Consider the following 57,671-nt stretch of genomic DNA (forward strand, 5'->3'; position numbering starts at 1 on the left):
TGTTCGTCGAAGGTGTCCCGAAAGTTGCACCATGCCGCCTTCACGTCCGCCTTGGCCAGCGTGCAAAAGGTCAGCAGGCTCATATTGTCGTTGTCGAGGATAGTCAGGTAGACGTCGCCTGACGCAAGCTTGAGCCGCTCCTTGATCAAGCGGGCGATCCGATTGGTGAGCCGGTGCAGCTCCATGTGGGTAAAGCGGCGGTCGCGCTCAACATTGACCAGGGCCTCGCGTTGCGCGAAACGCGAGGCGGCATCGAGCGACCACCTCGAGAAGTCGATCTTCATCTTTGTCTCCTTTATGTTATTGGCTTGCCTGGGGCAGCCGGGACGGTCAGATGCCGCGGAATGCAGGCGGGCGCTTCTCGCCGTAGGCGGCGAGACCCTCGCGGAAGTCATGGGACCGGGTGTGCTGCTGGCACATCAGCAGTTCGTCGCGCAGCGCGGCATCCATCGACAGGTCGACCGAGCGGTTGGCCACTTCCTTCATGCGGCGCAGCACGAGACTGCTCCTGGCCGCCATCCGCTCTGCCAGCGCCGCCACCGCCGGCAGCAGTTCCTCGTCGGGCAGCACCTCGTTGAGCAGCCCCCAGGCCTGCATCTGCGCGGCGTCGGCAAGGTCGCCCGTAAACAGCAGTTGCTTGGCCCGGCTGAGGCCGACGCGGCGCGGCAGGACCGCTGCGCCGCCACCGCCAGGAAACACGCCGAAGTTGGCATGGCCGTCGCCGATCCTGGCGCTCGCCGCGCCGATCAGGATGTCGCAGCACATCGCCAGTTCCAGCCCGCCTGCGATGGTCAGCCCGTTGACGGCAGCGATGACTGGCTTGGGCATGTTGCGCAGCAGCGAAAGCGTGGCCAGCGTGCGATCGGCGAAATTCGGCTCGCCCGGGGCGGTGTCGAGGCCGGCAAGCAGCGCCTTGAGATCGGCGCCGGCGCAGAACGCGCGGCCGGATCCGGTCAGCACTAGTACGGCTTGGCCCGCATCGGCCCGTACTGCAGTGAGTGCATCATGAAGCTCTTCGAGCATGCGCTGGTTCACCGCATTCAGCTCGGCTGGCCGGTTCAACGTGATCCACGCGACTGGCCCCCGCTGTTCATGGATAATGGTTTCGTAGTGCATTGCGCTGTCTCCTTGCGAGGCGGGATGCAGCGTTACAGCGTGCCCTGGCCGCCCAGCTTGTCCGGATCTGGCTGTCCCTTCGCTTCTGGTTCAATGATGGGTTGCCGGCCGGGTGGGCGCACCACACTTATCGGGTGTAATCGGGTGTGACAGGGCCAGAGCTGTGCGCCGAAGACCCATCGTGCGGGATGGCCCGAGGGACACAGCCTCCAGGCGGCCGCTTCGACCTTCCGCAGCACTTCCGATAAGATGCCCTTCGCATGTCAGCAGGAGACCCTGGCTTGGCCCCCGATCGCCTTCTTATCCCCACCAAGTTCGCGCCGCCGCGCATCAGCCCGCAGTCCACGCCGCGGGCCAAGCTGCTGGCGCGGCTGCTGGATTCGCGCGACAGCCGGCTGACGCTGGTGTGCGGCAGTGCGGGCTTCGGCAAGACGACCTTGCTGGCCCAGTGGCGCCAGCAGTTGCTCAAGGACGGGGAACTGGTCTGCTGGCTGTCCCTGTCACCGGACGAGCGGCACTTGCCGCAGTTTCGCGCCTATCTGACCGGCGCACTGCAGCAGGCAGGACTGCCCGTCGATGACGGAACTGCCCTTGCCTCTGAGGTGCGTGCCGATCTGCCGGTTGCAGGACTGATCGCGACCATCGTTGACGCGGTGTGCCAGCGACGCCAGGAAGTGTTCCTCTTCATCGACGACTATCATCACGTCGACGACAGCGACACCCATGCGCTGATCCAGGGTCTGGTGGATCACGGGCCCGAGACCCTGCACCTGATCCTGGCCTCACGGACCCATCCACCGCTTGCCGTAAGCCGCCAGCGCCTGACCGGGGAGCTGTCGGAGATCACCTTCCCCGACCTGCCGTTCGATTTCGCGGAAACGCAGGACTTCCTGGCCAAGCACCTCGGCGACGTCGTGCCGGACGATGCGCGCCTGATCCACGACATCACCGACGGGTGGCCGGTTTGCCTGCAGATGATCTGCATCCGGCTCAAGCGCAGCCCGGCCAACCGGGACGTGCTGTCTCAGATGCTGCATCGCCGCACGGATCTGCAGCGCTATCTTTCCGAAGACGTGGTGCGCCATCTGGCGCCAGACGTCACCGACTTCATCGAGAAGCTCTCGGTCTTGCGCCGCTTCAATGCCGATCTGGCGCAACACGTCACAGACAATGCAAAGGCCCCCGCGCTGCTCGACCAGATCGAGCGTGAAAACCTCTTCCTGTTGCCGGCCGAGCTCGACAGCCCCCAGCCGTGGTACCGATTTCATCCGCTTTTCGCAAGCTTCCTCCAGGACCAGCTGCAACAGCGCGATCCTGCGCTGATGCGCGAGATCCATGCGCGGGCCAGCCAGTGGTTCGAGCAACGCGGCCTCCTGATTGAAGCGCTACGTCACGCCTATCACGCGCACGACACCGAGGCCGCGGTGCACTTGGTCGAGCGGGCTGACCTGCCAATCCGCAGCATGAGCTTCTTCAGCACGCTGCAACACTGGATGGACGAACTTCCGGCCGATATGCTGCTGGGCCATCCCCGGCTGCTGCTCCTCGGTTGCTGGGCACTGGTAGCCGCGGGCCGCTGGCGCGACGCGCAGGGCTGGCTTGAGCGGCTGGAGAAGACGCCGCGCACGCTGGCGCCGGGACTTGCCTTGCACGCGCTCTATCTGCGGGCCAGCATCGCGCTGCAACGCGACGACACCGAAGCCGCATTGGCCCTCGTGGCGCCGTCGGACTTCGAAAGCCTGACCGATCGCTTCCTGCGCCAGGCGCACCTGGCTGTGCTCAGTTTTTCCTATTGCGCGGCCGGGCGGTACGAGGACGCCCGCTCGCTCCACGAGCACATCGCGCGGTTGCCACGCTCCGAGCTTCAGGATGACATGGCCCTGGTGGCCGAATCGACCCTGCTGCTCAGCCACCTGCTCGAGGGCAACAATCGCGAGGCCATCCGGACCGGCAGCGCCCTGGTGGCGCGCGCCGAGGCAGCGCACGGCCGGCGTTCGGTGTCGGCCGTCAACAGCGCGGCATTCCTCGCCAACGCGTATTACGAGGCCGACCTGCTGGCCGAGGCGAACGAAGTGCTGGCCAACCGGCTCGATTTGCTGCGTCTCTCCTCGCCCGAGCCGATGACGCTTGCGATCATCGTCCGCAGCCGCCTGATGGCGACGCAGGCATCGGCAGCGCAGGGACTGCACGCGCTGAGCGAGGAGGAAGTCCGCTGCCGCGAGCTGGCATTGGATCGGCCTTTGGCCTATGTGCTGGCCGGACAAGCGCGGTTGGAACTCCAGTTGAACCATCAGGATGCCGCCCGGAAGCTGCAGACCGAACTTGACCGATTGGCCAGCCGCTATCGCTACGGAACGGGTTTCCTCGCCGAGATCGAGGCGATCGCGGCCCTGACCGGAGCCCGGCTGGCGCTGGCCGGCATGGACTGGAACGAAGCGCTGGCGCGCGCAGAAACGCTGCGCAACTACGGTGTGGCATACGGGCGGCAAAAATGTGTGGTGCAGGCCGACTTGCTGGCGGGCACCGCCCTTGCTGAAATGGACGAGGCTACCGAAGCCATGCGTCTTCTGCGGGCTGCTGTCGAAGCAGCCCAGAGACTAGGGCTCGTTCGCACGTTGCTCGATGAAGGCGAGCGCGTGCGGCAGGCCTTGCAGCAACTGCAGCCCACGCTTGGCCCCGGCTCCGGCGGCGACTATCTGGTCGAGGTCCTGCGCCGCGTTGTCGCGGCGCATACGCCGGTTCAGCAGGCCGGTGAGCCCGACGCGCAGGCGAACGGCCCCGAGCTCAAGCCGCGCGAGATTGAAATCCTGCGCCTGGCCGCGGAGTCCATGTCGAACAAGCGGATCGCACTGACCCTCAACCTCACGTTGGACACAGTGAAGTGGAACATGAAGAACGTGTTCGAGAAGCTGGGGGTTCCGAGCCGCTACGACGCGGTGATCGCCGCGCGCAGGCGTGGCCTGATCGACTGATGGCGCGATCACTCCGCCGCCCGCCGGACACCCGGAAAGTGTGGTGACCGTATGGCGTCGGCGAACCAGAATCTCCTGGCAAGGCATCCATCACGGCCGCATCGCGGCTGATGCGCCACAGGAGACATCATGCCCCAGGAGCAAACGACATTCCCCTCCGCAGCAATGCTGCCAAGTGATGAAGAGCGGCTGATGCTGCAGGAGAGCCTGCGTCGACTGCTCGCCCGGAGGTGGCCCGCCGCGCAGGCCGTGGAGTTTGCCGCAGACCCCCAGGCGCTGACGTCGATCTGGCGAGACCTGGCGGAGCAAGGCCTGACCAGCCTGGGCAGCAATCCGCAGGAAGGCGGTATGCGAGAAATTGCCGTGGCGCTGGAAGAATTGGGGCGCGCCGCCTGCCCAGCGCCGCTGATCGGTGCCGCACTTGCCAATCTCGCCCTGTCACCGCACCTGCCCGGGCGTCCCAGATCCGACGAGTCGGCCGCGCTACTGAGTGCGCTGCATCGCGGCGACGCCAGCGTGAGCTTCGCCTTCGGCGGCTTTGACGGCGATCGGCAAGCTGGCGGCGTGCGGGTCGCCAACGGCAAGCTGCAGGGTCGCATTGCCTTTGTCGAGGCCGGAACGCATGCCACCCACCTGCTCGTTCTGGCCGAGCCGGGGCCGGTACTAGCCATCGTACCGCGCGGCGCGGTCGGCCTGAGCGTGACGGAAACACCTGGGTTGGCGGTGCCACCGCTGGCAGCGGCAAGCTTCGATCACGTGCCCGCGTCAACGTTGCCGCTCCCGCCCGGGCTGGCCGAGGACCTGCGTCGGATCGGCGCGCTTGCGCTGCTGGCGCGCGCGCTCGGCACCGCCCGGCAAGGCTTCGACATGGCCGTTGCCTATGCCAAGGAACGACAGCAGTTCGGTCAGCCGATCGGGCGCTTCCAGGCGATACAGCACAAACTCGCCAACTGCCTGATGGCGCTGGAGGCCGCACGGCTGATGCTCCACAACGCCGCCAGGACGCATGACCTCGGCTCCGAGAACTGGCGGATCCTTGGCGCAGCCGCACGCGCCTTCGCCGGCCCTGCGCTGCGTCAGGTATCGCTCGAAACGCATCACACCTTCGGCGCCATCGCATACTCGGAGGAACATGAGGCACCGCGGCATTTCCGCCGCACGCATGCGGATCTTGCGCGTCACGGCGGCGTACGCCAGGCGCGTGAGGAGCTCGCCCGGGCCCTGCTCGAGCAGGGCGCGATGCTTCCCGAGCACGATCTCGGCCCGGCCGGAAATGCGTTCCGTGATGAGGTACGGGCCTGGCTGAAGGAAAACTGGTCCGGCGATTCGCCCAGACACGAACAAGACCATGCCTACGAAGAGTGGGGCTATGACACACAGTTCACCAGGCTGTTAGGCAGCAAAGGCTGGAACACGATGAGCTGGCCCAGGGAGTATGGTGGCCAGGGACGCACGCCCTACGAGCAACTCGCATTCATGGAAGAGATCCAGCAAGCCGGTGCACCCATGGGCGGCCGCGGGGACATCCAGGCGCATGCACTGATGGCGTTCGGTACGGCCGAGCAACAGGCCGAGTTCCTGCCCAAGCTCGCCCGCGGCGAGATCACCTTCTGCCTGGGCTACAGCGAACCAGGGTCGGGCTCGGACCTCGCATCGATGCAGACGACCGCCGAGCGCGACGGCGACGAGTGGGTCATCAACGGCCAGAAAATCTGGACCACGGCCGCCGAAAAGGCGGACTACATATGGCTGGCCGCCCGCACCGACCGGAATGCGGTGCGGCCGCACGCGGGCCTCAGCATCTTCATTGTTCCAATGAACAGCCCGGGCCTCACCGTCAGACCATCGATGGCAATGTACGGTCACACGTTCTGCCAGGAATTTCTGGACAATGTCCGGGTTCCCGCCAGTGCGTTGGTCGGGAAACTCAACGACGGCTGGACAGTCCTGACATCGGCGCTTGCAACGGAGCGCATGATGATGGGAAGCTTCATCGCCAATGCCCGCGCGGAATTCGAACGACTGGTTCGTTGCGTCCGTGACAAGACGGTGCTGGCCAATGATGGGGCAGTTCGCGACCGCATTGGCGCGCTGGCGGCCGAAGTGGAAGCCGGGCGCCAGTTGTTCATGAAGAGTATCGCCATGGCCGAGCAAGGCAAGGTCCCCATTCATGAAGCGGCCATGAGCAAGGCCTTTACGGGCGAATTGACGGAACGCCTAGGCCAAGCGGCGCTCGATATCCTCGGCACTGGAGCAACCTTGTCCGAGGACGCCGAAAGCGCGATCGCCAGCGGCAGGTTCGAACGGTTGCTGCGGTACGCGATCCTGACCGTCATCGGCGGCGGCACCGCGGAAATTCAGCGAAACCTGATCGCCCAGCGTGGGCTGGGGTTACCTCGTTGAAGACCGATGCCGATGCCCCCGTCAGCCCACGCATGCCCCCGTGTCATTACCTCGTACTATGGGCGTATCCGGCTTCACTGGGGCAGTACCAAGCTTGGCGCCTTGTGCCGTCATAGCTCACAATCGACCGCAATGGGTCGGAAAACGATCGTTTGTCTTATGTCGACCAACTTCCGCTGATTGCCTGAACAGCCTTTCGGACTATCGCGTTGGACGTCGCAGTAGGGTCGACTGCCGCCGCCGCTGATATCCAATGTGTCCTTCCCATCACCGAACGTTCCAGACCGCGCGCATGAAGCGCTACTGTCACGCCAACAGACCGGCATTGCAAACTGGCTACCCGGCTTGACAGCCAGTCTGCGCGGCGTCGGTCAATCCCCCCCCGTGTCGGCCGCTCAACCCGTCGGAGACACCCCACACTGCTCCAGGATTGAACACATCGATTCAAATCACAACACCCTGCGATTCGCACGGGATCAATCGCTGCCAAAAAATCTCTTTAAGGACACAGGTACAGTTCGTGCGTCATGGCATGTGGGTGCAAGACACCTCATCACTACAATATTGGAGACGCCATGACCCACCTGAACGCCGCTGATCGCATCGACAGCTTCTTCATTCCCTGCGTGACTCTCATTGGTCCAGGCTGTGCGCGCGAGACCGGCACGCGCGCCAAAGCGCAAGGCGCAAGAAAGGCCCTCATCGTCACGGATGCCGGCCTGCACAAGATGGGGCTATCCGAAACCATCGCGGGGTACATCCGCGAGGCAGGGCTTCAGGCCACCATTTTTCCAGGGGCCGAACCCAATCCAACCGACGTCAATGTTCATGACGGCGTCAAGCTGTTCGAGCAGGAGGGATGCGACTTCATTGTCTCGCTGGGCGGCGGCTCCTCGCACGACTGCGCGAAAGGAATCGGCCTCGTTACCGCCGGAGGCGGACATATCCGCGACTACGAGGGCATCGACAAATCGACGGTGCCAATGACGCCGCTCATTTCCATCAATACGACCGCCGGCACCGCTGCGGAGATGACTCGCTTTTGCATCATCACCAATTCGAGCAATCACGTGAAGATGGCCATCGTCGATTGGCGCTGCACACCGCTGATCGCAATCGACGATCCCCGGCTGATGGTCGCAATGCCGCCCGCATTGACTGCCGCGACCGGCATGGATGCGCTCACGCACGCCGTCGAAGCATACGTTTCCACCGCGGCCACGCCAATTACCGATGCATGCGCGGAAAAAGCGATTGCGTTCATCGGCGAGTGGCTGCCCAAGGCCGTAGCCAATGGCAATTCGCTGGAAGCGCGTGCCGCGATGTGCTACGCGCAATACCTTGCTGGCATGGCCTTCAACAATGCGTCGCTCGGCTATGTGCACGCAATGGCCCATCAACTTGGCGGCCTCTACAACCTGCCACATGGTGTGTGCAACGCGATCTTGCTGCCCCATGTATCGGAATTCAACCTTATTGCCGCGCCTGAACGCTTCGCGAAGATCGCAGAACTGCTCGGCGAAAACGTTGCGAGCCTCAGTACCAGTGACGCGGCCAAGGCTGCGATCTCGGCGATCCGGGCTCTCGCCGCTTCGATCGGCATTCCTGCCGGCCTGGCCAGCCTGGGCGTCAAGGCGGAAGACCATGAGGTGATGGCGCACAACGCACAAAAAGATGCATGCATGCTGACGAATCCACGCAGGGCCACCACGGCGCAAGTCATCGCTATCTTCGCTGCAGCGATGTAAAAGGTATGCCCCCTCCGACGAACGCGGGAGGGGGTTCAGCGGCACGATTAACTTCGCGTGATTAGACTCCCGCCCAAAGGAGTCACGATGATTTCCTCCTATGTCGAACCGCTTTCCTGCATTCACGCAGAAGGCTCACCGCAACAGTCGCAGCAATCGATGCATCTTGCGCGCCAAGACCTTGTCACGCACCTTGTGCGCAAGAGGCCCACGGACGTGCTCATGGATGGCTCAAACGAGCGACCCGATGTCAGGACCGTCGCCGTGCTGGGTTACAACTAGAGCGAAGACGCAGCAAGCACCATTCTCTTCCAATAGCCCAAAGCGCGCTGCAGGCGCGCGGCACGCCCTTGCCGGACCGCTGTCGGTCCGCCGCGGAATGCGATCCTGTGAAGCCGATCAGTCCCTCGAGATCGGGACGAAATGCCTGGGGTCGTGGACGTGCGCCGGCTCGATGGCGCGCTAGGCCTCGACCAGTTCCTCGAAGTCGCTATCGTCGAGAGCGCCCTTGCTTCAAGCATTGGTCGAGAACCCGGTGGACGACCTGCCGCTGTCGGGGGATTGGCTCATCGATTCGGCACCGACGCTACGCCCGCTCTGGAACAGCATTCGCTTGTCGAGATGGGTTACCTCCGCTTTGACAAAGACCAGCGGCTTGCTCGCGTAGCACCCCAAGCACGAGTCCTTCCGATACCTTATGGATGTCGAAGCTGCCCATTGCGGATGATGCCTCGACCTGTTTTTTTCTAGCAGCGCCATGAGTTCCCGGAAATCGTTGAGCAGGTCAAGATGCTTCAATGTGCTCTCCCCGGTTGGCTTCCCATTCTTCGTCCGGCAAAGCGCATTGTGAATCTTGGACGCCTTGGAAAAAGTGAAATTTGGAACTGCATGGTGACTGGAGGGTCGACCCCAAGCGGCTGGCGCTCATACTTGCAGCCGCTTGATCTTTGACTCTTCAAGCTCTCCTGGAACTTTGCTCGTCCTTCGGCACTATCGCGATCAACCGCGCATATTGCAATGACAGTTTTTGGACCGCTACCGCGAAGCCTTGAGGAACTTAGGTGTCTCCCTTTGATTTCGCTAATGGACGAATGGAACGACGTAGGAGGTCCGGCATTTCGCCAAAGCTTGCTGCGCCGCGGTCCAAAAAAGAATATGTGCAGTCCAACCTCTTGATCATGGGCCACATGCTCGCCATGTGAGCTCCTGCCGAATCCCTTATAGCCCCGCCGGCACCGATGCCTCCGCGTACCCGCAAACCTGCACCGATCGCCGATGAGATCTAGCGAGCGCCGGACGGGATCAACGGCGGAGAACGGCCAGTAGCGGCCTTTGACCGCGACGAAGCGAAGGGCCGTTCTAAATCCACTTTTTGCCATTCGACCAAGTGGCGTTTCATGACACCCCTAGGTTCTCGACGGCCTCGAAGTTGATTCAAGGAAATGAACATCGGGCAAGCGCTACCCACGATCTCCCACATCAAGCTGTTCGTGCGGCCATTGACCGAATGCGCGGACTGCATTGCCGGCACCTTGTCGACATCCCGGCGGTGGCCCGCTACCTGGCGCCAGGATGTCGCCAGCCCCACGCGAGATCGGAGCCAGATAGGTCCGACAGCGCAGCACGGGTAGTTGGCAGGATCTGAGGGTCAGGCACGCGACGGAAAAAAGCGCGGATCCACTGCATCCCTAGCCGACCGCGGCCGTCGCGGCAGTCCTCACGCTTTGCATTCCTTACGCCTTGCATGACGGCGGCCATGGGTGGGGCGCCGCACAGCGCCTGCCACGGCCCAGGTGCACAGCGCCGGGTGGAAGCCATTCAACTGCCCGATCTGCGCGACCAGCCCGAAAAGCCGGTGGATGCGGGCGCATCCCGATCCGACCAAGGTCCCTCTGGCGGTCAAGGCCCGCAGCCCGCCACGCAACGAGGCGGCCGCCGGGATGTTGCCCCAGCATATGCCGCGGCATCCGCATCTCGTGGTGCCACCACGAGTTGAAGCCATACACCTAGACGACGTCTTCTTGTCCACGGAGACGAAAGCCTGAGCAAGCTCTCGTCACGATTACCCGGACCGCTACCTCGCCGATCCTCCGGGAATCACGATGCCCACACATTAACACAACACGTGTTGTCTTAAAGAGCATTGCGGGTTATTGTTCATGCATCGCGCCGGCCAGCGTCCATCACGAAGAATGAAGGAGACCGATCATGCTCACCACCCAATCCCAACGAGAGGCGTTTCGCAATGACGGCGCCGTACTTGTAGAGAACTGTCTTGACCCGGCGCAGCTCGCTCAGTGCTACGAGGCGTTCAAGTGGAACGTCGCCAATCCGGGTCCGTATCACTTCCGCTCGCTGGACGGCACGAGCCTGCAGACCCATATCGACAATGCCAATCCGGTCGTCAAGGACAAGCTTGACGATCTGGTCTCGACGCTGCCGTTCGGAAAGATATTCCAGGAGTTATGGGGATCGGCGCATGTCTGGTATTTCGCCGAGGAGGTGTTCGCCAAGGAAGGTGGCCAAAGCGGCCGCGGACCGTGGCATCAGGACACCGCCAACCTACCCTGGGCCGGCAAGCACTGGGGCAACGCCTGGATCACCTTCCAGCCCATTCCAAAGAGGAATTCGCTGGAGATCGTTCGCGGCTCGCATGTCGGCATCCAGTACGACGGGGCCAGCTTCGCGAATGCCGATGACCCGACCGATCCGCTCTACGGCGACGGCACTCTGCCCCGCCTTCCGCATATCGACAAGGAACTCGCCGAAGATCCGAACGCCTGGGACGTGCTCTCCTGGGGCGTGACGCCCGGCGACGTCGTATTCCTGCATCCGCGTTCGCTGCACGGAGGAGCCGCCGTCGACGCCGACTGTCCGACCCGCCATACCCTGGTACTTCGATTCTTCGGTGACGACGCCACGTTCCGCGCCCTGCCGCTGTCGAACCCGCGCTATGCCCGTAACGGGCCCCTATTCAGCGAAGAAATGGCCAAGCTCAATGAAGGCGAGCCGTTCCGCTCGCCTGTCTTCCGCCAGATCGCCTGATATCGCCTTGCACGGAGAAGCAGCCATGAAACGACAAATGATCAATCCCGGCCTCGCACAGGCAAGGCACTACGACCAGCTTCATTTCTCGTCGGCGACCCGTGTCGGCGACATGATCTGGGTGTCCGGCCAGGTGGGGTTCGATCTGGCGACGGCCACGGTGGGACAGGGAATGGAAGCGCAGGCCCGACAGGCGTTTGAAAACCTGAAGACGGTCCTCGAAGCCGCGGGAGCCAGCATGGCCGATATCGTGGAGATCATGACTTTCCACACCGACTTGCGCGGCGACATCCATGAGTTTGTGAAGGTCAAGGATGAATACCTACCCGACCGCTATCCCTCGTGGACAGGCGTGGGCGTAAGCCAACTGGCCCGCCCCGAGTTCCTCGTCGAGATACGCGCCATTGCGGTCGCCGGCTGCGGCGCCGGCTGACTGCCGGATGCCGCGGCCCCGTTTGCACACCAGGGTCGCGGCACACGATCCCAAAAGAAAAATAGAACAGCGACAAAGCTGATGGAGACACCAACATGAATCGTCCCAATACGGTTGTCAGGCCGGATAAGCCATCCAGCATCCTGGCGAGGCTTGACCGCCTGCCGGTGATGGCTTCCCACTACGTCTGGGCCGCGCTGCTCGCGGCCAACCTGATGCTGGAGTATTACGACAACGCCATCTTTGCCTACGCCAGTCCGACGATCAAAGCCCATACCAATCTGAGCACGGAGCAGATCGGCCTCATCAGCAGCGCGTTCTTCATCGGGATGATTGTCGGCGCGCTGGTGGGAGGAAGGCTGTCTGACAGGTGGGGACGACGCTCGGTTCTGGTATGGACCACCGTCCTGTACTCGCTGGGCGCGTTAGCGACGGCGTTCGCGCCTACCTACGAGACCATACTGGCCTCCCGCGTCGTCACGGGTGTCGGCGTGCAGGCCGCCACATCGGTGCTGCTTGTCTATATCGCCGAGATGTTTCCCGGCAAGGCGCGTGGCCGTTTCGTCTCCATCGTGACGATCGGGTTCGTGGTCTCCGGCATCGGGGCTGCGGCGCTGGCGATGTTCTATCTCCCGCACAGCAGTACCGGTGCCTGGCGCAACCTGTTCCTGGCTGGCAGCATCGGCCTGCTGATTGCGCCCCTGGCACGCTTGGTCCTGCCCGAATCGGTGCGCTGGTGTGTGTCGCGCGGGCGGTCCGACCGCGCCGAACGCATCGTCAGCGAACTGGAAGCACGCGCACTGCGCCGCGGTCCGCTCGACGAACCCGGAATTGCCTCAGCTCAACAGAACGCCGCAGCACCAACACTGCGCGACCTCATCAACAACAAGGCCGTTCTTCGAACCATAGCCATTCTCACGCTCGGCTATTTCGGCGCCACCCTGGCCTACTACCTGTTCGGGCAGTGGGGCGTCTACTCGCTCGTGTACAGCCTCAAGTACTCCGAGGACGATGCGTATTTCATCCTGTTCCTGTGGAACGTGATCTATGGCGTCACGCCGTTCGTAGCCATGCTGTTTCTCGACCGGTATGAACGCAAATCCACCATCCTTGTTGTGTCCGTGCTCAGTGCACTGCCGTTGGTCGTGCTCGGCATCTCGGCCACCAGCTGGGTGGTGATCGGTGCGGGGGGCCTCGCCTCCATCATCACCGGGCTCGTCGTCAACGCGTACTACACCTACATCCCGGAGACGATTCCGACGCAGCTGCGCGCCCTGGGCAGTGGCATCGTGATGTCTGGCGGCCGGTTCGGCGGAGCGGCCGCCGGCGTCCTGGGCGCCGCGCTGTTCTCCGCAAGCGGCATGGCGGGTGTAATGCTCGCCGCGGCAGCCTGCTACATCGTGTTCTCCATCCCCGTCGCCCTGTTCGGCCCGCGCACGACCAACCGCTCGCTGGAAGCCGTTACCGACGAAGGGCCCGGCGCCGCAAACGGCGTGCGTCAATCCACGGACACGCCCATGGCCGCCTGACACGGCATGTCAGCAAATTGCCGGGTGGTTGTGTCCCGGCAGCATGGATCTCCAGACCAAGGAGCACGGCAACGTGACTGAAGACTTCAAGACATACCGAACACTGGGCGGCTGGATAGAAAAGCCGGCCGATCTGCAGCCACCGCTCGAGGGCCACACCAACGCCGATGTGGTCATCGTCGGCGCGGGCTTTGCCGGCCTCTGCGCGGCGCTGGAGCTTGCGCGGCACCGCGTGAAGGTGGTCGTCCTTGAACGCGAATTCTGCGGCTATGGAGCGAGCAGCCGCAATGCGGGCTATCTCGCCGGCGGGCAGGGACTCAAGTACGACCGCTTCCTCAAGCGCGCAGGCCATGAGAAGGCAAGGCAGATCGTCCGCTTCTACGAGGACGGCGTCAGCTTCGCCGAAGGCAAGTTCGCCGAGCACGGGATAGACTGCGACTACAACCAATCGGGACTGATCCGTGCCGGCATCGACCCCTCACAGGAAGCCAGGGTGCGCGACGATATGCGCATCAGCGCCGAACTCGGATGCCCATCGGAGTATCTGGACCAGGCCGAGATGCGCGCACGCGGCATCCCGCCAGCGTTCCTGTTCGGCAGCTACGTGTCGAACGGCGGCACGCTCGATCCCGGCAAGTACGTCCTGGGGCTGCGGCGCGCAGCCCTGCAGGCGGGCGTGACGATCCACGAGAACACGCCGTTGCTGTCCTACACCGAAGGACCGACTGTCAAGGTGCGGACGCCGCGCGGCAGCGTCAGCGCGCCGGTCATGATCCTGGCCACCAACGCCTACACGCCGCAACTCGGCCCGCTCGCGGACAAGGTGGTGCCATTGCGGCTGTCGGGCATGGAAACCGAACCGCTTTCCCCCGTCCAGCTGGCCGCGCTTGGGTGGCATCGTCGCGAAGGCATCACGACCATGCACTGGGTCATGGAGAGCCATCGCCTGACGGCGCGCAACACGCTGGTCGTGACGACCAAGCGCCTGCGCTACCCGTTCGGCTCGCAGACTCCGGACGTGCCAGAGCATGCCCAATATCGGGCGCTGCGGATGGCCCTTCACGACCGCTTTCCACCCCTGAAGGGCATCGCCATCCGGCGCTGCTGGAGCGGCTACATCAGCTATGCCGACGATGGCCTGCCTGTGATCGGCACCACCGGAGCGGATCGGAACATCTACTACGCGGCGGGATGTTCCGGCCACGGCGTCGGCACACAGGGCATGGTCGGACACATGCTGGCCGGGAAGATCTGCGGTATCGAAAACCCGCTGCTTGCGATGCTGATGCAACACATCCCCCCATTGACGCTGCCCGAGCCGCTGCGCTGGTTTGCTCTCAACGGCGCCCTGAAGGTCGCAAGCAGGCTCGATGAACGCTCGAACCGCAAGGCACGCGCCGCATGAAGGAGCGCCGGCGGCTGCTACGCGATTGCATGACAGCAGGGCCTTGCGAAACCCCTGCATCCCCCGAAACTCACTACGGATGTACTCATGACAGATCTGTACGATGTTGCCGTGATTGGCGCTGGCTTTGCAGGCGTTACTGCTGCACGGGACCTCAGCATGGCAGGCCATTCAGTGGTACTGCTCGAAGCGCGTGACCGGATTGGCGGCCGGACCTGGTGGGGAAAGGCCCTTGGCCTGCACCTCGATCTGGGCGGCACCTACGTGCACTGGACCCAGGCGCATGTGTGGCGCGAACTCAAGCGCTATGGCATCGGGCTGGCGACGCCAATGCCGGTGACGAGAGCCTACTGGTACGCCGACGGCGCGGTGCACACCGGGACGTGGGAGCAACTCCACCAACTGACCGCACCGCTGGTCGCCCGCTTCTTTGCCGATGCCCGGATGCACTTTCCCCAGGTGGATGACCTGGCAGCAGCCGATGTCAGCGCGATCGACAGGCAAACCATCGGCGACCGGCTTGACGCGCTTGAACTCTCCGCGCACGACCGTGACCTGCTGGTCAACGCGATGTCCATCCTGGTTTGCTCTGAACACGAGCAGGGACTCGCGCAACTGCTGTTCTGGTGCGCGATCTGCTTTGGCAGCTGGAGCGCGTTCAAGGAAGTCGCCGGCCACTGGCCGATCGAGGGCGGCACCGGTCGCCTGATCGACGCCATGAGCGCCGAGTCGACAGCTGAGTTGCGCCTCTCGACGCCGGTGGCCGCTGTCGATGACAACGGGCATGAGGTCATCGTGACCACCCGCGATGGACAGCGTATCCGGGCCCGGCGCGCCGTGGTGGCATTGCCGCTGAACATGCTGAGCGAGTTTTCCGTCACGCCTGCGCTGCCGCAACCCGTGCGCGCCATGATCGAGCAAAAGAACCCGATCATGCCCAGCAAGATCTGGGTACGGGTCAGGGGCGAGATCGAGCCCTTCGTGATCTATGCGCCGGCGGGCAAGCATCCCATCAATACCGCCCATGCCGAACGCCGCGACGATGGCGATACGCTGGTGGTGTGCTTCTGCGCCGATCCCTCAACGCTGGACGGCAATGACCGCGAGGCAGTACAGCAGGCGCTGCGGGACTTCATTCCGGACATCGAAGTAGTGGACACCGTCTGCCAGGATTGGGCGAACGACCCGTTTTCCAAAGGCGGATGGATGCATCACCGCCCCGGCAATCTGACGCAGGGAGCTCCCTTGATGCGACAGCCCCACGGCCGCATCCATTTCGCAGGAGCGGACATAGCGCCGATCGGGGTTGGCGGCATCGACGGTGCCATCGAGACCGGCACTAGGGCTGCCGCTGACGTCGCCCGCGCCCTGGATGGCGCCCATCATCCCTGATCCGGTGCTACGTGCGCGCCGCCCGTCCGCCAGGCTTCTGCTCCCCTGGCACGGGCGCAACCAGCACCGCCAGGGCATCGATCAGCGCCCGCATTCGCTTTGGCGTGAATCGCTTGGGCTCGATGGGGTACATCATCATCCACCCGTCGCCCATGGCAACGAGCTGGTCGGTGAGGATGTCCGCCGAAATATCGTTGCGGACCGTCCCCCGTTCCTGAGCGTCCTTGACAATGGCGGCGAGCAAGCGGCGATAACGCGCGTAGCGCCTGGCGATGACTTCCGCAAACGCTGGCTCGTGTCGCCCCTGCGCCAGCAACTCCGATGTCGCCGGCCAGAACCTCGTGCTGCGGTCCGTCAGCCTTATCCAGCTTTCGAACGGCGCGAGGATGTCACCCCTTTCCCGGGCCGACTCCAGCATCGCGTCGAAACGGTCGAATGCGCTTTCCATCAGCGCCACCACCAGCTCTTCCTTGTTCGCGAAGTAATACGTCACCGCGCCAGTGGTGTAGCCCGCATGCTTGGCAACCTTGCGCAGCGATGCGTTGGCATATCCCTCCTGTGCAATCACCATTGATGCCGCGCGCAGCAGCTCCTTGCGCTTCGCTTCGCGGTCGCCGACCGGACGACCCCGGGTTGAGACCTGCTCGATATCGTCGTCGCTGTCCATGTTCTGTTCTGTCTCTTGAGGATTTCGATAACTGGATGCCGACTGGTTAGCCGCCAGAAGCCTGATTTTACAGAATCGACGTTATGTTCTGATTCTAGCCTCTCCAGCGTTCTCGCCTCCAGCATCTCCCAGATGCGGCGCATTCCATCCGGATCGCGAAGCCTGTGTCCGCACACGCCAGCATATGGCAACGCCTGTGCCCCTCTCCTTGCCGGGACCACGCAGGGAATACCCGCCCTTTCTATTTAACATCACGCTCGTTATGCTAATTCACGATTCGCGCGAATCGCCGGGCAGGACTTCAGGAAGAGTGCGCGGCCGATGTTCTTGCATGCGGCCGCCAGGCAACTGACAAACATGGAGATTGTTGATGGATGCATTCAGGCGTAATGCGTTGAGCAAGGATGGTGCCGTCGTCATGGAACTGCGCCGTGAGGAGAAACACCGAGTGCCGCGCAATGTGGCACGCAACTGGGGCACCACGCCTGTTATCGCACTGGCAGCACTTGGTGCCTTCGCAGGCGCGGCACATGCTCAGTCCTCCATCACGTTGTACGGTACGCTGGACACCAACCTTGAAATCGATACCAACTTCAAGAGCGCGGGCGGCGGCTCGGCCAATCGATACGCGCTGAACGGCGAAGGCCTGTCTGGTTCGCGTTGGGGTCTGCGCGGCGTGGAGGATCTCGGCGGCGGCGTGAACGGCGTCTTTGTGCTGGAAAGCGGCGTCGGCGGCGACGATGGCACCATGCAGCAAGGCGGCCGCCTGTTTGGCCGGCAGGCATTCATCGGCCTGCAGAGCGCCACCTACGGCAAGATCACCTTCGGGCGCCAATACACCTCGATGCTCGAGGCACTGGCCAACTTCTCGCCGGCGGCCATGTCGAGCCTGTATGAACCCGTCATCGCCCAGATCGGACCGGTGTACCGCGAAGACAACACCGTCAAGTATTCCGGGACCTTCGGTCCGGTCAGCGTCGGGGCCCACTGGAGTTTTGGCACCGGCGGAAGCAGCGGCACCGTGGACCTCAGCCGCCTTGGCGGATCGGGAGAGGTTCCGGGCCAGTTTCGCCGCGATACCGGCTATGGTGCCCGGGCGTCCTATACGGCAGGGCCGTTCAGCGCTACCGTGACCTATGATCAGGTGAACCCGAGCATCATCGGCAATAGCGGCTTCGCCGGTACCGGCACATTCAAGAAGGCCGCCGCAGCAGCCAGCTACGCCGTCGGGCCCGCGATCTTCATGAGTGGATACCGCTGGGGCATGTCGACTGCGCCGGGGCAGACACTGACGCGCGACAATCTGTACTGGGCTGGCGTCTACTACGAGATGACGCCTGCCCTGAGCCTGACGCTGGACTACTACTACCAGACCTTCCGGTCCTCGACCTTGCCGGCGCTGAGGCCTGCGGGCAATCCAAGGCAGCTGATGTTCATCGCCGACTACCACCTCTCCAAGCGTACGGACCTGTATCTGACCACCGCCTATGCGAAGAATGCTGGCCTGTGCCTGGACACCGCATCCATTGCGTTCAACAACGGCTATCAACCGGGTGCTGGCAAGACCAGCATGTTCGGCGCCGCACTAGGTATCCGCCACAACTTCTGAGCGCGACGGATATCCTCAAACCGTTGCCGATGCCAACCCGATGCGATGCCGCTTCAGCGATCTGCATCGGGACATGGCGCGAGGGCCACCGCCGAAATGGCCTCCAAGGTATGTCACCTCATCCGATAGACGCCATCTTCACTCACCTCAACCCGCCCGTCAGCCAGCAGCTCCGCCAGATGCTGAGAAATCGTACGGGTCTCGGCGTTGACCACCCACAAGCCTTCATAGCCCGGCGGATACAGCAGCCGCAGGTCGACCAGCTGCGCCAGTGTCTTTGGCGATTCGCGCAGCATGGCCATCAGGCGCTGTTCGCGCTCGTCCAGCTTGGCCACATAGGCAGCGAGATCACGCAGGAAGTGCTCGCGATCGGTGTAGACGCCCCGGTGATGGGACGTAACCCAAACCTTGGCCGGAATCTCGGGCAGCCGTGCCAGGCTGCGACGGAAGTCCGCCAGGCTGGACCCCGCGTCGCCATAGTAAGGCCCAAATCCAGTCAGGTCGATGTCGCCCGTGAAAGCCACTCCCTCCGGTTCAACAAGAAGAACGGTGTGGCCCGCGGTGTGCCCTGGAAGGTGGAAAGCGCGAATGCCGGCCTGCCCCAGACCCCAGCACGCGCCGTCGACGTAGCCTTGCGCATCAGGCCGCGGCGCATAAAAGAAATCGCGCTGGAACTTGAGCAGCGTCTCCGATGCATACTCCGCATTGCCGAAAGCGGCGACCATGCCGTCCCAGCTCCTTGCCGCTGGCAAATCCCGTTCGTGCACATATACCGATGCATACGGAAGACGATGCAAACCGGCCATATGGTCCTCATGCACATGGCCCATCACCACCAGCTCGGTCGCGTCAAAATCGGGGCCGATGTAGTTCGCGACAAGCGGCGTGTCGAACGCCGCGCGAGTCTCCGAGCCTCGTATCAATACCTGATTTCCGTCGGGATACTTTCCGCTTTTCTCGCCGAAGAAGACCGAAACGCGCCCGAAATCCACGCGCTGGATGTTTCCCTGCATGTCGGAATTGCTAAAAGCTGTGCTCATGTCGATCATCCTCCCTGGCAGTCCGTTGCGATCTTCCCGCAGCCGAGGCGTTCCAGGAGCGGTCAGGCGCTACGCAACTCTGTTTTCAGTCCATTTATAATAACATCTGTCATAAAAATAGAGTGCCTGCAAACACAGACCGTGTGATATTTTGGGATGGCCGTTTTAGAGCGTCAACCGACTTCCTCGCCCTGCAGGCTGCGCATCGTCAGGGCTAGTTGCAGTTCTTCGGTGACTATGGCGCGCTCGCCGACGCGGCTGCCTTCGCCCAGTGGCTTGCACCACCTCCTCCCGGTCTTCGTCGGGATCAGTCCGTTGCTTTGAGCATATCTTCGACCACCTTCTTGGCGTCGCCGAACACCATCATGGTCTTGTCCATGTAGAACAGTTCGTTGTCCAGCCCGGCATAGCCGGTGGCCATCGAGCGCTTGTTGACGATGATGGTCTTGGCCTTGTACGCCTCCAGGATCGGCATGCCGGCGATCGGCGACTTGGGGTCGTTCTTGGCCGCCGGGTTGACCACGTCATTGGCGCCCAGCACCAGCACCACGTCGGCCTGGCCGAACTCGCTGTTGATGTCTTCCATCTCGAAGACCTGGTCGTACGGCACCTCGGCCTCGGCCAGCAGCACGTTCATGTGACCCGGCATGCGGCCGGCCACCGGGTGGATCGCGTACTTGACGGTCACGCCCTTCTCGGCCAGCTTTTCGGTCAGTTCCTTCAGGGCATGTTGCGCGCGCGCCACCGCCAGGCCGTAGCCGGGGACGATGATCACGGTCTCGGCGTTGCCCATCAGGAAGGCGGCGTCGTCGGCCGAGCCGGACTTCACGTTGCGCTGCGCCTGCGCGCCGGCGGCCGCGCCAGCCGACGCATCGCCGCCGAAGCCGCCCAGGATCACGTTGAAGAACGAGCGGTTCATCGCCTTGCACATGATGTACGAGAGGATGGCACCGCTTGACCCCACCAGCGAGCCGGCGATGATCAGCATCGGGTTGTTCAGCGAGAAGCCAATGCCCGCTGCTGCCCAGCCCGAATATGAGTTCAGCATCGACACCACCACCGGCATGTCGGCGCCGCCGATCGGGATGATGATCAGCACGCCCAGCACGAAGGCGAGCGCCAGCATGACCAGGAACGGCATCCACGCCTGCGTCAGGAAGAATGCAATGCCGAAGCCCACCATCGCCACCGCCAGCAGCAGGTTCAGCCAGTGCTGGCCGGCAAACACCACCGGCGCGCCCTGGAACAGCCGGAACTTGTAGCGCCCGGCCAGCTTGCCGAAGGCGATCACCGAGCCCGAGAAAGTGATGGCGCCGACGAAGCAGCCAATGAAGAGCTCGATGCGGTTGCCCAGCGGAATGTCGTGCGAACCGGCAGCCGTGATGCCGAAGGCAGCGGGCTCCGCCACTGCCGCCACCGAGATAAACACCGCGGCCAGGCCGATCAGCGAGTGCATCGCCGCCACCAGTTCCGGCATCTTGGTCATCTGCACCTTCTTCGCCACATAGGCACCGATACCGCCGCCCACCACCAGCGCGGCCAGGATCAGCGCCAGGCCGGTGCCAGGTGCAGACGGGTCCGCCCCGCCGGAGAACAACCCACTCTTCAGCTTGAAGATCAGCGCCACCGTGGTAAGCGCCGCGACCACCATCCCGGCCATGCCGAAGACATTGCCGCGCCGCGCCGTGGTCGGGTGTGACAGCCCCTTGAGCGCCTGGATAAAGCACACAGACGCGCCCAGGTAGGACAGCGTCACCATATTCATCGACAGGCCATTCATTGCGCTACCTCCGCCAGTTTTCCGCCGGGCTGCCCCTTGGCTTCGGGCTGCGCCTTGGGTGCCTTCTTCCTGAACATCTCCAGCATACGCTGCGTGACCAGGAAGCCGCCGACCACATTGACCGCTGCCAGCGCCACCGCCAGCGTGCCCATTGCGCGGCCAACGTAGCCCTCGGTCAGGCCGGCGGCCAGCATGGCGCCGACGATGATGATGGCCGAGATTGCGTTGGTCACCGCCATCAGCGGCGTGTGCAGCGCGGGCGTGACCGTCCAGACCACGTGGTAGCCCACGTAGATCGCCAGTACAAAGATGATCAGGTTGATCACCGTGTGGCTAACCATTTCCATCGATATCTCCTTGATAGCCGGATCAGCTGGCCAGCGCCAGTGCTTCGCGCCGTGTCATCAGGCAGGCCGCGACGATGTCGTCGTCGGTGTTGATCACGAGCTTGCCGTCCTTGTCGATCAGCAGCTTGAGAAAGTCGAGCACGTTGCGCGCGTACAGCGCCGAGGCGTCCGCCGCGACCATGCCGGCCAGGTTGGTGTGTCCGATCAGCACGACGCCGTGGCGCTCGACTACTTCGTCGGCCACCGTCAGCGGGCAGTTGCCGCCCTGTGCCGCGGCCAGGTCCACCACCACCGAGCCGGGTTTCATCTGTGCCACGGTCGCTTCCTGCAGCAGCACCGGCGCCTTGCGGCCCGGGATCAGCGCGGTGGTGATGACGATGTCGGCCTGGGTCGCGCGCTGGTGCACCAGCTCGGCCTGGCGCTTCATCCAGTCCGGTGGCATCGGGCGGGCGTAGCCGCCCACGCCCTGCGCGATCTCGCGCTCTTCATCGGTCAGGAACGGCACGTCGAGGAACTTGGCGCCGAGCGATTCGATCTGCTCCTTGACGGCGGGGCGCACGTCGGAGGCCTCGATCACCGCGCCCAGCCGCTTGGCCGTGGCGATGGCCTGCAGGCCGGCGACGCCCGCGCCCAGGATCAGCACGCGCGCGGCCTTGACGGTGCCGGCGGCGGTCATCAGCATCGGCATGAAGCGCTGGTAGTGGTGCGCGGCCACCAGCACGGCCTTGTAGCCGGCGATGTTGGCCTGCGACGACAGCACATCCATGCTCTGCGCGCGCGTGGTGCGCGGCGCGGCTTCCAGGGCAAAGGCGGTGATGTTGGCGGCGGACATGCGCGCGTTGTTCTCGGCATCGAACGGGTTGAGCATGCCGATCAGCACGGCGCCGGGCTTCATCTGCGCCAGTTCGGCGGCGTCCGGTGCGCGCACCTTGAGCACCAGTTGCGCGCCCAGTGCTTCGGCGGCGCTGCCGATGGTGGCGCCGACCGCTTCATACGCGCCGTCGGGCTGGCTGGCGCTTACGCCGGCGCCAGCCTGCACGACCACCTTGTGGCCCTGCGCGACGTACTTCTTGACTGTCTCCGGGGTGGCGGCGACGCGAGTCTCGCCTCGCAGTGTTTCCAGCGGAATACCAATTTGCATATCGATAGATCCCCTTGCACCGGAAGCCCGCCAGATGGCCGAACTCCAGGTCGTTTCATTAGCAGGACAAAACACCAATCAGTTAATGATGACTTCGCGGCGCCCGACGTCAGGCGAGCGTCAGGCCGCCGTCGACGAGAAGGGTCTCGCCAACCATATAGGAGGCCAGGGGAGAGGCCAGGAAGATGGCTGCCCCGGCTATCTCGTGCGGCAAGCCCATGCGGCCGATGGGCACGCGCGACAGCGTTGCATCGAGCCGAGCCGGCGACGCCGTGGTCACCTTGGTCAGTTTTGTGTCCACCAGGCCAGGGGCGATGCCGTTGACGCGAATACCTTCGGCTGCCCACGCTTCACCCAGCGTACGGGTCAAGCCCACCACGCCGGACTTGGATGCGGCGTAAGCCGGGTTTCCCCGCACGGACCGGAAGCCCGCGATCGAGCTCAGCGTAATCAGCGAACCCCGGCTCTCATGGAGCATCGGCCGGAACTTGACCGCGCAGGCCATCACGCTGGACAGATTGACGTGCAGCACCTGGTCAAAGGTGACCATCTCGAACTCGGCACGCTTGTACTGGATCGTACCTTGCGCCAGCACCAGCACGTCCAGGCGTTCGAAGGCGGGCCGCACGGCGTTGACGGCCGCCTGGTCGGAAACATCCACTTGCGCGTAGTGCAGGCCAGAAAGATCTGAACCTTCGTCGAAGCGATAGTCGGACGCCCGGGCACGCGTGCCCCAGGCGTGAACCTCTGCACCGAGTTGCCGGAATGCCTGCGCGATGCCATTGCCTATGCCGCTGGAGCCCCCCACAACCAACACGGTCTTGCCGGTGAAATCGAGGGACTCGGCAAACCGGGGCTGAGCGAGGGGAGAGTTGGAATTCGTCATGATTGGGCGATGTAGAGAAATGGTGTCAGTACCGGAGTCAACGCAGGACGTCCCAGGCGCAGTAGCGTTCCCCGCTTCTGGCATAGAACAGGAATTCGTGATCGCGCTGGTCCGGTTGACCCGACGAAGCCGCGGCTGCGGCCCCATGGATGCTGGTCATCGCGCCTGCTTCTGCAGGTATTTCCAGGCCATCGCGGCCATGGGTCGGGCGAGCTTTCCCGTTTCGAGCGCCTGCGCCGATGACGCCGTGCCATCCACCACCCGCTTCATGATCCCCTGCAGGATGCCTGCGGTTCGGAACATGCTGAACGCGAGATAGAAGTTCCAGTTCCCGCCGATCCTGCGCCCGGTGCGCTGCTCATACGCGCGGCGGTAAAGCGCTTCGTCCGGGATACCCAGGTTGGCCCGGTCGACACCTCCCATGCCTCGCAGCGGGCCCGGTGAAATGTGCCAGCTCATGCAGTGATAACTGAAATCGGCCATCGGATGACCCAGCGTCGACAGCTCCCAGTCGAGCAGCGAGAGTACGCGGGGCTCGGTCGGATGGAACATGAGGTTGTCGAGCCGGTAGTCCCCGTGCACGATGCAGACCTGCTCCTCCGCTTCCTCCGGGATTCGGTCGGGCAGCGATGCAATCAGCGCATCCATCGCCGGGATCGATTCGGTTTCGGACAGCCTGTACTGCCTGCTCCATCGTTCGATCTGGCGAAAGAAATAATTGCCGGGCTTACCGTAGTCCGCAAGGCCGATGGCCTTGTAGTCCACGCGATGCAACGCCGCGATCACGCGATTCATCTCGTCGTAGATCGCCGTACGTTCGCTGTTGCTCATGCCAGGCAGCGCGGGATCCCATAGCACGCGGCCATTGACGAATTCCATGATGTAGAAGGCACGACCGATGACGGCTTCGTCCTCGCACAGGGCATACATCCTGGCCACAGGCACTTCGGTGTCGGCAAGCGCCGCCGTCACACGAAACTCGCGCTCGATCGCATGCGCCGACGGCAGCAGCTTTGCCTTCGGCGCGGGCTTGGCGCGCATCACGTAAGCCTGGCGCGGCGTGACGAGCTTGTACGTTGGATTGGACTGGCCGCCGCTGAACCGCTCAACGGTCAGCGGGCCGGCAAAGCCTTCCACATGGCGCGCCATCCAGGCTTCGAGTCCGCCCAGGTCAAAACCCAGTGTCTCCTGTGCCGGCCGCGTGCCGGCGAACGCTGAAGAAGCATTGCTCATCCGGTCGCCCCGTTCATCGAAGCGCCGGCACGGGAGCCAGCGACCCCGCATCCTTTTCCGCGCGATCCAGCGCGCAATACGCGTAGTACAGCTCCACACACATGAACGACCAAGTCAGGCAAGCGAGCGAAAAGAAGATCAGGTGTTGCTCGTCGTCGCCGGGGATCGTATGGAAATCATAGATGCAGGCAATGGCTTGCGCGGTCAGCAGGACCATGAACACGCCAAATGCGTGCCAGCCTTCCCCGGCGCTGAGCAGCTTCCAGGCAAACCAGGCCAGGTATACCGAAAATACCGACCACATCACCACATAGAAATACGGCCTCGGCTGCGCCAGCGCGTCGATCGACAACAGCACGATCGTCCCTGCGATCGCTCCCGCGAAGAACACGACATCCATCAGGATGGACGGCTTGTAGCGATGCGTAACGGACATCAGCCCGGCCAAGGCAACCACCGGGATGCCGAAGCCCCGGGAGAACGCATCGCAAAAGTACGAGATGCCATACGAAAACTGCACGCCGCCCAAGGCGAAAAGCAGGAAATTCGACGCGGAGAAAGTCACGATCAGCCATTCGAAGCCGAGCAGGTAGTTGCGCTGCCTGAGGAACTTCAGGCCGTGGATCAATGACGTCATCACGAGGACGAACATCGCAAAACAGAGAAGATAGAGATTGCGGTCCATCACGACTCCCAAGGCTCGATTTGCAGGATTGGATTGTTCACGGCTTTCGCGGCGCCAGACTGGCGAGGTAGGTGGCCATCGCCTTGCGGTCCTCCGGCGACGCCGCCGCGGCCACGCTTTTCATCATCCCGGTCGGTTCACCGCGCGTGCCGGTGGCAAACGCATCAAACTGCGCCAGCAGATACTCGTAGCCCTGGCCCGCGAGGCGCGGGAACTGGTCGTGCCCCATCAGCTGGCTGCCGTGGCACGCGGCGCAGTTTCCCGAGGCCACCAGCCGCTTGCCCTTCTCCAGCAATCCCGCATCGGGCGTGAAGTAACGGTTGGCGCCGGCCGGCTGCCTGGCGAAGTGGCCGGCAAGATCGTTGATCTCTGCCTCACTCATCGTCTTGGCCAACGGGCCCATGATCGGATTGGACCGCTCCCCGCTGGCGAACTTGTGAAGCTGGGCCGCCACGTACGGTGCCGGCTGGCCCGCGAGGCTCGGATAGCCCTGGTGCAGCGAATTGCCCTTGGCACCGTGGCAGCCGATGCAGGCGTCGGTCACGCGTGGCCACGGGCTGCCGTCGGCGTTATAAGCGGCAGCCGACGCCGTGATATAGCGGTCGAGGCGATAGATCCCCAGGAGGTCGTGGCCGAACCAGGCGAGCAGCCCGGCGCCAGCGATAGCGGGAACGCCCAGCCATATGCGTTTCTTCATTTCCGTCTCCTAGGCGCGACGCAAGGCATTGAGAACCTGGAGGGCGGCCTGATGGCCAGAGCGCACGGCGCCATCCATGTAGCCGGCCCAGATCTCGGCCGTCTCGGTGCCCGACCAGATAAGCCTGCCGCAGGGCGGCCGCAATGCCTCGCCGTGGGTGCTCCAGAAGCCCGGCGGAATCGCGGAGACACAGGTGATCGTCCAGGGATCGGCACGGCCCCAGTCGTGATCGTGGTATGACACCGGCGCCAAGGCTTCGCTGCCGAAGGCCTGCGCATAGATCTCTGACAGGAACCTCTGCGCCGCCTTGTGATCCGAGGGAACCGACGCATTCGAGATGAAGGCATTGATAACGCCGAGCTCGCCCCCCGGCGGCGAGTTGTCGAAGGCCCACAGAATCGGCCCGTCGACCTGGAAGATGTTTCCGTTCAGTCCCTTGTCGCGCCAGAACGGACGGGAATAGACCATCGCCGTCTTCCGCGCCGGCGAATGGGCGGGCCAAGCGCGCTGCAGCGCTGCACGCTTCTGCGGCAGCGGCGGATCGAACTGCAACTGCTGGCACAAGGGTGGACTCAGGGCCATGATGACCTGGCGCGCGCGCACTTCGCCCTGGTCCGTGTGCAGCGTGACGACCTCGCGGTCCCAGTTCGAGATCCGCCGGACGGGACTCGACAGGCGCACCCTCTTCCCCAATGCCTGCGCCATCCTGACGCAGAGGATCTGCGAACCACCGGCAAATCGCGTTTCCTGGGCGCTGTGCTTGATGCTGTCCAGCTGCATATAGTCGCAGGCGGCCGAGTTGATCATTGACAGGAAATGGAGCATCCCCATTTTTGCCGGCATCACGCCGCCGGAAAGCGCGATGCTCGCATTCCACCCGGTTCGGTCCTCGGGCTTGATGTTCTGCTTCGCCAGCCAGTCGCCGACCGACAGTTTGTCCAGTTCCACGACCTTCGGTGATTTCCACGGCGCGCCCGACGGCACGTCGCGCGAAAGCACGCTGAGCCTGCCACCGATCGCCTCGTCGCTGCCGAATGTGCCCTTCAGGTCGACCTCCAGACGACCGTCACCGCCGAGGATGACCGTGTTCCCCTTGTAGTAGCTGGGAAACGTGCCCACATCGAGTTCGCGCGCCAGATCGGCCACCGCCGTCTGGCCGGGGCCGATCCACTGTCCCCCGACTTCGGACACCTGTCCCGAACCCACATCGTAGTTAAGCGTCCGCCCGCCCACGCGATTGCGCGCTTCCAGCACGACAAAGGACTCGCAGCCTGCCTGGCGCAGGTCCCTCGCGGCGGTCAGGCCCGCCAGGCCCGCGCCGATGATGGCGACGTCGAGGACGTCTTCGGGCGTGCCGGCCTTGGCCGCCTTGGCCGGCCCCGGGCTCAAGCCGATGGTTCCTGCCGCCGTGGAGGCGCCGGCCATTTTCAGCAATTGCCTTCGCTGCGTGTTGATTGAAGTGTCCGAGGACGAAATCTTGCCCATAGTGCTTCGCTGTTTCCTGTCATCTCATTGCGGGTCGAGCGCAAACCTGCGAACGCTCTTCCCGCTTCTCATGCTTCTGTGCCGGACAGCCCAGACGAGCCCACGCAGCGCCTGTTGATCGACTTGTTGGACTGCGGCTGTACACTGCTCCAGCACCTCCTGCTCCGGGAACAGCATGAGTTCGGCCGCGCTCCCCAATACGAGCGCGATCTCGAATGGCGAGCCTGTCGCGAGCGCGTGCCGCAGAAGGCTCGACAAGCGGCGCTCAATGGCGGCACCGTCCGCGGCGTCCATTCGAATCCTTGCGACCGATGCCCGGATGAAGTGGAGCAGCTCACTGGAGCCAGGCTGATGCCCGAAGGCGGTCGTGGTCGAGCAGGAGCTTGACGTCATCGCGGCTTTCCCATGCAAATGGCTGATTGGTCTGGCGCGCTCCAGCCGCCTGCAGCGACGGCCGGTATCCCGCGCTTGACCAGGCGCCTACTCCCGCGCCCACCCATTCTGGTAGAGGCGCCCGGCCAGCACGCCCAACCGCGACGTGAGCACGTAGTTCTCGCCGTCCTCGATCAGCGCCGAGCGCGCGTCGCGGAACAACTTCTCGATCGGGAACTCGCGCGTCGTGCCGTTGCCGCCGAAGAGCTGAAATGCCTCGTGCGTGATCTTCATGGCCTCCTCGGTTACGCTGACCTTGGCCTGCGCGGTCGCATACGGGTGGCTCTGCGGAGACAGTCGCGCGAACGCCAGGCTGCGCCGAGCGATGGCCCGTGCCATCTCGAGCCGGCGCAGCATCTCGCCCACGCGCAACTGGGTCATCTGGTGTTCCAGCAGCAGCGCCCCGCCCTGCTTGCGCTCATGGCAATAGGCAAGCGCAAGTTCGAACGCGGCGCGGGCCGCACCGACAAAGACCTGGCACATGTGAGTACCTGCGAACGACCATGTAGAAGCCAGGTTTCCGAGGTACTCATCCTTCAGCGCGATGGCGAAGCGCCTGGGCACCCTGACGTTATCAAAATAGATCTCGCCCTGGGGCAACGCACGCTGGCCGATCTTGTCCAGCGGTTTGCCGCGCGAAATGCCAGGCAGGTCGAGCGGCAGGATCAGGCCGATGCCGTTGGTGAACGCGCCGTGCTCATCCGTCCCGTGGAACCCGTCGCCATAGTCCGCCGCCATGTAGGCGAGCGCCACCTGTGCCACCGACCCGTTCGACACCCATGCCGAGCTCTGCCCGTTGATGACGATCTCGTCGGCACCGACCCTGGCGGTCACGTTGCCAACCGGCTGCTTTCCGCCTGCGCTCAGCTCTTCGCGGTAGAGGATCGCGGCATCGGAGCCACGGTCAGGCTGCGTATTCATCCAGCAACCGATCTTTCCAGTGCACATCTCGATCAGTTCCTGATTGCCGAGCGACTGCGCCATCGTCAGCGGCATGGTCGCAGCGCCGAGCGAAACGGCCAGACCCGAATCCCCCCAGCCCAGCTCTTCGCCGATCAGGGACTCGATGCGCACCGCGACCTCCGGCGGGAACTGCGCGATGAGTTGCGGATCGAGCCCGAGCTTCGCGCTCTCCATCATCGCCGTCCAGTACGGAGAACCCGCAGCGATGACGTCCTCGGGCGCCATGCGGTCAAGCTCCCTGCCGATCGGCCGCAGCACATCGCGCGCAAAGCGATGAACCGTCTGCTGAATCGCGTTTTCCTCTTCGCTCAGCGGCGTCTCGAATCCGGTCAGGCCAACTACCGGCAACGCCGCGGTCTTGTGCAATCGAATCATTCTGAGTCTCCTCCTGTCATGGAAGCATGCGTGGCGGCTTGCCGCAGATACGGCACGCCCATCGCTCATCGTGTTAGAACACGATACCAAACATAGGTCATGTTGACAAACATACAAGCAAAAAAAAAGACAGGGTATTCCCTGTCTCCTGGCGTTGGCACGCAGTAGCGTTGCTTTGTCGCCGCTAGCCGGCCATTTCGGTTGACCGCTCCTTGAATATGATCTGCTCGACAGCGGTCCGGTATGCCGCATCGAGCCCGCGCGAGTCACGCTTGCGACGCCCCGCGCCGACCTGCAGCGCCAGTCCGTCGGCCAGCGCAATCAGCAACGAGGCAGCGTGCAGGCTGTCTGCCGTTTTCAGTTCCGGATTGATCGCCCGCACCAGTTCCGCAATGCCGCGCGTCAGCGTGTCATACCACTCCTCAAACATCCGCGCGCACTCGGGATCGGTCGATGCCAGCGAAACGAAGTGCCACCACAGCGCCGAGTCCTTGACATTCCTCGCGTCGCTGAGCGCCTTATCCAGCAGTGCGTTGAGCGACTCGCGCGGCGTGACGCGGCTGTCCAGCGCGCGCTTCAGGTCTTCGAGATAGGCGTCGATGATCGGCGCCATGATCGCCCGCAGGACGGCCTGCCGGGTGGGAAAGTAGTACTGGAGATTGCTGATGCTAATCCCGGCGCCGAGGGCGACGGCACGCAGCGAGAATTCCAGGCTGCCGCCCTCGAGCAACAGCTTTCTGGCAACGCGAACGATGGCATTGCGCGTGCGCAAGCCCTGGGCTCGCAAGCTGTCGGGGTCGGCTCCTGTGGCGGCTGCGCTCGATGCACGCCGCTTCCTGGGGGTGCGCTGCTCCATGGGCACTGTCATCCTGTCTGCCTTGATTCAGGGCTTTTCAGCCCTTTGTAAGGAATCGCGCCAGCGGTAGGCTGGGCGGGCATCATTATATCTGACGCCCGTCGACGCGCGTGGCGCCCGGGTCGCTTCGGCGGGGGCTTACCTCCTTTGTCCTGATTGCGACGGCAATGATCGGCGAGGCCTACGAGCGCGCTGCGTAGCGTGCCTTGCGGTTCACCCGATCGTCCATCATGTTGGCCACGCCCAGCGCGGAATTGACGGCGCACCATTGCAGCGGTTCGGGCAGCGTCGACGGCGTCCTGTGGAGCAACGCCGAGAGTAGCGGATGCTCCGCGCCACGTATCCGTTCGGCCAGCAGCAGTCCCATCAACGACTGGGTACCTACGCCATGCCCGGAACACCCGGCGGTATAAAGGATGTTGCGGTCAGCACCCGCCGCGCCGACCACGGGCAGCGCATCGTAGGCAAGGCTGATGTACCCGCTCCAGCATGACCGGATGGCGACCCCTCCCAGCATGGGAAACCGCTCATGCAGCGCCCTGGCCAGGGCACGGTAGGACGCTTCGTCCGGCACGTTCGGTGTCTGCGCACCATAGATGTAGCGCAACCGCTTCGTCGTCAGAACAAGCGTATTGCGCGCCGTCAGCCGATGGCTTTCCATGGTCCAGTGCGACGTCACGATGCCTTCGCGCCGTGGCCAGCCAAGCGACGCCAGTTGCGCCGAGGACAATGGCTCAGTCTCGATTGCCGACACCCGCAGCGGCATTACCTTGTTCCGCAGCAAGCCAAGTTGCGGCGTATAGGCGTTGGTTGCAAGCACCAGGAACGGCGCGCTCGCGCTGCCCTTCGCGGTCCGCACCCGGACGGTGGGACCTTCGTCCCAGGACAGCACCGGCGTGTTCTCATAGAGCTTCACGCCCGCGCGCAGCGCCGCGCGCCGCAGCCCCAGAACATACTTGCCGGGATCGAGCGTACCGCCACGAGGGACATGACATCCGAACAGGAACGCCGGCGGGATGCCCCGTGCCCGCATCGCGGCGTAGTCCAGAAACTCCCCGGGAGAGCCAAGTTGCACGCCGGTACGCATGCTCTTGCGCAGCTTCCTTTCCTGGGACGGATGGACGCCCGCGCGGATGATGCCCGAGGCGTTGTAGTCGCAGTCGATCGCGTACTCTGCAAGCTTGCGCTCCACGTAGTCGACGCCTTCATCGTAGAAGCGCACGATTTCCCTGGCCTGCTGGTGTCCCACGCGCTTGAGAAACAGGTCGTACTCCAACCCCTGCCCACCCGCAAGATAGCCCGCGTTGCGCCCGCTCGCGCCGAACCCGGCGAACTCGCGTTCGAGGACGATCACCTTTGCCCCGCGCGCGGCAAGCTCCAGCGCGGTGGACAGTCCGGCAAAGCCGCCCCCGGCAACGACCACATCCGCGCTGACGTCACCGTCGAGTTGCGGCTGCAGGTCATCTGGCCGCTCCACCCAGCCTCCAAGTGGCCGATACGCCTGTCCGCCTTGCCAGTTGAACCCGTCCATATCTGCCTCCCTCACTCCTTGCTCAAAATATGGATTGCAAGCGCAGCCTCTTCGACGCCCTGCAAGCCGCCACCGTTCTCCTGAATCGCGTGACGCGCGCCGCCTACCTGCCGCGCCCCCGCTTCTCCACGCAGTTGGGTGACCAGTTCGTAGAGCTGGCCGATACCTGTCGCACCCAGTGGATGGCCCTTGGATTCAAGGCCGCCAGACGTGTTGATCGGAATGCGCCCGCCGAGTGTAAATTCCCCGCGCTCCGCAGCCGGCCCGCCCTCCCCCAGCGGCACCAGCCCAAGGTTTTCGGCCTGGATGATCTCGCCCATCGCCGAGGCATCGTGTACCTCGGCCACGTCCATATCCTCCGGGCCCAGGCCGGCCTGCTCATAAGCCTGAAGCGCGGCGAGGCGGCCGATGTTCTTCTCCGGCTCGTCGATGCGCCGATGCGAAAAGCTGCGGATCACGCTCGCCGCGATCCGGATGCAACGGCTGCGATCGGCGCCGATGCGCCGCAGACCCTCTTCCGTGCAGAGGATTGCCGCCGCCGCACCGTCCGAGACCGGCGCGCACATCGGCAGCGTGATGGGATAGGTGATCGGCGGCGCGGCGAGCACCTCTTCGACCGTAAAAGCCTGGCGGAACTGCGAATGCGGGTTGTGCACCGAATGCCCGTGATTCTTCGCCGATATAGCCGCAATCTGGCGCTGTGTCGTGCCGTAGGTCTTCATGTGATACCGGCACAGGGCGGCATAGATCTTCATGAAGCGGCTATAGGGCCGGTCGGATTCCGATCCCGGCGGCGGCTCGATGCCTTCCCCCAGCTTCGCCAGCGTCGCGAAGTTTTCCTCGACGCGGGATACGTCCCATCCCGCGTCGAACAAGGCGAACGACCTCGACTTGTCAGCGACGTTCATCTTCTCCGCGCCAAGTGCCAGCGCGACGTCGCAGCTGCCTGCCCTGAGGTGCTGTACTGCAAGGTGCACCGCCGTGCTGCCGGACGCGCAGGCATTTTCGACGTTGAACACCGGAATGCCTTCGATACCGATCTTGCTGAATACGACCTGGCCAGGGATCGACAACTGCCCCTGAAGCTGGCCATTGGTGATGCCGGCGTAGAAGGCCGCACCGATGGCGTCAGCACTACAGCCGGCGTCCTGCAAGGCGCCGCGTAGCGCGGCACCGGCGAGTCCCTCGATGCTCATGTCGAAATGCCGGCCGAAGATGGTCATTGCGATGCCGGCGATGTAAATGTTGCTCATGTCTTCTTTCCTGGGTGCCTCGTTCAGATCTTGCGTTGCTGTCCTTGCCAGTACTGTTCTCTCAGATCCTTCTTCAACACCTTCCCGACCGGGCTTCGCGGCAGTGCGGCGACGAATTCCACGCTCTTCGGCGCCTTGACCGAGCCGAGCTTCTGCTTGCAAAGGGCAACGAGCTCGTCGGCGCTTACCTCGTAGCCCGCATTGAGTTCCACCACGGCTTTCACGGCCTCGCCCCACTTCTCGTCCGGCACGCCGATCACCGCGCAGTCCTGCACAGCCGGATGGGACCAGATCACCTGCTCGATTTCACTCGGATAGACGTTGAAGCCGCCGCTGATGATCATGTCCTTCTTGCGGTCGGTGATATGGAGGTAGCCCTCCGCATCGAGGTGTCCGATGTCGCCGGTATGCAGCCAGCCGTCGACGATCGCCTCCGCAGTCTTGTCGGGCGCCTTGTAGTAGCCCTTCATGACGAGGTCGCCGCGCACGCAGATCTCGCCGGTCTCGCCTTGCGGCAGAACCTCGCCGTGCTCGCCCATGATCTCCACACGGATGAGCGGGTTGGGACGGCCGACCGAGGATAGCCGTTCGTCGGACGCCAGTTCGCCGCCGACAAAATGCTCGGCCGGCCTCAGGTAGGAGATCGACGCCGGGGCCTCGGTTTGACCGTAGCCGCCGGCCATGATCGGGCCAAACACCTCGATAGAGCACTTGAGCTTCTCTACCGACATGGGCGCAGCACCATAAAGGAAGTACTTGAGCGATGAGAAATCCTGTTTCCCGATCCCGGGAATGTCCAGCAGCCGGTAGATCACCGTCGGCGGCAGGAAGAGCTCCGTGACCCGGTGCTTCGCAATCGCACCGATCAACGCTGCCGGGTCCGGCTTCGGCAGCACGACCACCGTACCGCCGCGCGCAGTGCAGGGCAGCGACAGCATCCCGGCGGTATGCGTCATCGGCGCGGCGGCGAGATTCACCGGGCGTTCGTCCCCCTGGTAGGGGAACGCCATCATGAACTGCGCGAAGTAGGCCTGGTAAGCGCGGTGCGCGTTCATTACGCCCTTGGGTGCTCCGGTCGTCCCGCCCGTTGCCGAAAGGGTCACGACATCGTCCATGTCGTAATCGATGAGCGGCGCGCTCGAGGCCTGGCCCTCGCTCCACGTAGACAGCGACGGCGCCCACGGCAGCGCGGCATCGATACACACCCAGAGCCTGACCTTCGGCAGTCGGGGACGCAGCGCCTCGATTACCGATGCGAACGCTTCCTGGAAGAACAGCACTTCGCAGTCGAATGCGTCAAGAATGAACTGGTTCTCCTCCGGCGCGTTGCGCCCGTTGACGGGGATGTACGCCATCCCCGCTCGCCATAGCCCCAGCGCACAACTCCAGGCAGTCACGTCGTTATCTGCCCAGACCGCTCCCTTGGTTTCCCTGCCGAAGCCTTCCGCCAGCAACCCGTTGGCGATGCGGCAGGAAAGCTCGCCAATCTCCCGGAACGAGTAGCTGCGCTCGCCCTGGATATAGGCAATGCCGCGGGGATTGATGCGCAACCCGCGGTCAAAATAATCAATGATTGCCATTTCAAGTAGTCCTCAGAATCTGTGACGGTTCGGCCGGGTTGCGGTGCGAGCCGTCCGTGTACGGGTCAAAGCGGCCGGTGCATTTTTCCCGCCCCGGCCTGAAGAGCAGGCCGGGGGCGGCACGGCAATTACAGATGCGAAACCGTCGCACGAGCCAGCCCGCGCTGCTCGAGGAAGCCGAGCAGGTAGCGGTGCCCGAAGGCCTTCGAGCCGGATGCGAAGCCGACCTTTGCGGTGTCGCCGTCGAGTAGTTTGATGACGCCTGCCGTCTGGATAGCCCCGGTGGCAATGTATGGCGTGGTCCCATGCACGGTCGCCCGCACCGAAGCGACCTGACCGCGGCCGATAGCGAAATCGACGGTGCGCTGCAGCGTAGTGCGTTCCCTTGGCGGCATGGCCGGCGTGGTCGAATCAACGATCTGCTTCAGCACCGCGTCCTGCTGCTCGCGGGGCAGGTGCTTGTACTCTGCTTCCCACTTCTTGCCCAGCGCATGCACTGTCTGCATCGCGTTGTTATCGTAAAAACCGACACTGGAGATGCAGCTGCGTACGCGCGGATCGTGTTCGAAGTAGACCGGCAGCGACGTACCGCCCCACGGCAGACAGAACACCGGTTGCATGAAGGCAGGATCGACCACATTGAACGACGCATCCGCCGCATATGGCACCAGCTTCTTCTCCCACAGGTAGCAAGCCTCGTGGCGATAGCCTTCAAAGATCGTCGCGGTCGAACCCACGCTCACGCCGGCACCGCCGCTACGCGGGCCGCGCGCCAACGTCGCGGTTTCCAGCGCATCGACGCCGGGTGTCTCCAGCGCCAGCTCCGCGGCAATCTCGGCGAACGTGTACATGTAGGCATTGGACGGCGACAGCAGCAGCCCGGCCTGCCGGTACAGGTCGCCGAATTGATCGCGCGCCCGGCGGATGTGCGGCTGCTCGCCCGTGGTGTCGAGGTAATGGCATCCCGCCTTGAGCGCCGCTTCGACGCCAACGAGCCCGACCGTGGAGAATGGCCCGACGGTGTTGCATACCACCCTCGCGCCGCGGAATGCATTCACCAGGGCATCGACGTCATGTTCCGCCTCGATGAGTTCATAGTTTGCCGATTCCAGGCGCACGACACGCTGTGCCATCATTTCCTTCGCCCGGCCTGCGTTGCGCGCCACGGCCGTAAAAGGGATGCCCTGGTCGATCAGCCAGTCCATGATCAACATGCCGGTGTAGCCGCTTGCGCCATAGACGACGACGGGGTGCTTTGCCATGGTTTGTCTCCTTGAGAATTGTGTCTGACAAGTGATTGGGTTGGAAGGAATGCCGCCCTCTGAAGGGACGACTGGACAATACTTTTGGGTGCCTATCGCCTGTCCGGGCCGTCGTCCTGCAACGGACCCGCCATTGACATCAGCAGCGGCCGCGAACCGTTCGCTATCACTGCAGTCAGGGACTCCTGCCCTGCGCGCTGCGTAACCGAGAACGTCTTGCCGCCGTCCTTGCTGTCGAGTACGGTCCCGGCCATGCCGACGACGACGATGCGGCCGTCAGCAAGCTCCGCGATCCCGGTCAGCGATTGGGTGGTATGCGAGTCCACGCGCTGCCATGTCTTACCGTCGTCGCTGCTGCGGTACAGGTGTCCTCGCATGCCGCAGACCAGAAGAGAGCCATCGGGAAGTGAACGCCCGTACCACAGCGAGCCGTTGTCGCCAGTGGTCGACGCCTGCCACGACTTGCCCCTGTCGGCGGATCGGAAGATGGTGCCGCCTTCGCCAGCGATGAAGAGCGATCCGCGGCCGGATCCGAACATGTGCAGCAGGTGACGGTCCGCGTTTTCGCCCGCCTCCACCTTGATCTCGGACCAGGTCCGGCCGGCATCGCGGGTTTCGATAGCCCAGCCGTACAGCCCTACGGCGATGCCATGCTCCGGACTGTCGAAGTAGAGCGAAAGGATCGGCTGCTCTGCGCCCCGCTCGGCACGCAAGAGCATCCACGTCTCGCCGCCATCCTGTGTACCAAGCACAACGCCATCGTGCCCCGCCGCATAGCCGCGCCGCGCATCGATGAACTGAACGGAAGTCAGCAGCGAGCGGACCGGGACCATCCTTGCTTGCCGGAACTTGATGCCGTCATCGGAAAGGAGGATGACGCCGTGGTCGCCGACGGCGACCACGCGGTTGCCGGCACGCGCAGACGCCAGCAGCGGTGCGGCGACCGCATTGGACACCTGCCGGGCCGGCTCCAGGCTCGGCCACGGAGCTGCGGCAGCGGTCTCCGCCGCCCGCGACGGGCACACCACGCCCAAGGCGATCGCGACAACAGGTAAAAATCGATGCAGGTTCATGGGAGATTAACGCCAACTTGCGTCTCAGTGCTTCAGGATTTCCGGCATGCGCACTGGGCCGCGCCGGGGAAAGAACTTCTCCAGCACCGCCGCGAACGCGGGCAGGAGGGTGATGGCCATGACCATGTTGACGAGGAACATGAAGGTCAGCAGAGCTCCCATGTCAGCCTGGAATTTAAGGCTCGAGAACATCCAGGTCGCCACACCGACCGAGAGCGTAATGGCCGTGAATACGGTCGCCAGCCCTGTCTCCTTCAGCGCGACCGCAAGCGCGTCGGTGAACGCAAGACCGTTTGCCAGTTGTACCTGCAGGCGGTTGTAGATGTAGAAGGCGTAGTCCACGCCGATGCCGACCGCGAGCACCATCACCGGCAGCGTCGCCACGGTCAGGCCGATCTCGAGCTCCTTCATGAACCAGTAGCCAATCCACGTGGCCACGGTCAGCGGCAGGCAGCAGGCGACCATCGCCCGCCAGTCCCGATACACAAGGAAGACCAGAATGAGGATGGCGGCGTAGACGTACAGCATCATTGGCAGCTCGCTGGCCTCCAGCACTTCATTCGTGGCTGCCTGGACGCCAGCATTGCCGCTTGCCAGCCTGACCGTGACGCCATCAAGCCGGTTGGACTCGCGGAACTGCTTGACCGCCGCCACCACGGTCTTGATCGTCGTGGCGCGGTGATCGGGCAGATAAAGGTTGACGCCTTGTACTCGGCAGTCGCTCGACGAAAGCCCGGCGATGCGGTTGTTCACGCCCTGGAACTGCGAGCCGAGCCCGCGGGGGTCCCGCGTCACGGTGGCCATCTTCGGACTGCCTTCGTTCATGCCGGCGTTGTAGAGTTTGAGCTGGGCGGCCAGCGAATCGGTGGACACCACGCCGGGTACGCTGCCCATGCGCCAGGCGAAGTCGTCGACGAACAGGAACTCGTCGGCGCGGGAGCAAACCTCGCCATGGCGATCGGGCGTGGCCTCGAACACCACGGTGAGCCAGTCCAGGCCGACGTCGAAGCGGCTGACGATCGCGGCGACGTCCAGGTTGTAGCGGGAATCGGCGCGCAATTCCGGCGCCCCGGCCTGGAGACTGCCCACGTGCCTGTCCTGGCTCTGCCAGAACGCAAGGCCAAAAACCACTGCGCCGGCGACGGTCACGATCAGTGCGTTCCGCGGCTGGGCGATCCGGGCCACCGCCCCCAGCCATCCGCTATGACTCTCACGCCGCGCCAGCGCCCGTTTCGCGAACTCAGGCGTGAACCGGAAGTACGACGCCGCCACCGGCAACATCATCAGGTTGGTGACGATCTTGTAGCCCACGCCGATGGCCGCGGTGATCGCCAGTTCTCGGATCATCGGGATCGGAATGAGAATAAGCGTGACGAAGCTCACCAGCGCAGTGATCAGCGCCAGCGATCCGGGAATCAGCAGGCCGGTGAAGCTGCGCCGGGCGGCAATTGCGGAGTCGGTACCCTGGGCGACCTCGCGGACGATAAAGTTGATCTGCTGGATGCCGTGTGAGACACCGATCGCGAACACCAGGAACGGCACCAGGATGGCGAGCGGGTCAAGCCCATAGCCCAGCAGGTGCAGCGTGCCGAACTGCCAGACCAGGGACACGAGCGAGCAGCCGAGCGGCAGCAGGGTCAGGCGCACCGACCGGCAGTACCAGTAGACCGCCAGCCCGGTGAGCAGGAAGGCGATGCCGAAGAAGCGCGTCACGTCCGCTCCGCGGTCGGCAATGTCGCCGATCTGCTTGGCGAAGCCGATGATCTCAATCTCGACCTGGTCGTTCTCGAACGGGCGCCGGATCTTTTCCTCGAGCAGCCGGTTGAACTGGATATAGTCGAGCTTCTTGCCCGTGCGGGGATCGACGTCGGCCAGTTCGGCGGTGATCAGGGCGCTGGACTGGTCGCGTGCGACCAGTGTCCCGACATGGCCGCCGGCCATGGTGCGCTGACGCATCTTGCCGATGACATCGGCGGAGAGCTTTTCCGGCACGATATCCCCGCCTGCCACCGCCTCTGCCCGGAAGCCGTCCTCGGTGATCTCGGTGAAGAAGACATTCGGTGTCCACAGCGACGTCACGCTGGTGCGATCTACGCCCGGAAGATAGGTGACGGCCTCGGTCACCTTGAGGACCTGCGTAAGCGCCGCCGCATTCCAGACATCGCCCTTGCGGGCATGCACGGCAATGGTCAGCCGGTTGGCACCGAAGAGCTTGTCGCGGAACTGCTCGAAGGTCTTGATGTACTCGTGGCCTTGCGGCAGCTGCTTCTCGAAGCCGGCTTCGAGGTGCAGCTTCGCGCCGAGCACGCCCATCAAGGCGGTGAATCCTGCCAGTGCGAGCAGGAAAGGAAGGCGGTGCCCGAACAGGGCCGCTTCCAGACGGGTTATCAGGCGTGAAAGCATCAGAAGGAGGTGGTCATGCTGAGGGAGACAAAATCGCGGTCGCGCAGCAGGTTGCTGCCGCTACCGCCCCAGTTGTGCGTGTAGTCGAGGCGCATCTTTGTCTCCGGCTTCGTCTTGAAGTCGAGGGTCGCGCCGATCACCGCGGCGCCCGCGCCGCGGATGAAGCCGGGCAGCGCCGTGGCCGAATAGCCTCCGATGCCTTGCATGACGGCGATGTCCGGTGACAGCGACGCCCGCGTGCCGAAGATGTTGGGATAGGTCACCGAGGCTGCCAGCACCATCCCCGCCGACAACTTGGTGGGCAGCGTGTAGTCGGCGGTGACCGCATACGGAATCCCGGCGTTGAGCCTGAGCTTCGGGTAATACGCCAGCGCACCTTCCGCGGTGATCGTGCCTTCGGACGCGCCCAACGCGCGCAGCAACCAGCCGAACGAGCCCGAAGGCGACATGATGTGGATGCCGGTCAGGTGGAGCTGATAGTGCTGCGTGTCAATCGCCCCGCGGCAACTGCTTCCGACCGGCTTGACCGCAAAATCGGCCAGGGCGTTGCAGTAGTAGGGGTTGGCCGGATCGATGACCGTGGTCGGATCGATGGCGACGCTGTCCCGCGGACGGTATGACAACTCGGTACCGATCGCCCATTCGCCAACCTGGAAGTTGTACGAGAGGCCGAACAGGTCGCGGTTCTTGCCGTAGTCGAGGGACGCCTGCCAGCCGAACGGATTGCTCGTCGTGTTGACCACCTGGTAGCTCACGAACGGCACCTTCTCGCTGTAGTGGTAGTAATAGAGGCCGAGTTCGTTGCCGCTGTCGGGGAACTTGTAGCGCAGCGCCATCCCCCCTTGCCCGTTGTTGCTCGGATTGTTGTCCGGGCCGCGCGGGATGAAGGTGCCGGTTCCGACCAGGGGCCCGACCGGATTGGTATTGGGGTTCGCCAACTCCCCGGTGCTCAGGCGGCGGTTGTAGGGCATCCCGGTCGCGGGATTGATGCCGACGATCCGGGTCCCCGTGTCGCCGATCGTGCCGTTGGGAAGCGGGGCCAGCCCCGACGCAGCCAGCGCGCCATTGACGGCTGAAGTCGGGATATAGAAGCCCCGTCCGCCCTTGCCGAGGAAGTCGCTGGTCGAAAAGAAGGTCCCGGGCGCGTCGAACTTGAAGCTGTTCCACTTCCACTGGTAGAAGGCCTCCAGGCCGAGGTCCTTGCCGAGTGAAGTGCTCGCAGAGACCATGGGCGCGGGGATGAACAGATTTTTAAGCGGCGTTCCCGGCTGGTGCGCGGACGGCAGGTAGATCGCGTTGATCGCGTTGATACCGCCCGGGATGTAGAGGTTTTCACCCCAGTTCAGCACCTGGTTGCCGACCCGGACACGGGCCTGCTGGTCGCCGACGTCGAATTCCTTGGTGATGTAGGCGTCGAGCAGACGCGGGTCGCTGGTGGCGAAGTTTCGCGCATCCGAGTCGAGATCGGTTCGTCTGGTGTGGGCGGTCGCAAAGTCATAGTTGACGACGCCGCGCACCAGCCCGCTCCACCCGTTGGTGCCCTTGACATAGAGGTCGCTGGTCCACTGCGCATTGGCCGAAACCGGCTGCCAGCGCTTGTAGTTCAGGTTGCCGTCGTCCTGGTTCAGGCGCAGCGTATCGAGGTTCGACGAGAAGACAGACGGGTTGCTTTTCTGCAGCGGCGTAGGCGCGTCGCCGACACAGCCGCCGTTGTCGTTGCCGACAAAGCTGCAGTTCGTTTTCGACGTTCTAATCGCTGCACCAAACGAGACCGTCGAGTCGAAGGCTACCGCCCAGCCGTTGTCGAGCGTCCACTGTGCAGCGTAAGCCGAGCCGGCATCCGCCATCGCCAGCAGGCCTACGATTACCGAGCGGGCCAGCTTCCGTTCCATCCGCATCCCCGCGGCGGCTTGCGCCGCCGCTGCTGCAACATCACGCAGTTTCATGCCTGTCTCCCCGTGGTTCTCTTTTTTGGCTTATCGTGTGGTGAACCGGCGCAGGCCGTCCGGCTCGAAGGTCTTCTCCTTCAGGCGCCCTTCCCTGGCGGCGAGCCAGTCAGGCTCCTTGTGGCCGGCGACGACGCGGTCGAGCACGGCGCGGCGGGTCTGGTGGTCATAGCTGGTATTGGCCGCCCAGACGCAGGCCGGCACTTCCCAGGCCATGTAGGGACCCATCTCGGTGGTGCGCCAGACCTTGCCCTGCGCGTCGTACATGTCCTCCACCAGGATCGTCCACGTGTCCTCGTCGATGTAGAACACGCGCTTGGGGAAGGTATGCCGCATGCCTTGCTTGAGCGTGGCCTCGACCACCCACATCCGGTGCAGCTCATAGCGCGTCAGGTCGCGGCTGAGGAACTTCGGCTTGACGACTTCATCGACCTTGTTCGCCGAAGAGTTGACCCGGTACGTGTTGTAGGGCACGTACATCTCCTTCTTGCCGGCCAGCTTCCAGTCGTAGCGGTCTAGTGGGCCGTTAAACTGCATGTACTGGTCGACGGTCAGCAGGTTCTCGGTGTTGAGCTGCGGGGCGTCGTACTGGTATGTCGGCGCGCGGCGCACGCGGCGCTGGCTCGCGAAGTACAGCCAGACGTCGTTGGCCTCGGAGAACTTGTACTGCGTCAGGGTGGCATCCCCCGCGATCGAGGGCGGGCTGGTAAACGTGTTGAGGTACAGGCTCTCGATGCCGCGGGCGTCGTCGACGCCCTTGTTCGACGGCGACCACATCGGCGACATCTGCCATTCCTGCTGGCCAAGCGGCTCCCCAATGCTGTCGGTGCCCTTCGGCGGGATGTAGCCCGCATAGCTCATCTGGAATCCCTCTCCTTTCCAGTGCAGCTTGTGGTTCCACATGGCTTCGGCGCCGTTCTGCGGAATCGGGAACGGCACGGCGGCGCCGATCGCCTCGGCGAGGTCCTGGCCGTTGGCGCCAAGCTTCGCCGTCGTTGCGTTCTTCTTCGTCCGCTCGTAGAAGAAGTCGGGGAAACCGCAAGAACGGTGGGTCGGATAAACATCCATCCGATAACCCGGGATCGTCTTCACCATTTCGATCTGTCCGGGGGCAAGCTTGTCCTTGTATTTGTCGACATTGGACGCGTCGATCGAAAGTACGCGCTTGTCATTCGCGTACGGGTCGGGGCGCGCCGTGCCGGGCTTCCAGCCACCCGGTGCCTTCATGTCCCCGCCGGTCCACTCCGGAATCGACCCGTCCTTGTTACCGGCCCGTTCGGCACCCACCGGAGTGAGGTCCTTGCCGAGCCGGCCCGCGTCCTGCTCGGAGGCCGCGGCATAGGCCGCTCCGCCGAACGCAAGGGTCACGCTGAGGAACAACGTCTTGTATCTCATCTGAGTCTCCTGTCTGGCATGGCAACGAAGTGCCTCGCTTCGTGTGTTTTTTTCGGTAGAACACGTTACCAAACTTAGGTAACAATGACAAAGAACAAAAGAAAAAAGAGCTAGGGTATTCCCTGCGCGTTTGGCTGCGATGCTCGCAAACGCACCCGGTACCGTGCGCAGCGGCGAACCAATGGCACGAGGCACGGCTCGCGGCTGCTGGGGTGGCACCGGAAGCCGCAAGCCAACGCTGTCAGTCAGACCGCCGTAGTGATCCGGCGATGCCCCATGCCGCCCGAGGCTGTGCTGGAGATACACAGGTCCTCAAGGCCGCACGGCCGGGCACAGGTGTTGGCCGTCCCGGCAGTGCAGGCCCGCCTGCCCAGCTCTGGAAATCGTGATCCACGGACTTCGACTGCGCTCGAGGCGCGCGCAGGACAACCAGGCTCAGGCGCCGCCGCTGCCAGCTACCGCCACCGCCTGAATCTCGATGCACAGCTCGGGAAGCGCCAGCTCTGTCACCCCCACCGCAGTCCAGGACGGATAACGGCTCGGCAGGTATTCGTCCTTGACCTTCGTGAAGGCCTCGATTTCCTGCCGCAGGTTGGTGTGATAGGTCGTCAGCTCGACAACATCCTCCAGGCTTGCGCCTGCCGCTTCGAGGACCGCTTTCAGGGATGCAAAGGCCAGCCGAGCCTGTGCCTCCATGCCCTCGCCGGGCTTCATCGCTGCGTCTAGCCCAACCTGGCCCGACACCCAGATGGTGTCGCCCACGCGGGTCGCGGGGGCGAAATGGTAGGCGTCGTAGAGCGGCTGGGTGCCGGGCGGAATGACCGGCTGCCGTTTCATCGTCGTGGTTGTCATGATGTCGGTATCGTTTATCAGATGAGTTGGCGGAAGCATGGCGCACGGAAGGGATCACCTGCCTTCAGCGATGCCAGCTCCTCGACGTACAGCACACCCGCCGGCGTGAAGCCCGAATCGCTGTGGTCCGGCAACGGACTGAAAACCGCGTCATCGCCGAAGAAGCGCAAGACCAGCGTATGGCGGTCCGGGAAATCGGCGTCGACAGCACCCCCGCCGTGCAGCGAACCCGGGTGCAGCAGCAGAACATCTCCGGGCTGCGTAGCCCAGGAGAGGATGTCGTAGGCATTGGGATCGATGCGGCGTTCGGCCTCGATGTCAGGCAGCCGCGGCCAGACCCCACCGCCGTGCAACGGCTCGGTCGGGTCGTCGGGGTTCTGAAAGGTGCTGCCGTCGTGGCGCGTACCCAGGTACGAGCCCCTGACGATCTCCAGCGCATTACGCTTGGGGACCGCCTCGAAGCTGATCCACGCGTTGGCGAAGTGCTTTCCTCCCCAGGGCAGGTAGGAGGTGTCTTGGTGCCAGGGCGAGCGCCCGGCCCGGCCTCCCTGCTTGAGGAACAACTCTTCCGCAAAGTACCAGACATGTTTAGAGCCCCAGAGATCGGCGAACAGCTGGCCGAACGGGAGCGAGGCGACCAGCTCATCCAGCCGCCCCTTTGCGAATGGATTGGCGTTATCGACGTGCGACCGTTGCACGGAGCCGTCAAACAGGCTATGAGCGTTGGGCCCCGGGTTCTCGATGCCCCAGTCAAAGACCTGCCTGCACATGGCTAACTGTTCCGCGTTGAGACAGCCTTCGATGAGGACGGCACCGTCCTCATCGAAGGCCCTGCGCTTGGATTCATCCATGGATGCTCTCCTGATTCTTCATTAAGCCCGGCGCCCGGTCACGTGCGCTTCCGGTCGCCTCTTTTGTAGAACAACAAACCAACGTTAGGTCATGATGACAAAGATAAGTCAGAAGTAAAAGGGCGGGTATTCCCTATCCCACATGGACTCTTCTCGCCTACGCAGGAATCAACTTGGGCTCGCGATTCATAATTTTGACTTGTTTGTGTTGTTGACCTATATTTGCCGCGAGTATGCCAATCATTTAACTTTTGTCCTAACAATGCACGCGAAGACACGTGAAGATGCGCTGGAAGTCGATGCCGCACCGGCAGACATCGTGAACCGCGACACAGTCGCACTGACCCGACGCCGCCTCCTCGGCGCGGCTGCGGCGGCTAGCGCTGCAACGCTGCTGGCAGGCACACCACGCACAGCGAGTGCAGCGCCGCGGGTGAAGGGCGCCGGCGCCGCATCTGCGGGGCGCGACGTGCTCGATGTCGCGATCATCGGTGCCGGACTGGCGGGCCTGACCGCCGCACGCGACCTGAAACGCGGCGGATGTGACACGTTCGTCGTCCTGGAGGCACGTAGCCGGGTCGGCGGCCGCACCTACAACCATGACCTGGGCAACGGCGTGGTCTCGGAAGCCGGCGGGCAGTGGATCGGGCCCGGTCAGACCGCCATTGCCGACCTGGCGCGCGAGCTCGGCGTCGACACCTTCGGTACCTATTACCAGGGCAAGACCGTGTTCCTGGCTGGCGATGTCCGCGTGACGCAGGATCTCCAGGGCGGCGTCGGTGCTCAGGGAAAAGTCGCCGCCAAACTCAGCGAGCTGGCGCGCCGCGTGCCCAGTGGCGCACCGTGGACAGCGGCAAACGCGGCAGAACTAGACAAGCTGTCGCTCGGCGACTGGCTGGCACGGCAAGACTTGAGCAACGAGGAAAAATTCTCCTTCAGCCTGGCCGCAACCCTGTCGCTCGGCGCGCAACCGGCGCAACTGGGACTGTTGCACTACCTGTCGGTGATCAACAGCGCTAACAGCGACTACGACACGCTTGAGAGGATCAAGGGCGGCGCCCAGGAGACGCGCTTCGTCGGCGGCGCGCAGATCCTCAGCATCCGGATGGCACGCGAACTTGGCCACAAGGTGCGGCTGTCCTGCCCGGTACGCAAGATCGTTGGCTGGGATCGCGACATTGTCGAATTGCACACCGACCAGGGCGTGGTACGGGCGCGCCACGTGATCGCCGCACTGAATCCGGCGCTATGCCAGCAGGTCGTCTTCGACCCGCCGCTGACCGCCGGACGCGCGCAATTGCATCGGTTCTGGCCGGCGCACGCGCCCATGCGCAAGACGGCGCATGTCTATGCACGGCCCTTCTGGCGCGACAAGGGATTCAACGGGCAGGTTGTGCCGCTGGACGGCCCGCTGATCTGGTCGGTCGACAACTCGCCGCCAGACGGCTCGGTCGGCGTGATCAGCGCATTCGTCAAGCCTGGCTTCCTGCCCGCCGAGCCCAAGGCTGCCGAACGCATCCTCTCGGCCATTTATGCCCAGGCGTTCGGGGACAAGGCGTTGAAGCCGATGCAGTACCACGATCTCGACTGGGGCAAGGTCGATAACTGGTCGATGAGTTGCATCAACCCGATGCCGGCGGGCTTCTGGACGAAGCTGGGCCAGTACCTGCATCCGCCGACAGGGCGGCTGATCTGGTCTGGCACCGAGACGGCCGACATCTGGGCTGGCGCCATGGATGGTGCCGTGCGTTCCGGCCACCGCGCCGCCCTGCAGGTGCTGGGCGCCCTGGCATACCCGGTTCGGGAGGCATGAATGAAATACAAGCGCCCTGTTCTCGTGGCGGCTGCGGCCGTGGTGGCGGTGGCCGCCTTCATCGTTCCCGACCTCGTGGGCTATCACCGGTTCGGGACGGCACTGGATAACCAGGCCGTGGCCAGCCAGACCGATGGTGGACGCTGGCCGCAATTCCCGGAGACCTGCTTCGCCTGCCATGGCCCGCGCGGTCAGTCCCGCAATGCCGAGTACCCTGCCCTGGCCGGCCAGCCGGCGGCTTTTATCGAGGCGCAGTTGCGCGCCTTCGCCAGCGGGCAGCGCGACAGCCCGACCATGGGGCCGCTCGCCAGGAACCTGACGGATGAGCAGATCGGGTTGCTGGCAGCCTATTACGCAAAGCAGGCGCCCACAGGTAGCCCGGATGTCACGGCCAGCGCCGCGCTCGAGGCGCGCGGCAAGGCTGTGGTCCAGGCGCGCAGTTGCCAGGCCTGCCATGCCGAAGGGTTGACCGGAAAGGACCTGGCACCACGCCTCGCCGGCCAGGGCGAGAGCTACCTTGGGCAACAGCTTGCCGCGTTCAAGAGCGGCAAACGCCATGACGCGTCCGGCGCCATGGACAGCATTGCCGCCGCCTTGTCGAACGAAGACATCCCGGCAGTGGCCCGCTACCTGGCCAGGATGTCGCCTGAGCGCCGGGAGATCGGCGCCCGATAGGGCCCGACGGGGCAGCAAGGGTAGTCGGCAAGATGCGCGGGTCAGACAGGAGACGGGGAATGCGCCGATACACACCGTCCTGGCTGCCAGCCGGCTTGGCGGCTGTCCTCATGCTTTGCATGGCGGCAGCCATGGGCGTGGCGCCGCGCAGCGCCTACCATGACCCTGGTGCGCCACGCCGGCTGGAAGCCCTGCAACTGCCCGACGTGCGCGACCAGCTCGAAAAGCTGGCGGATGCCGGTGCAACTTACATCCACGAGGAGCCCATGCGACGCGGCGACACGATCGCCACGGTGCTCAGACGGCTCGGCGTGGAAGATCCCGACGCACAGCAATTCATTTCCAGGGATCCGGCGGCGCGCACCCTTTTCAACCTCCAGCCGGATCAGGTCGTCCAGGCGGAGGTCGACCAGGACAAGCTGCTGGTCTCGCTGCGCGCCCTCGTTGCCGGCAATACCACCGCCTCGCGCGAACTGCTGATCCGGCGGGCCGGCGACTTCCAGAAGCCCGCCTTCAAGGCGAACTTGCAGGCGGTCAGGAACGAACTGCGTTACGAGATGCGTTCCGGCACCATCACCGCGAATGGGTTCTTCAAGACGATGGACGCCGCGAATGTGCCCGACGAGATCGTCCGGCAGATGATCTCGATCTTCTCGGGCGTGGTGGATTTCCAGCACGACATCGTCCAGGGCGATCGCTTTCACATTGTCTATGAGGCGGGCTTCCGTGACGGTGCGCTGGTGCGCAACGGTCGCGTCGTGGTCGTCGAACTCGTCAACCGCGCCCAGCTCTACCAGGCCCTGTGGTATGACGGCGCAGATGGCGGAAATTCCGGTGCCTACTACACCTTCGACGGACGGGGCATGGCGCGCCCGTTTCTCCGCTCGCCGGTCGAGTTCTCGCGTTTGTCGTCGGGCTTCGGCTGGCGCAACCACCCGGTGCACCACCAATGGATCCAGCACAAGGGTGTCGACTTTGCCGCCCCGACAGGAACCCGGGTCTTCGCCACAGCGGATGGGACTGTTGACTTTGTCGGCCAGCAGACGGGCTACGGCAATATCGTCATCCTCAAGCATCCTGACGGCTACTCGACGTACTATGCGCACTTGTCTGGCTTCGCTGGCATCCAGCCCGGCCAGCGCATCACGCAGGGGCAACTGATCGCGTACGTCGGCCAGACCGGCTGGGCGACCGGACCGCATCTGCACTACGAGCTTCGCTTCAACGACGTGCCGCAGAACCCGCTGAGCGTCATGCTGATGGAACCCGTCACGCTGTCCGGACGCGCACGCCAGGGCTTCCTGAGCCAGGCCAGCGACATGTTGAGCCGTATCCATGTTCTGCGCGGCATTGAAGTGGCATCCAGCCTCGGCTGAGCCGCCCCAAGTGGCGCACTGTCGACTCGCGAGTTGACCAGGATCCTCCCCGCGCATGCCGGTTTGCACCGGCAGTGGCTGCGAGTATGCTTTCCTTCATGACGCGGATTCCGGCCGGCCTGCCATCGCCTCTTGCGCGCAGGCGCCAGACCGCCGACTGCGGGGGCAGATCATGCGCAGGCAGCCTCATGACGGATCGGGAAAGGATCGTCCTTCCGCCCTCGACTTCAGGGAGGGCGAGCCGCACTTCAGGCTGCTTGCCGACGGCATCCCTCACATGGTCATGACCGCCGATGCGGATGGCCGGATCGATTACTGCAACCGACGGTGGACGAGCTATACCGGCCTCAGTCTTGAGCAAACCCGCTCCGGCGCCTGGAAATCGGCCGTCCACCCCGAGGACTTCGCGCGCAATATCGGCCACTGGGCAGACGCAGTGGCGAGAGGCTGCGAGTACGAAATCGAATATCGCCTGAAACGGGCATCCGATGGCGCCTACCGATGGCACCTTGAACGCGGGTCACCATTGAAGGATGCTGACGGCAAGATCGTAAAGTGGCTTGCATCCGGCACCGACATCGAAGCGCTGAAGCAGGCCCAGGCCTCTGCTGAAAGCGCCAACCATGCGAAGTCGGAGTTCCTGTCGAGCATGAGCCACGAGTTGCGTAATCCGCTGAATGCCATCCTCGGCTTCGCGCAGCTGATGGCCTCCGAGTCTCCGCCTCCGACCGCGTCGCAGCAGGCCAGCATCGACCAGATCCTGAAAGCGGGCTGGCATTTGCTGGAGCTCATCAACGAAGTCCTTGATCTGGCCAGGATAGAAGCCGGTCACGCGTCGCTGTCCCCCGAGCCGGTATCGGTCATCGACACCCTGCGCGAGTGCCACGCAATGCTTGAGCAGCAGGCACTGAAACGCACGGTCCGCATGCGGTTTCCCGCAGGCGAACTACCCTGCTTCGTCCGTGCCGACCGAACCCGCCTGAAGCAGATCCTCCTCAACCTGCTTTCCAATGCCATCAAGTACAACCGGGACCAGGGCTCTGTCGATGTGCAGGTGACGACGACGGAGCATCGCGTATGCGTCAGCGTGCGCGACACCGGCGCAGGGTTGACACCGGAACGGCTGGCCCAGCTATTCCAACCGTTCAATCGGTTGGGGCATGAGGCAGGCCCCGTGGAAGGCACCGGCATTGGTCTCGTGGTGGCCAAGCGGCTGGCCGAGTTGATGGGTGGAACCATCGACGTCGAAAGCACGCCTGGCGTGGGCAGCATGTTCCGGGTCGAACTGCCTGCTGCCGCGCCTCCCGCGATGGCTGGCGAGAGCGCGGAGGCCGCCTCACCTGTCCGGTCGTCAATCGAAGCTTCATCCACGATGCACACCCTGCTGTATGTGGAAGACAACCCCGCCAACCTCAAGCTCCTGGAGCAACTCCTCGCCCGCCGGGCAGACGTGCATTTGTTGTCCGCGGCTACCGGGATTCTCGGAGTCGAGCTCGCGCGCACTTCCCTGCCCGAAGTGATCGTGATGGATATCCATCTGCCGGACATCAACGGCATCGAAGCACTGGGGCGCCTGCGCGAAGACCCCAAGACGATGCATATTCCGGTCATCGCCCTCAGTGCCAATGCCATGCCACGCGACATCGAGCGGGGCATGAAGGCAGGATTCTTCCGGTACCTGACCAAGCCCATCAGGATCCATGAATTCATGGATGCACTGAACGCCGCACTGGAACAGCCGCGAGGATTCATTGCCCAGGGCTAGCACCGAGTCCCGCGAACTGGCTTGCCATGATCCACCCATCGGACATCCTGGCTGCAAGAATCCTGGTCGTTGACGATCTGGAGGCCAATGTCCTGCTGCTCGAAAGGATGCTGCATGCGGCCGGATATACCAGCGTCGAATCAACCACCGATCCGCGCATGGTTTCCGAGCTTCACGGCAGGAACCACTATGACCTGATCGTGCTGGATCTCCAGATGCCTGGCATGGACGGGTTCGAGGTCATGGAGAACCTCAAGGTCGTCCAGCCGGCCAGCTACCTTCCGGTGATCGTTGTCACCGCCCAACCCGATCACAAACTGCGCGCACTGCAGGCCGGCGCGAAGGACTTTGTCAGCAAGCCATTCGATCTCGGCGAGGTACTGATGCGGGTGCGGAACATGCTGGAGGTGCGCCTGCTGCACAGTGAGTCCTTGCAGTACGGCAACGCGCTCGAGCGCAAGGTATGTGAGCTGGAAGCAAGCAGGGAAACCATCGTTCGCCAGAGCGATGAACTCAGGCACCTCTACGAGAAGCTTGTTCGCGAGCAACAGGTCACCGAACGGCTGCTCCTCAACGTACTGCCGTCTCCTATCGCCGAACGCTTGAAGCTGCGGTCCGATCTGATCGCCGCCGGCCCACCGGAAATCATCGCCGACAGGTTCGAAGAAGTCTCGGTGCTGTTTGCCGACCTCGTTCAGTTCACCCGCTTCTCGCCTGCCCTGAGCCCAGAACGACTGGTGGCCATACTCAACGAGATCTTCGCCGACTTTGACGATATCGCCGATAAACGTGGGCTAGAGAAAATCAAAACGATCGGCGACGCATATATGGCAGCCGCCGGCCTGCCCTCCCCCGCTGCAGACCACGCAGCCCGGGCCGCCCATATGGCACTGGACATGATGGAACTACTGAACCGGTTCAACGAGCGAAGCGGGTACGACTTACAGTTGCGGGTTGGCATCCACAGCGGCGCGGTCGTTGCCGGTGTGATCGGTCGACGAAAATTCATCTATGACTTGTGGGGCGAAACGGTCAATATTGCTAGCCGGATGGAGTCCCACGGTGTGGCCGGCCGTGTTCAGATAACGGAAGCCACTCAGCAACGGCTTGGGAAGCCATTCCTGCTGGAAGCGCGCGGAACCATAAACGCGAAGGGCATCGGCGAGCTACGTACATGGCTAGTGGCTGGACGAACCACAGACGCCTCCCGGTAATCGCATGCTGGCTGCGACGCCACATGGTTCCACGAGCGGCTTCAGTCCGGCTTAACCCGAGCGTGTGCCGATTCCATACTCACATTCAATTCGTCGCGTTGACGGACTCCGTCCGCCATTACTCCTTCCTGGTGAACCATCGCCAGGGCCATCACCTTGAATTCGGTGCTTTACTTCCGCTGGCGCGGCCGCTCAGCTTTCAACAACATATGCATGGTCTCCACGATCCTCCTTCGCAGCGACGATGCTTGATCGCTTCAGCCGACTCAAGGTGGAAGAACTAGTCGCTTACTTGCGTACTGCTGAAACGAAACTTCGTTTGGGATGGCCGTTATAGAGCGTCTACCGGCCTTAATTGCGGTGTAGGCCGGGTGGCCGAGATGGGTCGGCTAAGGCCGTCGACCCTTCCTGAGCGAATGACCGCGCGTCGGGCGCCTCGGCCGTTTCAGGGAACGCCGCCAGTGGACTCAAACCAGCGGCTTCGGTCCCGCGCCTGCCCGCTTTGGCCGATCGTTCAGTCTATGTTGATCAAGTGTCAACAAAACCACGCATTTGAATGGCGAATGGACGAGAGTTGTTGACACTTCTTATTGACCAGGAAGGAGCAACGCTTGAAAAGTCCCTAGGATAGGCGGGGCGACAGTGCTATTTACGCTTGACAGGTCACCATAAGTCGAGCAATCGCCGTGCGTGCCTGGAAAGCTGGGCAGCGCCCGGCCGGACAGGACTTTCACCTGAAACGTCGAGGCCATCGTCGGCTGCACGATGCGCGTGATGACACTGAAGCCATGCCGCCTGCCGAACCCGCGCATCCGTTCGAGTTCATGGCGGTAGTGTTGGGCGACTTCAGGGGATTCCACGAGGGTATCCCCGGTGGTTGCGACGACCAGCGGCTTGCCGCCCGCAGCCTGATAGAGCACGGCGGCGTGCAGTACCAGCGCAGCGACCATGCTGCTGTCCTTGCCGCCGCTGTAGGCGAGGACGAGAGGGTGGCCGGCTTTCATGATGGCAAGGATGGCGCGAATGGCCTGGTCCGCCTTGTCCTCGATTGGATCGAGGGCACCCTGCGGAAAAAGAGATATGGTTTGCATGTGACCCCTTCTGCGGGGCCACAGCCCACAGGGGCTGGGCCCCCATGGGTTGTAGAGTGGTGAACGTGCTACAGGTCGGCGAGATAGGCAATGGCGCTTCCGCCATCCGTGCCGGCAAGGCGTTGCCCCTCGCGACAGCCGGAGAAATCCGGCACCTTGCGTTCGATTTCGTTGGCCAGCTGGCGCAAGCGCCGTGCGGCTTCGGCCGGGCCGGCCGCCCCCTGAAACGTGGGACCGCTAATGTCAACGTCAACAATGAGGTTCATGGTCGATCCTCACGCGGCCACGGCTTGCGGCACCAGCTTGCGCAGCGCCTTCTGGTTGGTGTCGATGTAGGTGCGCATGCCGTCCAGCTTCACCGCCAGCTGGTGGCCGAAGCACGCAGCATCGGGCGAGACTTCGACCTGCCGGGCTGACGCAAATGCCGCCAGAACCGTGGTCCGGTCAACGTCGGCGCCCATCCAGCCGAAAACTTTGAAGAACGTGTGCACCTTCTTACCGCGAGGCAGCAACTTGGCGGCGTGTTCCGCCGGAATCATGATCTTTGGCATAGCTTGAAATTTGGAAGCCTGCGGGCAAGAGCCGGCAAGCGATTGGTAGGGAGAATGCTTATGCATCCGTAAAGGCCGCCACTGCCAGCACGCCTGATCGCGGGTCGAACCGCACAGACTGGCCAGGCTCAAGTTTCGGAATGCGGGCCACAACTTCGTCGGCCAGCACGTGCATGAGCGCTGCGGCTTGCGCCGGCTCATCCAGGCCATCGAGGGTGGGCCCCTCAATGGAAATAACGACCATCAGGCCCATTCGTTCACCTCAGATTTGCTAATCAAGAGTAGGTACGGCCAGCCCCTTGCGGGACCGGCCGTGACGTGAAAAGAAAACTGCGTAGGTTTACGCTGCTGCCAGCGCCGCCACGTCAATGACGCCATCGGCTTCATCGACGAGGTCGGGTGTGTGAGTGATGAAGAACTCCCGCTCATACCCGCCCTGGTGCAGCACCTCGCGCTTCATGCGCATGAAGGCACGCTTGCGCTCGGGATCGAGCGGGCCGTCCGCCTCGTCGGTGAACAGCGTCTGGAACGACTGCCCGGAGTCCTGCGCCCGGTAGAGCGCAATCCCACGGGTCAGGCACTCGTTGATCCAGATCTTCTGGCCGCCGGACATGACAGCGAAATTCTTCGCGTTGTCACTCTCGGCGTCATGCACCTCGATCTCGAAGCCCTCGCGCTTGTCGCCGTTGGCCAGCGTCGTCTGCGTCTGGATCGCGATGGTGAATCGCGGCCCGTAGCAGGCGAGCAACAGGTCATTGACGATGCGCGTGAGCGCCGGTCCGGCGTCGTCGATGGACAACGCGATCACGCCATCGTTGCCCAACGCCTTCGCCAGCAGCTTCCACTGCGCGATTTCGTCGGAGAGCCGGTCAGCCTTGCCCTGTACCGCGGGCAGGCCGCACAGCGATGCCTCGACGCGCTCGCGCTCGGTGGCCAGGCTGGTTTGCTGGCGGATCAATGCCTCGATCCGCCCGTCCAGCGCCACCACGGCCTCGCGGCCTTGGCGCAGTCGCACGTCCATGGCGGCCAGCAGGCCGGTGACGTCCTCCGTCGCCAGTCCCGACAACTCACGCTGCACGACTGACCGGTGCGAGTCGGCTTCGGCAAGATCCCGGTCGTGCCGGGCCTTGCTGGCAGCTTCCTCATCGGCCAGGGCGGCCAGATCGCGCTCGGCTTGCGCCAGCCCTTCCTGTGCCACATCCAGCATCGGCTTCTTCGCCGCCAGGGCGGTCAGCCGTTGCAGCTCCTGCTGATCGTGGGCCAGTGCCAACTGCATGGCAGCCAGCGCGGCACGTTGGGCAGGCAGATTGGCCGCCGCTTCCGACAAGGGCTTCAGTGCCTGCAGCTTCGCCTGGTAGCTCGCCCGCAGGTCCTGCACGAGGATCACCTGCTCGGCCAGCTTGCCCTTGGCGTCACGCGCTTGCGCGAGCAACGGACAGGTAGCGTGCATCGGGTCGGCCCTGCATGGCACCGTCTCGATCACGTCGGCCTGGCCTTTCAACGAGGTCGCGAACTGCGCCGCCGACTTGCCGCGGGCTTCCAGCCCCTGCAGCTCGGTGGAGAGCGCGGCGTGCTGCGTTTGCTGCGCTTCCAGACGGCTGACGGCCTGTTGCTGCGTGGCAAGCTCACCCTGCTCATGACCAACGGCCATCTGCACGACGTCCCGCTGCTCGGCGGCCGCCAGAATGGCCGGCCCTTCGGCCAGCACCAGCTTGCGGCTGGCGATCAACTGCTCCAGCTCCCGGCGCCGCGTGGCGGCGCGGGTGGCCACAGCACGCTGGTCAGACTCCAATTGCCGCCGGCGCGCTCCCAGTTCGGTCTCCCGTTGCCTGAGTTCGCGCACACGCGCCTCGGTCGCCGCGCTCGCGCTTTGCCTCGCCGCCAGCGTCGCGCGCTCCTGGAGGAGCTTCGCGCCGTCGGCGGTTTGTGCATCGCGCTCGCGCCGCGCCCCGGCCAGGGCCTCGTCGGTCAGACCGATTTCCCGGCCCAACTGGGCGGCTCGCTCGCGCTGGGCGGACAGGCCGACCAGTTCGCGCTGCAAGGCGTCCAGATGCCTCGTCAACCCTTTCGACACCTCGCCGGCTTTCGCCGACAGGTCGCGCAGGTGGTCGATGCCAAGCAACTCGGCCAGCAGCTTCTTGATCTCGCTGGCCTGGTAGCTCGCGATCGGGCGGCGGTTCTGCGCCGAAAACACGCTGGTGAAGAACGCTTCGGGCGAGCCCAGCACCGCCTCGATGCAGCGGTTGTAGGTATCGGCCTTGCCATCCGACAGCGTGCCGTCGGGCAGCTGCAGCGGCACCCAGTCACCGTTGGCACCCTTCTCGAACAGGTAATACTCGGCCTTTCGGCTCTTGCCCGGGTTGCGGAACGCGAATGCCGACCGGTACTGCTTGCCGGCGTGCTCCCATTCCAGATCCTTTTCGCCACGGGTACCACAGAGGTGGTCCCAGTATGAGAAGGCGTCGGCGGACATTTTCGAGGCGTGGCTGGGCATGATCGGATACGGATGGAGGTTGTCCATCAGCGTCGTCTTGCCGGCGCCGTTGGGGCCGACCAGTGCGATCAGGCCGGGCGGCAGGCTGGTGAGGTCCAGCGTCACGCTGTCACGGCGCATGCCATCGCGCACGCCATGAAAACCCGCAAGGGTCAGCTTCAGTGGGCGCATTCGGATACCTCCAGGCCGGTCATCGAGGCCAGGTAGTCGCCGGGAAGTTCCATCACCTCGCCGTCATAGGACGGCATGTCAGGGACAGCTGCCGGCGCATGCCGCTCGGGCAGCCCGGCCAGCGCACGCTCCAGGGAGCGCACGGCGGCGGCGAACTGCTGGCGGGCCAGCGCGATCACGTCCGGCCACGCGGTGCAGCCGCACAGCGCCTTGAGTTCAAGCGCGCTCCACTGGCTGGCATAGCCATGGGAGAACGACCAGAGCAGGTTCTGCATTTCCAGCGAGGGGGTGACCTCGTACCAGTGCTGGCCATCGGCGGCGTGTACCGCGAGGACCAGCAGGTGACCACGCTGCGCCACCACCGTGCCACGCCCTGCGCCGAACGGCTGGAACAGGGTGCTGCGGGTGAAGCCGTGCGCGTCCGCCAGGCGCACGGCCAGTGCGGACGCTGCCAGGTCGGTTTGAAACGTATGGGCCCAGTCCGGGCCGGCAGGGTAAAGCATCATGATGCACTCCAGGGTGGACGGAGTGCAATCCCGGACGGGAAGCACCCGTCAGGGGTCAAAGGGATGAAACAACGGTCGATGCGTCCCAGGGACGCGGGTAAAACCTTGTTTCGACAGCCCCGCAGGGCTCTCGGAACATGGCTTTTTGGCCAGGTTCAAGGGTTAGGCGGCAGCTTCCGCAAACAGGTCGTCGGTGAGCCAGTCCATCGCCGGCGGCGGGGCGCTGGGCTTCACGATGACAGGCGCAGGAGTCTCGATCGGCGCCGGCATGGCTCGCGTCACGGGTTCCGGTGGCATCGGTGGCGCGGCGGGCGCCGCGAGCACTGGTGCGTCCAAGGTTTCCAGCTGCTGCAGCACCAGGTCCGCAATGGCCTGCGGCTCGGCGTGCTCCAGCATCGACAGGCGATCCAGCAGCGGGTTGGTGTCGACGTGCGTCAACTCGCCCCAGCGCGTGATCTTCTCGGACAGGCTGGCGGCGCGGCTGATGCCCTCGGCGCGGCTGCGCACGGCGGGCAAGACCCGGCCCTCCAGCTTCACCTCGGCCGCCGTGGCGAACAAGGCGCCAATGGCGTCGCGATCGACCACCTGGCGGTGCTCTTCGTCCACCACCCAACGGATGCGCACGAACTTGTCGGTCGCGCTGGCGGCAACGCGGGCCAGCTCGCCCATGTCGGGCGGGCCGTCGAAGTCGATGCACAGCGTCTCGCGGGCAGGCGTCACAACCGGGGTCGTTTCGGCCAGTCCCGGCGCAACTTGCCATTGCAGGTAGGTCTTGTCGCCGATCTCGCCGTAGTGGAAGCGCCCGATCGACCCCGGATACGCCACCAGCCGTCCCTCGCGGTCCCATTGCTGGGCGCGGTGGATATGGCCGAGCATGAAGCCGTCGCACTCGGCATCGAACAGCGCCCCAATGGTGAATTCGTGATCGAATCCGGCCATCGGCACGCCATGCTCGGTCTGGCAGCCGTTGACGGTGCCATGCGAAATGCCCATCGTGCGAATGCCACGGGCGCGCAGCGTCCGATTCACGGTGCCGGCGGCGTGCAGGTAGGCGGCCAGATGGTCACCGACCGCGGTCGCAGCGTCCATTGCCCCCACAGCCGCGGCGAGCATCGCCTTGTTGACGGTGGGCACGCAGGTGAAGATCACCTCCGGCGCCCCATCGGCCAGCAGCGCGTCGACCTCCACCGGCGTGAACAGCGCGCCGGCTGAGGCGATGAACACCCCGTCGCGCAGCGCCACCTGGTGGATGCGGTCGGCGATGTAGACCGGATGGCGGTTGCCAACGAGACGGAACAGATCCAGCGTGCCGGGCGGCTCGTGGGAAAACGTGCCTTGCAGCATCACCACCGGCATGTGCTCGGAAAGCTGGCGGATGCGCTCGGCCAGCACGCGCAGCGCCGGGGTGTGGGCGTCCAGGCGATGATCGGTCGAGTCACCCGAAATGACGCCAACCTGGCTGCCCGCGGCGATCGCATGCTCGACGGCAAAGCCGAAGCAGCGATCCGCCTCGGCCAGATGGCCGGTCGAATAGTGCAGATCAGAAAAATGAGCCAACAGCAGGCTCTCACTCGCGTTGAGCATGATGTGATTCTCCAAAGGGATGTGCGCCGGGAGCGGCGCGCAGAAG

Annotated in this window: 47 protein-coding genes (1 of these 47 running past the window's edge); 14 read left to right on the forward strand and 33 right to left on the reverse strand. The window is 63.9% G+C overall.

Going from position 1 to position 57,671, the window contains the following annotated elements:
• Positions 1–284, reverse strand: the start of a protein-coding gene (locus AC1Q6V_RS28400; protein WP_492344560.1) for a class I adenylate-forming enzyme family protein. Its footprint begins 1,288 nt before the window's first position; 284 of the gene's 1,572 nt are visible here — the first part of the coding sequence; it begins with the start codon at positions 282–284; its stop codon lies beyond the left edge, outside the window.
• 46 nt (positions 285–330) lie between these two features.
• On the reverse strand, positions 331–1,116 hold the full coding sequence (locus tag AC1Q6V_RS28405; RefSeq protein ID WP_414223657.1) for an enoyl-CoA hydratase/isomerase family protein: 786 nt from the start codon (positions 1,114–1,116) through the stop codon (positions 331–333).
• A gap of 281 nt (positions 1,117–1,397) precedes the next feature.
• On the opposite strand from AC1Q6V_RS28405, the gene AC1Q6V_RS28410 reads away from it, so the two are divergent.
• The 3 genes from AC1Q6V_RS28410 to mdh all read left to right on the forward strand — a co-directional run bounded on the left by AC1Q6V_RS28410 (position 1,398) and on the right by mdh (position 8,239).
• Positions 1,398–4,088, forward strand: a complete 2,691-nt coding sequence (locus AC1Q6V_RS28410) for a winged helix-turn-helix domain-containing protein (protein ID WP_492344559.1) — start codon at positions 1,398–1,400, stop codon at positions 4,086–4,088.
• A 129-nt stretch (positions 4,089–4,217) separates the two neighbouring features.
• Positions 4,218–6,491 (forward strand): acyl-CoA dehydrogenase family protein, encoded by a 2,274-nt coding sequence (locus AC1Q6V_RS28415; protein ID WP_492344558.1) that lies wholly within the window; start codon positions 4,218–4,220, stop codon positions 6,489–6,491.
• Positions 6,492–7,066: 575 nt separating this feature from the next.
• Complete coding sequence (gene mdh, locus AC1Q6V_RS28420) at positions 7,067–8,239, forward strand: iron-dependent methanol dehydrogenase (RefSeq protein WP_492344557.1); 1,173 nt, start codon at positions 7,067–7,069, stop codon at positions 8,237–8,239.
• A gap of 513 nt (positions 8,240–8,752) precedes the next feature.
• On the opposite strand, the gene AC1Q6V_RS28425 is transcribed toward mdh, so the two are convergent.
• A complete protein-coding gene (locus tag AC1Q6V_RS28425) occupies positions 8,753–9,037 on the reverse strand; it encodes a hypothetical protein (RefSeq protein WP_492344556.1) in 285 nt (94 codons plus the stop codon).
• A gap of 1,410 nt (positions 9,038–10,447) precedes the next feature.
• Between AC1Q6V_RS28425 and AC1Q6V_RS28430 the strand changes: the two genes are divergently transcribed.
• The 5 genes from AC1Q6V_RS28430 (at position 10,448) to AC1Q6V_RS28450 (ending at position 16,043) form a co-directional block, all read left to right on the forward strand.
• Positions 10,448–11,284: a phytanoyl-CoA dioxygenase family protein gene (locus AC1Q6V_RS28430; RefSeq protein ID WP_492344555.1), complete on the forward strand. Its 837-nt coding sequence runs from the start codon at positions 10,448–10,450 to the stop codon at positions 11,282–11,284.
• A 25-nt stretch (positions 11,285–11,309) separates the two neighbouring features.
• Positions 11,310–11,717, forward strand: a complete 408-nt coding sequence (locus AC1Q6V_RS28435; protein WP_011614750.1) for a RidA family protein — start codon at positions 11,310–11,312, stop codon at positions 11,715–11,717.
• Positions 11,718–11,812: 95 nt separating this feature from the next.
• The gene (locus AC1Q6V_RS28440; RefSeq protein ID WP_011614749.1) at positions 11,813–13,246 is read left to right on the forward strand and encodes an MFS transporter; all 1,434 of its coding nucleotides are present in this window, start codon (positions 11,813–11,815) and stop codon (positions 13,244–13,246) included.
• A gap of 43 nt (positions 13,247–13,289) precedes the next feature.
• Positions 13,290–14,651: an NAD(P)/FAD-dependent oxidoreductase gene (locus AC1Q6V_RS28445; RefSeq protein WP_492344554.1), complete on the forward strand. Its 1,362-nt coding sequence runs from the start codon at positions 13,290–13,292 to the stop codon at positions 14,649–14,651.
• An 87-nt stretch (positions 14,652–14,738) separates the two neighbouring features.
• Positions 14,739–16,043, forward strand: a complete 1,305-nt coding sequence (locus tag AC1Q6V_RS28450; protein WP_492344553.1) for a flavin monoamine oxidase family protein — start codon at positions 14,739–14,741, stop codon at positions 16,041–16,043.
• Between the two features lie 7 nt (positions 16,044–16,050).
• Here AC1Q6V_RS28450 and AC1Q6V_RS28455 read toward each other — a convergent pair whose 3' ends face one another.
• Entirely contained in the window at positions 16,051–16,710 is a 660-nt protein-coding gene (locus AC1Q6V_RS28455) for a TetR/AcrR family transcriptional regulator (RefSeq protein ID WP_011614746.1), read from the reverse strand.
• 370 nt (positions 16,711–17,080) lie between these two features.
• Between AC1Q6V_RS28455 and AC1Q6V_RS28460 the strand changes: the two genes are divergently transcribed.
• A complete protein-coding gene (locus AC1Q6V_RS28460; protein ID WP_492344552.1) occupies positions 17,081–18,319 on the forward strand; it encodes a porin in 1,239 nt (412 codons plus the stop codon).
• 113 nt (positions 18,320–18,432) lie between these two features.
• On the opposite strand, the gene AC1Q6V_RS28465 is transcribed toward AC1Q6V_RS28460, so the two are convergent.
• From AC1Q6V_RS28465 to AC1Q6V_RS28570, 22 genes are all read right to left on the reverse strand, one after another.
• Positions 18,433–19,359: an MBL fold metallo-hydrolase gene (locus AC1Q6V_RS28465; protein WP_492344551.1), complete on the reverse strand. Its 927-nt coding sequence runs from the start codon at positions 19,357–19,359 to the stop codon at positions 18,433–18,435.
• A 307-nt stretch (positions 19,360–19,666) separates the two neighbouring features.
• Positions 19,667–21,139 (reverse strand): NAD(P)(+) transhydrogenase (Re/Si-specific) subunit beta, encoded by a 1,473-nt coding sequence (locus AC1Q6V_RS28470; protein WP_492344550.1) that lies wholly within the window; start codon positions 21,137–21,139, stop codon positions 19,667–19,669.
• Positions 21,136–21,486: an NAD(P) transhydrogenase subunit alpha part 2 gene (locus AC1Q6V_RS28475; protein ID WP_492344549.1), complete on the reverse strand. Its 351-nt coding sequence runs from the start codon at positions 21,484–21,486 to the stop codon at positions 21,136–21,138. The genes AC1Q6V_RS28470 and AC1Q6V_RS28475 overlap by 4 nt, the downstream gene beginning before the upstream one ends.
• Positions 21,487–21,508: 22 nt before the next feature.
• A complete protein-coding gene (locus tag AC1Q6V_RS28480) occupies positions 21,509–22,627 on the reverse strand; it encodes a Re/Si-specific NAD(P)(+) transhydrogenase subunit alpha (RefSeq protein WP_492344548.1) in 1,119 nt (372 codons plus the stop codon).
• A 109-nt stretch (positions 22,628–22,736) separates the two neighbouring features.
• Positions 22,737–23,513, reverse strand: coding sequence for an SDR family oxidoreductase (locus tag AC1Q6V_RS28485; protein WP_051398462.1), 777 nt, complete (start codon positions 23,511–23,513; stop codon positions 22,737–22,739).
• A gap of 156 nt (positions 23,514–23,669) precedes the next feature.
• Positions 23,670–24,746, reverse strand: coding sequence for a phosphotransferase (locus AC1Q6V_RS28490; RefSeq protein WP_011614739.1), 1,077 nt, complete (start codon positions 24,744–24,746; stop codon positions 23,670–23,672).
• A 13-nt stretch (positions 24,747–24,759) separates the two neighbouring features.
• Positions 24,760–25,431 (reverse strand): hypothetical protein, encoded by a 672-nt coding sequence (locus AC1Q6V_RS28495; protein ID WP_011614738.1) that lies wholly within the window; start codon positions 25,429–25,431, stop codon positions 24,760–24,762.
• Between the two features lie 37 nt (positions 25,432–25,468).
• A complete protein-coding gene (locus AC1Q6V_RS28500) occupies positions 25,469–26,128 on the reverse strand; it encodes a c-type cytochrome (RefSeq protein WP_492344547.1) in 660 nt (219 codons plus the stop codon).
• A 9-nt stretch (positions 26,129–26,137) separates the two neighbouring features.
• Positions 26,138–27,613 (reverse strand): flavin monoamine oxidase family protein, encoded by a 1,476-nt coding sequence (locus AC1Q6V_RS28505; RefSeq protein WP_492344546.1) that lies wholly within the window; start codon positions 27,611–27,613, stop codon positions 26,138–26,140.
• Positions 27,614–27,637: 24 nt separating this feature from the next.
• Complete coding sequence (locus AC1Q6V_RS28510; RefSeq protein WP_490924407.1) at positions 27,638–27,907, reverse strand: hypothetical protein; 270 nt, start codon at positions 27,905–27,907, stop codon at positions 27,638–27,640.
• 186 nt (positions 27,908–28,093) lie between these two features.
• Positions 28,094–29,383, reverse strand: a complete 1,290-nt coding sequence (locus tag AC1Q6V_RS28515; RefSeq protein WP_022539890.1) for an acyl-CoA dehydrogenase family protein — start codon at positions 29,381–29,383, stop codon at positions 28,094–28,096.
• Between the two features lie 184 nt (positions 29,384–29,567).
• Complete coding sequence (locus AC1Q6V_RS28520) at positions 29,568–30,239, reverse strand: TetR/AcrR family transcriptional regulator (RefSeq protein ID WP_011614733.1); 672 nt, start codon at positions 30,237–30,239, stop codon at positions 29,568–29,570.
• A gap of 181 nt (positions 30,240–30,420) precedes the next feature.
• Complete coding sequence (locus AC1Q6V_RS28525) at positions 30,421–31,770, reverse strand: NAD(P)/FAD-dependent oxidoreductase (RefSeq protein ID WP_492344545.1); 1,350 nt, start codon at positions 31,768–31,770, stop codon at positions 30,421–30,423.
• 11 nt (positions 31,771–31,781) lie between these two features.
• Positions 31,782–33,023: a thiolase family protein gene (locus AC1Q6V_RS28530; RefSeq protein ID WP_022539888.1), complete on the reverse strand. Its 1,242-nt coding sequence runs from the start codon at positions 33,021–33,023 to the stop codon at positions 31,782–31,784.
• Positions 33,024–33,046: 23 nt separating this feature from the next.
• Entirely contained in the window at positions 33,047–34,603 is a 1,557-nt protein-coding gene (locus AC1Q6V_RS28535; protein WP_492344544.1) for an AMP-binding protein, read from the reverse strand.
• Between the two features lie 128 nt (positions 34,604–34,731).
• Positions 34,732–35,865, reverse strand: a complete 1,134-nt coding sequence (locus AC1Q6V_RS28540) for a saccharopine dehydrogenase family protein (protein ID WP_022539887.1) — start codon at positions 35,863–35,865, stop codon at positions 34,732–34,734.
• Between the two features lie 92 nt (positions 35,866–35,957).
• Complete coding sequence (locus AC1Q6V_RS28545; protein ID WP_492344543.1) at positions 35,958–36,938, reverse strand: WD40/YVTN/BNR-like repeat-containing protein; 981 nt, start codon at positions 36,936–36,938, stop codon at positions 35,958–35,960.
• A 24-nt stretch (positions 36,939–36,962) separates the two neighbouring features.
• Positions 36,963–39,341, reverse strand: a complete 2,379-nt coding sequence (locus AC1Q6V_RS28550; protein WP_011614727.1) for an efflux RND transporter permease subunit — start codon at positions 39,339–39,341, stop codon at positions 36,963–36,965.
• A complete protein-coding gene (locus AC1Q6V_RS28555) occupies positions 39,341–41,287 on the reverse strand; it encodes a DUF1302 domain-containing protein (RefSeq protein ID WP_492344542.1) in 1,947 nt (648 codons plus the stop codon). The genes AC1Q6V_RS28550 and AC1Q6V_RS28555 overlap by 1 nt, the downstream gene beginning before the upstream one ends.
• A gap of 30 nt (positions 41,288–41,317) precedes the next feature.
• Complete coding sequence (locus AC1Q6V_RS28560) at positions 41,318–42,682, reverse strand: DUF1329 domain-containing protein (protein ID WP_011614725.1); 1,365 nt, start codon at positions 42,680–42,682, stop codon at positions 41,318–41,320.
• A 435-nt stretch (positions 42,683–43,117) separates the two neighbouring features.
• Positions 43,118–43,534, reverse strand: a complete 417-nt coding sequence (locus tag AC1Q6V_RS28565; RefSeq protein ID WP_041687650.1) for a RidA family protein — start codon at positions 43,532–43,534, stop codon at positions 43,118–43,120.
• A gap of 17 nt (positions 43,535–43,551) precedes the next feature.
• Positions 43,552–44,385 (reverse strand): phytanoyl-CoA dioxygenase family protein, encoded by an 834-nt coding sequence (locus AC1Q6V_RS28570; RefSeq protein ID WP_058698868.1) that lies wholly within the window; start codon positions 44,383–44,385, stop codon positions 43,552–43,554.
• A 142-nt stretch (positions 44,386–44,527) separates the two neighbouring features.
• On the opposite strand from AC1Q6V_RS28570, the gene AC1Q6V_RS28575 reads away from it, so the two are divergent.
• The 5 genes from AC1Q6V_RS28575 to AC1Q6V_RS28595 are packed head-to-tail and all read left to right on the forward strand — an operon-like array spanning position 44,528 to position 51,228.
• On the forward strand, positions 44,528–46,198 hold the full coding sequence (locus tag AC1Q6V_RS28575) for a flavin monoamine oxidase family protein (RefSeq protein ID WP_492344541.1): 1,671 nt from the start codon (positions 44,528–44,530) through the stop codon (positions 46,196–46,198).
• Positions 46,199–46,873: a c-type cytochrome gene (locus AC1Q6V_RS28580; protein WP_492344540.1), complete on the forward strand. Its 675-nt coding sequence runs from the start codon at positions 46,199–46,201 to the stop codon at positions 46,871–46,873.
• A 59-nt stretch (positions 46,874–46,932) separates the two neighbouring features.
• Complete coding sequence (locus AC1Q6V_RS28585; RefSeq protein ID WP_492344539.1) at positions 46,933–48,249, forward strand: peptidoglycan DD-metalloendopeptidase family protein; 1,317 nt, start codon at positions 46,933–46,935, stop codon at positions 48,247–48,249.
• 55 nt (positions 48,250–48,304) lie between these two features.
• A complete protein-coding gene (locus tag AC1Q6V_RS28590) occupies positions 48,305–50,014 on the forward strand; it encodes a PAS domain-containing hybrid sensor histidine kinase/response regulator (RefSeq protein WP_022539878.1) in 1,710 nt (569 codons plus the stop codon).
• Between the two features lie 26 nt (positions 50,015–50,040).
• Positions 50,041–51,228, forward strand: a complete 1,188-nt coding sequence (locus AC1Q6V_RS28595; RefSeq protein ID WP_490924409.1) for an adenylate/guanylate cyclase domain-containing protein — start codon at positions 50,041–50,043, stop codon at positions 51,226–51,228.
• 587 nt (positions 51,229–51,815) lie between these two features.
• Here AC1Q6V_RS28595 and AC1Q6V_RS28600 read toward each other — a convergent pair.
• The 7 genes from AC1Q6V_RS28600 to AC1Q6V_RS28630 all read right to left on the reverse strand — a co-directional run bounded on the left by AC1Q6V_RS28600 (position 51,816) and on the right by AC1Q6V_RS28630 (position 57,625).
• Positions 51,816–52,319: a hypothetical protein gene (locus AC1Q6V_RS28600; protein WP_492344538.1), complete on the reverse strand. Its 504-nt coding sequence runs from the start codon at positions 52,317–52,319 to the stop codon at positions 51,816–51,818.
• A gap of 68 nt (positions 52,320–52,387) precedes the next feature.
• Positions 52,388–52,585, reverse strand: coding sequence for a cell division protein ZapA (locus AC1Q6V_RS28605; protein WP_492344537.1), 198 nt, complete (start codon positions 52,583–52,585; stop codon positions 52,388–52,390).
• 9 nt (positions 52,586–52,594) lie between these two features.
• Positions 52,595–52,936, reverse strand: a complete 342-nt coding sequence (locus AC1Q6V_RS28610; protein WP_492344536.1) for a hypothetical protein — start codon at positions 52,934–52,936, stop codon at positions 52,595–52,597.
• Complete coding sequence (locus AC1Q6V_RS28615; protein WP_492344535.1) at positions 52,929–53,123, reverse strand: hypothetical protein; 195 nt, start codon at positions 53,121–53,123, stop codon at positions 52,929–52,931. The genes AC1Q6V_RS28610 and AC1Q6V_RS28615 overlap by 8 nt, the downstream gene beginning before the upstream one ends.
• 87 nt (positions 53,124–53,210) lie before the next feature.
• Positions 53,211–55,535, reverse strand: a complete 2,325-nt coding sequence (locus AC1Q6V_RS28620; RefSeq protein ID WP_492344534.1) for a sbcc family protein — start codon at positions 55,533–55,535, stop codon at positions 53,211–53,213.
• Positions 55,523–56,041, reverse strand: coding sequence for a hypothetical protein (locus AC1Q6V_RS28625; protein ID WP_492344533.1), 519 nt, complete (start codon positions 56,039–56,041; stop codon positions 55,523–55,525). The genes AC1Q6V_RS28620 and AC1Q6V_RS28625 overlap by 13 nt, the downstream gene beginning before the upstream one ends.
• 162 nt (positions 56,042–56,203) lie before the next feature.
• A complete protein-coding gene (locus AC1Q6V_RS28630) occupies positions 56,204–57,625 on the reverse strand; it encodes a metallophosphoesterase family protein (protein ID WP_492344606.1) in 1,422 nt (473 codons plus the stop codon).
• Between the last annotated feature and the right edge of the window lie 46 nt (positions 57,626–57,671).

This window comes from Cupriavidus sp. GW823-FHT07B10 (genome assembly GCF_058794355.1).

Excerpts from the sequence above, each read along its gene's own strand:
- AC1Q6V_RS28405 (WP_414223657.1), bottom strand. The coding sequence starts at position 1,116 with ATGCACTACGAAACCATTATCCATGAACAGCGGGGGCCAGTCGCGTGG.
- AC1Q6V_RS28415 (WP_492344558.1), top strand. The coding sequence starts at position 4,218 with ATGCCCCAGGAGCAAACGACATTCCCCTCCGCAGCAATGCTGCCAAGT.
- mdh (WP_492344557.1), top strand. The coding sequence starts at position 7,067 with ATGACCCACCTGAACGCCGCTGATCGCATCGACAGCTTCTTCATTCCC.
- AC1Q6V_RS28430 (WP_492344555.1), top strand. The coding sequence starts at position 10,448 with ATGCTCACCACCCAATCCCAACGAGAGGCGTTTCGCAATGACGGCGCC.
- AC1Q6V_RS28435 (WP_011614750.1), top strand. The coding sequence starts at position 11,310 with ATGAAACGACAAATGATCAATCCCGGCCTCGCACAGGCAAGGCACTAC.
- AC1Q6V_RS28440 (WP_011614749.1), top strand. The coding sequence starts at position 11,813 with ATGAATCGTCCCAATACGGTTGTCAGGCCGGATAAGCCATCCAGCATC.
- AC1Q6V_RS28445 (WP_492344554.1), top strand. The coding sequence starts at position 13,290 with ATGGATCTCCAGACCAAGGAGCACGGCAACGTGACTGAAGACTTCAAG.
- AC1Q6V_RS28450 (WP_492344553.1), top strand. The coding sequence starts at position 14,739 with ATGACAGATCTGTACGATGTTGCCGTGATTGGCGCTGGCTTTGCAGGC.
- AC1Q6V_RS28455 (WP_011614746.1), bottom strand. The coding sequence starts at position 16,710 with ATGGACAGCGACGACGATATCGAGCAGGTCTCAACCCGGGGTCGTCCG.
- AC1Q6V_RS28460 (WP_492344552.1), top strand. The coding sequence starts at position 17,081 with ATGGATGCATTCAGGCGTAATGCGTTGAGCAAGGATGGTGCCGTCGTC.
- AC1Q6V_RS28465 (WP_492344551.1), bottom strand. The coding sequence starts at position 19,359 with ATGAGCACAGCTTTTAGCAATTCCGACATGCAGGGAAACATCCAGCGC.
- AC1Q6V_RS28470 (WP_492344550.1), bottom strand. The coding sequence starts at position 21,139 with ATGAATGGCCTGTCGATGAATATGGTGACGCTGTCCTACCTGGGCGCG.
- AC1Q6V_RS28475 (WP_492344549.1), bottom strand. The coding sequence starts at position 21,486 with ATGGAAATGGTTAGCCACACGGTGATCAACCTGATCATCTTTGTACTG.
- AC1Q6V_RS28480 (WP_492344548.1), bottom strand. The coding sequence starts at position 22,627 with ATGCAAATTGGTATTCCGCTGGAAACACTGCGAGGCGAGACTCGCGTC.
- AC1Q6V_RS28485 (WP_051398462.1), bottom strand. The coding sequence starts at position 23,513 with ATGACGAATTCCAACTCTCCCCTCGCTCAGCCCCGGTTTGCCGAGTCC.
- AC1Q6V_RS28490 (WP_011614739.1), bottom strand. The coding sequence starts at position 24,746 with ATGAGCAATGCTTCTTCAGCGTTCGCCGGCACGCGGCCGGCACAGGAG.
- AC1Q6V_RS28495 (WP_011614738.1), bottom strand. The coding sequence starts at position 25,431 with ATGGACCGCAATCTCTATCTTCTCTGTTTTGCGATGTTCGTCCTCGTG.
- AC1Q6V_RS28500 (WP_492344547.1), bottom strand. The coding sequence starts at position 26,128 with ATGAAGAAACGCATATGGCTGGGCGTTCCCGCTATCGCTGGCGCCGGG.
- AC1Q6V_RS28505 (WP_492344546.1), bottom strand. The coding sequence starts at position 27,613 with ATGGGCAAGATTTCGTCCTCGGACACTTCAATCAACACGCAGCGAAGG.
- AC1Q6V_RS28510 (WP_490924407.1), bottom strand. The coding sequence starts at position 27,907 with ATGGACGCCGCGGACGGTGCCGCCATTGAGCGCCGCTTGTCGAGCCTT.
- AC1Q6V_RS28515 (WP_022539890.1), bottom strand. The coding sequence starts at position 29,383 with ATGATTCGATTGCACAAGACCGCGGCGTTGCCGGTAGTTGGCCTGACC.
- AC1Q6V_RS28520 (WP_011614733.1), bottom strand. The coding sequence starts at position 30,239 with ATGGAGCAGCGCACCCCCAGGAAGCGGCGTGCATCGAGCGCAGCCGCC.
- AC1Q6V_RS28525 (WP_492344545.1), bottom strand. The coding sequence starts at position 31,770 with ATGGACGGGTTCAACTGGCAAGGCGGACAGGCGTATCGGCCACTTGGA.
- AC1Q6V_RS28530 (WP_022539888.1), bottom strand. The coding sequence starts at position 33,023 with ATGAGCAACATTTACATCGCCGGCATCGCAATGACCATCTTCGGCCGG.
- AC1Q6V_RS28535 (WP_492344544.1), bottom strand. The coding sequence starts at position 34,603 with ATGGCAATCATTGATTATTTTGACCGCGGGTTGCGCATCAATCCCCGC.
- AC1Q6V_RS28540 (WP_022539887.1), bottom strand. The coding sequence starts at position 35,865 with ATGGCAAAGCACCCCGTCGTCGTCTATGGCGCAAGCGGCTACACCGGC.
- AC1Q6V_RS28545 (WP_492344543.1), bottom strand. The coding sequence starts at position 36,938 with ATGAACCTGCATCGATTTTTACCTGTTGTCGCGATCGCCTTGGGCGTG.
- AC1Q6V_RS28550 (WP_011614727.1), bottom strand. The coding sequence starts at position 39,341 with ATGCTTTCACGCCTGATAACCCGTCTGGAAGCGGCCCTGTTCGGGCAC.
- AC1Q6V_RS28555 (WP_492344542.1), bottom strand. The coding sequence starts at position 41,287 with ATGAAACTGCGTGATGTTGCAGCAGCGGCGGCGCAAGCCGCCGCGGGG.
- AC1Q6V_RS28560 (WP_011614725.1), bottom strand. The coding sequence starts at position 42,682 with ATGAGATACAAGACGTTGTTCCTCAGCGTGACCCTTGCGTTCGGCGGA.
- AC1Q6V_RS28565 (WP_041687650.1), bottom strand. The coding sequence starts at position 43,534 with ATGACAACCACGACGATGAAACGGCAGCCGGTCATTCCGCCCGGCACC.
- AC1Q6V_RS28570 (WP_058698868.1), bottom strand. The coding sequence starts at position 44,385 with ATGGATGAATCCAAGCGCAGGGCCTTCGATGAGGACGGTGCCGTCCTC.
- AC1Q6V_RS28575 (WP_492344541.1), top strand. The coding sequence starts at position 44,528 with ATGGACTCTTCTCGCCTACGCAGGAATCAACTTGGGCTCGCGATTCAT.
- AC1Q6V_RS28580 (WP_492344540.1), top strand. The coding sequence starts at position 46,199 with ATGAAATACAAGCGCCCTGTTCTCGTGGCGGCTGCGGCCGTGGTGGCG.
- AC1Q6V_RS28585 (WP_492344539.1), top strand. The coding sequence starts at position 46,933 with ATGCGCCGATACACACCGTCCTGGCTGCCAGCCGGCTTGGCGGCTGTC.
- AC1Q6V_RS28590 (WP_022539878.1), top strand. The coding sequence starts at position 48,305 with ATGCCGGTTTGCACCGGCAGTGGCTGCGAGTATGCTTTCCTTCATGAC.
- AC1Q6V_RS28595 (WP_490924409.1), top strand. The coding sequence starts at position 50,041 with ATGATCCACCCATCGGACATCCTGGCTGCAAGAATCCTGGTCGTTGAC.
- AC1Q6V_RS28600 (WP_492344538.1), bottom strand. The coding sequence starts at position 52,319 with ATGCAAACCATATCTCTTTTTCCGCAGGGTGCCCTCGATCCAATCGAG.
- AC1Q6V_RS28605 (WP_492344537.1), bottom strand. The coding sequence starts at position 52,585 with ATGAACCTCATTGTTGACGTTGACATTAGCGGTCCCACGTTTCAGGGG.
- AC1Q6V_RS28610 (WP_492344536.1), bottom strand. The coding sequence starts at position 52,936 with ATGCATAAGCATTCTCCCTACCAATCGCTTGCCGGCTCTTGCCCGCAG.
- AC1Q6V_RS28615 (WP_492344535.1), bottom strand. The coding sequence starts at position 53,123 with ATGGGCCTGATGGTCGTTATTTCCATTGAGGGGCCCACCCTCGATGGC.
- AC1Q6V_RS28620 (WP_492344534.1), bottom strand. The coding sequence starts at position 55,535 with ATGCGCCCACTGAAGCTGACCCTTGCGGGTTTTCATGGCGTGCGCGAT.
- AC1Q6V_RS28625 (WP_492344533.1), bottom strand. The coding sequence starts at position 56,041 with ATGATGCTTTACCCTGCCGGCCCGGACTGGGCCCATACGTTTCAAACC.
- AC1Q6V_RS28630 (WP_492344606.1), bottom strand. The coding sequence starts at position 57,625 with ATGCTCAACGCGAGTGAGAGCCTGCTGTTGGCTCATTTTTCTGATCTG.